Genomic DNA, 57,671 nt, shown 5'->3' on the forward strand with positions numbered 1-57,671 from the left:
CATCCGCCATTCCGGCGCGCCGCGATCACGACACCTCGGGCCGCCGGACTCGACATGGTGCGCCGACCGGCGACGCTCAGTCCTGAGGCTTCGCCCAGCGGCCGCGGGCCTGCTGGATGTGTTCGCGCAGATACCGTTCGACGGCGTCCTGATCCCGGGATTCGATCATGTCGACGATGGTGAGGTGTTCGCGGGCGACGTCGACGAGTTCGCCCTTCTTGGCGAGTGAGGCGAGGCCGAACAGGCGCGTGTGGTCGCGCAGATCGGAGACCAGCGCATTGAGCCGCGGGTTACCGGCGTAGCCCAGCAGTGCCAGATGGAAGACCTGGTCCGCGGCGGTGTACTCCACCAGATCGCCCCGTTCGGCGCCCTCGACGATCTTCGCCGCCAGCTCACGCAGCCGGGGGAAGTCCTCGGCGGGGATCAGCGGCGTCACCTCGCGGACGATCGGGGGCTCGAGCAGCAGGCGGATCCGGGTGATGTCGTCGAGGTCCTTCTCGGCCACCTCGGTGACGCGAAATCCCTTGTTCGGCACGATCGTAATGAGGTTCTCGCGAGCCAGATCCTGCATCGCCTCGCGCACCGGCGTGGCGGATACGCCGAAGCGAGCGCCGAGCGACGGGGCGGAATACACCTCGCCGGGCTCCATCTCCCCCGCGATGATGGCGGCGCGCAGCGCCCGCGAGACCTTGTCGCGGAGGCTCACCTTCTCCACCTGGGTGAATTGGTCGATGCTCACGTGATCGTTCCCCTGCCCGTGATCGGCTGATATGGATCGCTGACGACATCTTATGCCATGTCACGTTGCACAAGGCGAGATCTTTGGCGAAAACCCACCCGTAGTGATGTGTGACATTGCACCATAGGGGAGAGAGCGGCCCCACACAAGTGGTTGCGAAGGCATAGCCGAACCGGTTACCGTCAGTGCAATGTCACACAGCACAGCGTGGCAGAGGCGGCCGGGCGCCTTCCCGGACTCTCGCGCACATTGGAGGCTCGCATGCCCGAAACGACCACGTCGCCCACGACCAAGCCCTGGCACGGGGTGCTTGTCGCCACGACGCTGCCGTTCACCGAGGACCTTTCGGTCGATTACGACGCCTACGCCGAGCATGTGCGGTGGCTGGCCGACAGCGGCTGCCACGGCGTGAGCCCCAACGGTTCGCTGGGTGAATACCAGACCCTCGACGACACGGAGCGCGCCCGCGTGGTGACGACGGCGATCGAGGCCGCGCCGCAAGGATTCACGGTGATGCCGGGGATCGCTGCCTACGGCGCGCTGCAGGCGCGCAAGTGGGCCGAGCAGGCCGCCGAGGCCGGGGCGCAGGCGGTGATGCTGTTGCCGCCCAACACCTATCGCGGCGGCCGCGAGGTCATCCTCGATCACTACCGCACGGTGGCCGCGGTCGGCCTGCCGATCGTCGCCTACAACAATCCGATCGACACCCGCATCGACCTGACCCCGGACATCCTGGCCGAGCTGCACGGCGAGGGACTGATCGTCGGGGTCAAGGAGTTCACCGGCGACGTCCGCCGGTTCTACGAGATCAAGGAACTCGCCCCCGGACTCGATGTGCTCATCGGCTCCGACGATGTCGCGCTCGAACTGGGCCTCGCCGGCGCCGTCGGCTGGGTGGCCGGGTACACGAACGCGATCCCGCAGGCCACGCTGGAGCTGTACAACGCCGCGGTGAATCGCGACCTGGACAAAGCGCTTCCGCTGTACCGCGACCTGCACCCGCTGCTGCGCTGGGATTCCAAGACCGAGTTCGTGCACGCGATCAAACTGTCGATGGATCTGGCCGGGCGTCGCGGCGGGGCCTGCCGCCCGCCGCGTGTCCCTCTCGCGTCCGAGCTGGTCGCCTCGATCACCGACGCCACCCGGGCGGTGCTGGCCAAGGGCTACCGGTAGCCGAAAGCACAGCAGGCACAGCGACTTACAGGAAGTGAGGACCGCTCGATGACCGGAACGACGGTCGAACCCAACAACGATACGACGGCGGACGAGGTCGATTCGATCGTCGAGGCCGCGGCGGCGGCCGCGGGCACCTGGGCGGCAATCGATCCGGCCGCCCGGGCCGGGGTCCTGACGCGCATCGCCGACGGACTCGACGACCACGCCGACGAACTGATCCCACTGGCCGCCCGGGAGACCCGCCTTACCGACGCTCGACTGGTGGGCGAGTTGCAGCGCACCAGCTTTCAGCTACGCCTATTCGCCCGGACGGTGCTCGACGGCGGCATGCTGGACGTGCGCATCGACACTGCGGACCCCGAATGGCCGATGGGTGCGCCCCGACCGGACCTGCGGCGCATGAACATTCCACTCGGCCCGGTCGTCAACTTCGCGGCGAGCAACTTCCCGTTCGCCTTCTCCGTTGCCGGCGGTGACACCGCCGCCGCGCTGGCGGCCGGATGCCCGGTCGTCGTCAAGGCGAATCCGGGACATCCTGCCCTGTCCCGCGCGGTCGGGGAGATCATCACCGCGGTGCTGGCCGAAAGCGACTGCCCACGCGGCACTTTCGGCCTGATCTTCGGCCGCGAGGCCGGGGTGCAGGCGCTGACCCATCCCCTGGTCGCCGCCGCGGCCTTCACCGGATCCACGGCGGGCGGCCGGGCGCTGTTCGATCTGGCCTGCGCGCGGCCGGTGCCGATCCCCTTCTACGGAGAGCTGGGTTCGATCAATCCGGTATTCGTCACCGCCACGGTGGAACAGTCGCGGGCCGCGGAGATCGCCGCCGGTCTGGTGAGCGCGGTGAGTGCCAGCGCCGGACAACTGTGCACCAAGCCCGGACTGGTCGCGGTGCCGGACGGATCGCCGGTGCTGACCGAGCTGATCGGCGCCGGGCCCGCGCCGGTCGGCGACCTGCTCAACGAGGCGATCGCGGCCGGATTCTCCGCGGTCGTCGAGCAGGTACGAGCGCATCCGGAGGTGCGGACGCTCACCGGGGGCGGCCCGGGACAGACTCTGATATTGACCACCACCGCGCGATCGGTGCTCCTGGATCGTGATGTCCTGATGCGGGAGATGTTCGGTCCGGCAACGCTGGTGGTGACCTATCGCGATACCGCCGAACTACTCGAACTCGCCCGCGCGGTGCACGGACAGCTGACGGTGTCCATCTTCGCCGACCGAGCCGATGACACCGCCGGCGCACTGCTCGCCGCCGGGGCCGCCGCCGCCGGCCGAGTGCTCTGGAACAGCTGGCCCACCGGACTTTCGGTGACCTACGCACAACAGCACGGCGGACCGTATCCGGCCTCCACCGCCCCGACGACGACCTCGGTCGGTACCGCGGCGGTCACCCGGTTCCTGCGCCCGGTGGTGTTCCAGTCGGTGCCGCAGGAGTTGCTGCCGGAGCAACTGCGCACGGAGAACCCCCTTTCCATCCCCCGATCGATGAATGGGGCGCGCGCACAATGACTCTCGATTCGGCGGGCACATCCTCCGTGAGGGGGACGGATGTGCTGATCATCGGCGGCGGCGTGATCGGATGCGCGCTCGCGGACCGGCTCACGCTGGCCGGTGCAACAGTGCGAGTGTGTGAGGCGGGCGACACGGCCTCCGGCACAACGGCGCACGGCGAGGGCAACGTGCTCGTCTCCGACAAGGGCCCCGGCCCGGAGTTGGCGCTGGCGCAGTTCTCGCGCCGCCTGTGGCCCGATGTCCTGGCTCGCCTCGCCGACCGGGTGCCCGCCGAGGCGAGCGCCATCGAATGGGAACCCAAGGGCGGCATCGTCGTCGCCACCACCGAGGCGGGCGCGGGCGCGCTGACCGAGTTCGCCCGCGGGCAGCGCGCGGCCGGGGTGCGCTGCGAAAGCCTCGACGCGGACCGGCTCGCCGCGGCGGAGCCCGCATTGACCAGGGAGGTGACCGCGTCGGTCTACTACCCGGACGACGCCCAGGTGCAACCGGTCGGCACCGCAACCGCGTTGCTGTCCGCGGCCGTGGCGGCCGGAGCGGTGGTCGAAACACGCTGTGCGGTCACCGAACCCATCGTCCGGGCCGATCGGCTGATCGGCGTGCGGACCACCAGGGGGCCGCGGTACGCCGATACCGTGATCAATGCGGCCGGGCCCTGGTCGGGGCCGGTATCGGTCCAGCTCGGCGCCCCCATCGCGGTCAAGCCGCGGCGCGGTGACGTGCTGATCACCGCTCCCCTGCCGCCGACCGTGTTCCACAAGGTCTACGACGCGGACTATGTGGGCGCGGTGGGCAGTTCGGATGCCGCGCTGCAATCCTCCGCGGTGGTCGAATCCACCCGCGGCGGACCGCTGCTGCTCGGATCCTCGCGCCGCCAATGCGGTTTCGACGACCGCATCCGCCCCGACAGCCTCGCCGCCATCGCCCGCAAGGCGCTGCGCCTGTACCCGGTGCTCGCTGACGTCGCCGTCATGCGCGCGTACGGCGGCTTTCGCCCCTACGTCGACGACCATCTCCCGGTGATCGGCCCCGACCCGCGGCTGCCCGGCCTCTGGCACGCGACGGGCCACGAGGGCGCGGGAATCGGATTGTCGGTCGGCACCGCGCACCTGGTCGCCGCCGCACTGGAGGGCGATGCGGACGAGGTCGATATCGCCGCCTTCGCCGTCGACCGACCGGCCGTCCTCGGACCGACCGCTGACCAGCCGACCGCGGAGAGGGTGTCCCGGTGAGCCCGAACGATATTCCACACGACGCCGATCCGGTCGGCAGCGACCGCAGGACCGTCGCCACCGCATGCGCTACCGACCCCGAAGGCCTGCAGTTGCCCCGTCACTCCAGCGTGAAATCGGCCCGTCGTTCCCGCGCGGCTGCGACCGGAGTCCACCGACGGCGGCATTGCCGCTGCGAGCTCGGTTACCCCCATCCCGACAGCGAGGCGATAGCGCTATGAGCCCCAGCATGATTCCCCCGGACCAGGACCGTCTCGGGCGCGCCGACCGGCCGCTGACCATCGTTGTCGAGGGCGTCGAGGTGCCCGGTGTCCATGGACAGACACTTGCGTCGGTCCTGTTGTCCGATGACCGGTCGCACTGGCGCACCGCGCCCACGGGCGGCGCCCGCGGGGTGTTCTGCGGCATCGGGATCTGCTTCGACTGCGTCGCGACCGTCAACGGCGTTCCGGACATCCGGCTGTGCCGCCGTCCGGCGCGGGACGGCGACACGGTCACCCTGCAGAACCGCCACCCGGAGCGGGACCAGCAGTCGGTGAATACAGCTAGGCGCCTGCTCCCTGCGGAGCCGAGCGCGAGCGAGGTGGAGCAATGAGCAGACATGTGGTGGTGATCGGCGGCGGACCTGCGGGTACAGCCGCGGCCACGGCGGCGCTGCGTCACGGTGCGACCGTCACGCTGATCGATTCGAACGAGGCGCTGGGTGGCCAGTACAACCGGCGCATCCCGGCCGCCTACGGAGTCCGGCGCCCGCTGGCCATCGGCCACGGTTATCCCGCCGCGCAACGCCGGGCACGCTTCGTGACCGAGCATCCGCGCTGCGAATACCTCGCCTGGGCCGCGGTCTATCAGATCGAACGGCATCTCGACGGCGGTTGTCCCGCAGTCCGTTTGCTGATCGGTGTCGAGGGTGACCAGCGGACGCACCGGGTGGTGCAGGGTGATGCGCTGGTCATCGCCACCGGCGCGTACGACCGGGTGTGCCCCTTCCCCGGATGGGACCTGCCGGGCGTCTACACCGCCGGCGCCGCACAGACTCTGGCGAAGACCCAGCGCGTGCTCATCGGACGGTCCGTCCTGCTGTCGGGCACCGGCCCGTTCCTCCTGCCGGTCGCTCAATCGCTGGCCGCCGGTGGCACGCACGTCGAGGCGGTCCTGGAGGCCAACCCGCGGGGCCGGATCCTGCGGCACTGGGCCGCCGCACCGTGGCAGTTGCGGCACAGCGCGGGCAAGACCGCCGAGTTGTTCGAATATGCCGGTTGCCTTGTGCGGTACCGGATTCCGCTGCGCACCTCGTCCGCCGTCGTCGCGGTCGCGGGCGACGGGCGGGTGGAGGAGGCGACCATCGCCCGCCTCGACGAGAACTGGACGCCGGTCCCGGGCAGCCACACCACCGTCGCGGTGGACGCGGTCGCGGTCTCGCACGGGTTCACCCCGCAGCACGAACTCGCGGTGGCCGCGGGTGCGCGGCTGAACCGGGACGGCTTCGTCCGGGTCGATGAGAACCAGCTGACCACGGCAGCATCGGTCTGGGCGGCGGGCGAGATCACCGGCATCGGCGGCGCGCAGGTCGCACTTGTCGAGGGAACGGTCGCCGGGATCGCCGCAGCCGGCGGCGACCCGGTAGGGAATCGCGCGCTGCGCGCCCGCCACCGCACCGCCGAGCAGTTCGTCGCCCGCCTCGCCGCCGCACACCCGATCCGGCCGGGCGTCCTGACCTGGTCCCAGCCCGACACCGTCGTCTGCCGGTGCGAGGGCACCACACGAGGCGACCTCACCGCGGCGTGGGCCCGCACCGGGGGCGAGAGCTACCGGTCGACCAAGCTGGCCACCCGCGCCGGTCTCGGACCCTGCCAGGGCCGGATCTGCGCCGCCAACATCGACGCGCTGCGGGCGCAGACGGTCTCGAACTGCGGCACCTCGGACCACACGCGCGCGGAACAGACGGACGGAGTATCGACCTCGGGGCCCGCGACCGACGACGAATACCGCGGCGGCACTCCGGAGTGCGCACCGATCGGCCTAGCGGCAGCTACCCCGGCCTGGCGTCCGCTGGCCGCCCCGGTGCGACTGCGCGAACTCGCCGACCTCGACAGTGAAGGACAGTCCTGATGCACAGCAGCAGAATCATTTCCGCGATCGACACCCACACCGAGGGCATGCCGACGCGGGTGGTCACCGGTGGGGTGGGCACGATTCCCGGCGACACCATGGCGGCGCGGCGGACCTATTTCATCGACAATCTGGACGGCCTGCGCAAGCTTCTGGTCAACGAGCCACGCGGGCACGCGGCGATGAGCGGGGCGATCCTGCAACCCGCCACCACCGCGGATGGACACTTCGGGGTGCTGTTCATCGAGGTCAGCGGGCTGCTGCCGATGTGCGGGCACGGCACCATCGGGGTGGCGACCGCCCTGGTCGAGGCGGGCATGGTGCCGATCACCGAGCCGGTCACCGAGATTCGCCTGGATACCCCCGCCGGACGCGTGGTCGCCGCGGTGAACGTCACTGCGGGCCACGCCGATTCGGTTACCCTGCGCAACGTCCCGTCGTACTGCGACAGCCTGGACAACGATGTGGACGTGCCGAGCCTGGGTGCCGTCCGCTACGACATGGCCTACGGCGGAAACTTCTACGCCATCGTCGACCTCGGCAAGCTGGGGCTGCCGTTCGACCGCGCGCACAAGGACGAAATCCTCGGCGCCGGACTGCGAATCATGCGGGCCATCAACGAGTCCCGTCGTCCGGTGCATCTCGAGGACGAACGTATCGCCGGGTGCAAGCACGTCCTGTTCCTCGATCCGGCCTCCGAACCGGCGCACACCAGAAATGCCATGGCCATCCATCCGGGCTGGTTCGACCGCTCCCCCTGCGGGACCGGCACCTCCGCGCTGCTGGCCCGTCAGCACGCCCGCGGCCTGCTCGTCGAGGATCAAGTGCTGCAGAACGACTCGTTCATCGGCACCACGTTCTACGCCCGCGCGGTCGAGAGCGTCACCGTCGGCGGGCGCCCGGCCGTCGTGCCCGCGATCACCGGCCGCGCCTGGCTCACCGGCACCGCGAACTATCTGCTCGACCCCTCGGACCCGTTCCCCGAGGGATTCACCTTCTAGCGCACCGAATCCCCGGCCACCGCACACGTCATCACCCCGTTTCACATCACCACCCTCGAAAGGCACGACAATGTCTGTCGTCACTCGCCGTACCCGCATACCCATGACCATGAGCGGGGTGATGCGGCGAATGCCCGTGACCGTCGCGGACACCGGCGATTTCACCAAGAGCATGGGACTGTGGCAGCTGGTCGCGCTCAGCCTCGGCGGGCTCGTCGGGGCCGGGGTCTTCTCGCTCGCCGGGGTGGTCGCTCACGACGTGGCCGGTCCGGGCGTTCTCGTCTCGTTCCTGATCGCGATCGTCGCCTCCGGGGCGGCGGGCCTGTGTTACGCCGAATTCGCCGGTATGGTCCCCAAAGCCGGCTCGGCCTACACGTACTCCTATGTCGCACTGGGCGAGATCATCGGCTTCATGATCGGCTGGGATCTCCTGCTCGAATACACCGCCATTGTCTCGGTGGTCGCGATCGCAGTCTCCGGGTATCTGAACTACATCACTCACTACATCGGATTCGACTTGCCCACTTGGGCATTGGGTGCACCGGGATCCGGTTCCGGGCACCGGGTCGATCTGTTCGCGCTGTTGCTGTGCCTATTGCTGGCCTTCCTGCTCTCCCGTGGAACCCGTGAATCCGCCCGCGTGCAAACGGGACTCGTCGTGGTGAAGCTGGTGATCGTCGCGATCGTGGTTGTCGCGGGCGCGTTCCATATCAAGTCCGGCAACTACACGCCGTTCTTCCCGTTCGGCATCGGCGGCGCGGCATCCGGTGCAGCACTGGCCTTCTTCGCGGTGTACGGCTACGACGCGATGAGCGCCGCGGCGGAGGAATCGACCGACGGTAAGCGGCAGCTGCCCAAGGCGATCATGATCAGCCTGGGCATTGCCGCGGTCATCTATCTGCTGGTCTGCCTCGTCATCGTCGGGATGGTCAACTACACCCACATCAACGTCTCCTCGCCGTTCTCCAGCGCATTCGACTCGATCGGGATGGGAATCCTGGGTCTGATCATCGCGGTGGGTGCGGTCGTCGGCGTCACCACCTCCGCGTTCGCGAATATGCTCGCCGTGACCCGGGTCGGCTTCGCCATGAGCCGCGACGGCCTGCTGCCGACCTACTTCGGCAAGACCGATCCCACCCGCAAGGTGCCCAGCCGGGTGATCTGGCCGGCCGGCGTGGTCTCGGCCGTCATCGCGGGCTTCCTGCCGATTCGGGCCGCCGCCGAACTCACCAACATCGGAATCCTCATGGCGTTCATCGTCGTTGCGCTCGGGGTGATGCGGCTGCGCCGGACCCGCCCGGATGCTGACCGCGCGTTCCGCACCCCGTGGGTGCCGATCGTGCCGCTGATCGGGATCGGGTTCTCGATCTGGCTGATCACCGAACTCACCTGGGTCACCTGGCTGCGGTTCGTCATCTGGCTGGTACTCGGCCTGGCAGTGTATTGGGGCTTCGGCTACCGCAATTCGACGCTGAACCGACCACAAGCCGAATCGGCCGCATAGCACCTTGACACTGAAAAGCCTGGCCCGCCAACACTGTTGGCGAGCCAGGCTTTCTCCGCGCGCACGGCTTGGCGTCAGGTCCCGTGCACGAGTCTCAGGAGGCCAGAACGGTTTCGGCGAACCGCGCGGCGGCAAGGACCAGATCGTCCGAGTGCCGCGGGCCGACGATCTGCAACCCTACAGGCATGCCCTCGGGAGTACTGCCCGCGGGGATGCTGATCGCGGGTTGCTGAGTCATGTTGAACGGGTAGGTGAATGGGGTCCACTGTGGCCAGCTGCGCAGGCCGCTGTCCGGCGGCACGTCGTGACCGGCCTCGAAGGCGGTGATCGGCATGGTGGGCGTGATCAGCAGATCGTAGGCGGTGTGGAAGGCGCCCATCACGATGCCGATCTCGGCGGCGGTCGCGCGCGCGTCGAGATAGTCTACGGCGCTGCGGGTTTCGCCCTCGTCCCAGACCGCGCCCAGGCCGGGGTCGACCCGCTCGCGGGTGCCCTCGGGGAATTTCGAGAGCATCGCCGCGGCGCCTGTCGCCCACAGCAGTTCGAACGCCTCGAGGGGATCGGTGAAGCCCGGCTCGGCCGCGACGACCCGCAGGCCCGCCTCGTCCAGCCTGCGCACCGCGGCATCGACCACCGCCGCGACCTCGGGATCGACGTGCGCGTAGCCCAGTGTTGGCGAATAGGCAACGGTGCAGCCGCGCACGTCCCGGGTCAGCTGGCTGCGGAAGGTGGTCAGCGTGGGCGCCTGCTGGGTGGGGTCGCGCGGATCGGGCAGCGACAGGATGTCCATCAGCAGCGCGGCGTCCTCGACGGTGCGGGTGATCGGCCCGCCGTGCGCGAGCGGCCCGAACGGGCTCGCCGGATACATCGGAATGCGCCCGTGCGTGGGCTTGAATCCGACGACGCCGCAGAACGAGGCCGGAATCCGCACGCTCCCACCGCCGTCGCTGCCGATCGACAGCGGGCCCATCCCCGCCGCCACCGCCGCCGCGCTGCCGCCGGACGAGCCGCCGGAGGTCTTCGCGGGATCGACGGGATTGCGGGTGATGCCCGTCAGCGGGCAGTCGGTGACCGCCTTCCAGGCCAGCTCCGGGGTGGTGGTCTTGCCGACGAACACCAGCCCGTCCTGGCGCAGCCGCGCGGTGGCGGGACTGTCGACCGGCCACGGCATGTCGGCCTGGATGGAGGTGGAACCGCGCCGGGTGGGCCAGCCCTCGGTGAGGTAGGTGTCCTTGATCGACATCGGCACGCCGTCCAGCAGGCCCTGCACATGCCCGGAATGCCAGCGCGCCTCGGATTCCTTGGCCTGCACCAGCGCCCGCTCCGGATCGACCAGACAGAACGCATTCAGTGCGCCGTCGCGCTCGGCGATCGCATCGAGCACCGCCTCGGTGGCCTCCACCGGGGACAGCGCGCCGGCCGAATAGGCCGTCACCAGCTCGACCGCGGTCATGGCGGCGGGTTCGGCGGGAATATCGATATCGGGGTGGGCCATAGCTGACTCCCTTCAGGCGGGGACGTACCCCAGCCTCTTGTCGACCACGTTGTCCAGTGGCCGGCCATCGATCCACTTCCGGAAATTCGCGGCGAACGCCGCGGTTATCTCGCGGCGCCAACCGGCGAAATCGCCGGAATTGTGTGGCGTGAGGTGGACATTCGGCAGATCCCACAGCGCATGGCCGGGCGGCAGCGGTTCGGGATCGACGACATCGAGCGCCGCACCGGCGAGCAGACCGGTGCGCAGTGCGGTGACGAGATCGTCTGTCACTACGGATTCCCCACGACCGACATTGATGAAACGAGCATGCGGTGTGAAATTCGTAAATGCCCGGGAGTCGAACATATTCCGCGTCTGCGGAGTCAAGGGAGCAACGGCCACCACGTAGTCCGCGGCGGGCAGTTCGGCGTACAGATCGGTGGCGACCGTGCCGAAATCCGGATCGTCCTCGCGCGCCCGGCGGCCCAGCCCACGCACCCGCATACCGACCGCACGCAGCAGCCGGGCAGTGGCGCGGCCGATCGATCCGGTGCCCACGATGAGCACCGAGGCGCCGGCGATCCGCTCGGATTCCCGATGCCTCCAGATGTGCTCGCGCTGCAGGCGCAACGATTCGGGCAGATCCTTCGCGAAATTGAGGATCTGCGCGAGTACGTATTCGGCGATGGCACTGTCGAATACGCCGCGGGTGTTGGTGACGATCACGTCGCTGGCGATCAGTTCGTCGAACAGCACCGAGTCCACGCCGGTGCCGCCCACGTGCAGCCAGGACAATCGATCCGCGGCGAACCAGGCGGCGGGAATCGCCGTCGTGCGGAAGTCGTCGACGAATAACACGTCGGCGCCGTGCAACGCCTCGGCGAGCCCGTCCGCAACCGTGTAGCGAACCTCGGCCCGCATCGCGACCGGTCGCATCAGCTGCGCATCGGGCCGGGCGCCATCGTGCAATACGGTGACTTTGGGGCCCTCTTTCACATTGACAGACTAGAAACACATCGTATGATTGTCAACAATCCGATCGTGTGCGGAGGACTGGTAGCGGACGCGAGAGGGGCCCTCGTGGAACTGAACTTTGCCGATATCGATGGGCCCGTGGCCCAGCGTGGCATCGGCATCATCGCGCCGTTCGACCTGGCACTCGAGCGCGAACTGTGGCGCTGGGCGCCGCTCGAGGTCAGCCTGCATCTGGCCCGCACGCCGTACGAGCCGGTGCCGGTCTCGGTGGAGATGGCCGAGCTGGTCTCCGACGCGGTACACCTGACCGCGGCCACCCGCAACGTGCTGCACGTGGATCCCGAGGTCATCGCCTACCTGTGCACCTCGGGCAGTTTCATCAAGGGCCTGGCCTACGAGCGATCGCTGGTCGAGGCCATCTGCCGCGCCGGGGCCGCCGCCGCGGTCACCACCTCCGGGGCACTGATCGAGGCGGTCCGCAAATTGGAGATCACCCGCATGTCGGTGATCACCCCCTACGACGAGCAACTGACTGGCAAGCTGCACGACTTCCTCGACGAGGCGGGCTGCACCGTGATCCGTTCGGACCACCTCGGCCTGGGCGGCGGCATCTGGAAGGTCAGCTACCGCACCATCGCCGAGCGCATCATCAACGCCGACGATCCACAGGCGCAGGCCATCTTCGTCAGCTGCACCAACCTGCCCACGTACGACCTGGTCGAACCGCTCGAGCGGGCGCTGGGCAAACCGGTCCTGACCGCGAATCAGCTCACCATGTGGGCCTGCCTGGGCCGCATGAAACTTCCCATGATGGGGCCGGGCAAATGGCTCCAGAACGTTTTCTGAAGGAGACCCGTGACAGCGATCGGATTCATCTACCCCGACCACGCCGCCGAGGACGATTATCCACGCGCCGGCGCGCTGCTGGATGCGGATCTGCGCATCGCCCACATCTACGGCACCGACCTGCACGCGGTGCCCGAGCTGCTGGATCTGGGCAGCCCGGACAAGCTGCGGCACGGCGCGGAGCTGCTGGCCGAGCACGCGCCCGCGGCCGTCGTCTGGGCCTGCACCTCCGGCAGTTTCGTCTACGGCCCCGACGGGGCGCGCGAGCAGGTGCGCGGACTCGGGGCGGCCGCGGGGGTGCCCGCGTCGAGCACCAGCTTCGCCTTCGTCAACGCGGCGCGCGCGATCGGGGTGGCGCGCGTGGCCGTGTGTGCCAGCTATCCGGACGAGGTCGCGAAGCTGTTCGTGGATTTCCTTGCCGCCGAGGGGATCCGGGTCGTCTCGATGTCGAGCGCGGGCATCGACACCGCGGCCGAGGTCGGCACACTCTCGCCCGAGCGGGTGCTCGAGCTCGCGATCGCCAACGATCACCCCGAGGCGCAGGCGCTGCTGATCCCCGACACCGCGATGCACACCGTCGAGGTTTTGCCGAGGCTCGAGGCGGCGCTGGGCAAACCGGTGCTGACCGCCAATCAGGTCACCGTCTGGGAGGGCCTGCGGCTGGCCGGATATGCTCCCGTCTCACCGAGCCTGGGGAGGCTCTTCTCGGAAAGGCTCGTCCATGCCGGTCATTGAGTTCGAACCGGTCAACCGGCAGTCGACCGCGGAAATGATCGCGGACCGGCTGCGGGAGGCCATCATGCGCGGCACGCTCGCGCCCGGCGCGCAGCTCGTCGAGGCCGATCTGGCCGCGCAGTTCGACGTGTCGCGCGGCCCGGTCCGAGAGGCCATGCAGCGCTTGGTCTCCGAGGGACTGCTGCACAGCATCCGGCACCGCGGCATCTTCGTCATCGAGCTGACCCAGGACGACGTGATCGATGTCTACCGGGCACGCACCGCGATCGAGGGCGGTGCGCTGGAACTGATTCTGGACGGCCGCCGCGAGATCGCCTACGCGGCGCTGGAACCGAGCGTGACCGAGATGGTCGCGTGCGCCGAGCGCGGCGACGCCGCCGGGGTGTCCGAGGCGGATCAGGCATTCCACGAGGCCTTCGTCGACAGCGCCGACAGCCCCAGGCTCACCCGCGCGGCCCGCACCCTGCTGATCGAGACCAGAATGTGCCTGGGCGCACTGCAGTCCGCCTACCCCGACCTGCGCGATCAGGCCCGCGAGCACGTCGACCTGCGCGATGCCGTCGGCGAGGGATCCCCGGCCCGCGCGCGCACACTGCTGATCGAGCATATGCACGACGCGGTCGAGCGGCTGCGCGCCCAGCGGGCGCCGGCCGACGTGCAGACCGACGCCAGCTGAGCCCACCACGCGTGTACACAATACCGAGTACACTCCAATTCATGGACGACGATTCGATCAGCATCCGGCAGCTACGCGCCAGTCTCGCAGCCGTGATCGACAAGGCGGTCGCAGGCGAGTCCACGACGGTCACCCGCGACGGGCAGCCCGTGGCCGCCATCATCCCCATGTACATGCTGGAAAAGCTCGAACAGTGGGAAGACGAGCAGCTCACCCGGATGGCCGACGAGGCCGAGCGTGAGCCAGGCGAGCGGATCAGCCTTACCGAGATGATGGCCGAGGTTCTCGATGAACCGAAGCATGGCGCGGCGTGAAGTACGGATTCGAATTCACGCCTGCCGCCCGGCGAGCGATCCGAGCCATCCCGCAGGCAGACGCACTGGGATTGCTTCGTGCGATCACCGCCTTGGGCAACGACCCGTACGCACCAAACCCGAACATCAAGCCGATGGTGGGTGACACGTATACCGGCTACTACCGATTGCGCCACGGGAACTACCGCGCGATCTACCGCATCGACGACGGCCTCCTGATCATTCTGGTAATCAACGCGGGGCACCGTCGCGATATTTATCAGCGGTAAAGCGGAGTACCGGCCCTAGTCGAAGAGGCCGCGCGGGCGCACGACCAGGACCGGGGACGAGCGCTTTCCCTTTTCCTCCAGCAGCGCAATGGCTTTGCCGTCCTCGGTGAGGGCGGCGTGCACCCCGCGTAGGCCGATCGGGTCGAGCCAGCGGCCGTCGCGCAGGGATTCGGCCTCCTCGCCCGTGATGCTGCGATGCGGGAAGGCCAGGCGCGCGGCGGAATCGATGTCGAGGTTCAGGGTAGGGTCCTGCGCCAACGCGTCGAGGGTGCGCGCGTGCTCGAGGGTGAACGGGCCCACCCTGGTGCGACGCAGAGCCGTGAGATGGCCACCGACGCCGAGGCTTTCACCCAGATCGCGGGCCAGGGCGCGGATGTAGGTGCCCGAGGAGCACTCCACCTCCACGTCCAGATCGACGAATGTGGTTGCGCCGGCCTCGATATCGCGGCGGGCCAGCACCTCGAAGCGGGAGACGGTGACGGGACGGGCCGCCAGCTGCACGTCCTCCCCCGCGCGGGCGCGAGCGTAGGCGCGCTCACCGTCGACCTTGATCGCGCTCACCGTGGCCGGGACCTGCTGGATATCGCCGGTCAATGTCGCAATGCCCGAGGCGATCTCGGCATCGGTGACATGTGCGGCCGGAGCGGTGGACAGGACCTCGCCCTCGGCGTCGTCGGTGACGGTCGCCTGACCCAGGCGGATGGTCGCGGAGTACGCCTTGGTGGTCAGGGTCAGCAGGCCGAGCATCTTCGTCGCGCGCTCCACGCCCAGCACCAGCACGCCGGTCGCCATCGGGTCCAGCGTCCCGGCATGCCCGATCTTGCGGGTGCGCAACAGCTTCCGGCAGCGCGACACCACATCGTGACTGGTCATGCCGCCGTCCTTGTCCACTACCAGCAGCCCGCCCAGCGCGTCCACCAGGGCCGGTTCGCGTCCCATCAGCCGGCCACGATCGCGGTCAGGATCAGCCCGTCGGTGATCAGCCAGCGCCCGTCGAAGGATCGCAGCGGCGCGCCGCCGTCGTTGACCTGGCCGGGAATCAGCAGCTCGCTGCGGAACGTGCCCGACCGGTCGTCGTCGCCGATGGTGAAGGTGATGTGCGCGTCCTCGAATCCGAGCCAGCGCAATGTCAGCGGGAACCACGCCTTGTAGGTCGCCTCCTTGGCGCAGAACAGCAGGCGGTCCATGTGCAGGCCGGTCGCCGGGAGCGCGCCGGCGAGCCAGTCCCGTTCGGCGGGCAGGCTCACCGAATCCAGCACGCCCTCGGGCAGTGCGGCGTGCGGTTCGGCGTCGATACCGATCGAGCGCCACCGCAGCCGGTGCGCCAGCGCCGCGGCCCGATACCCGTCGCAGTGGGTGAGGCTGCCCACCACGCCACGCGGGAACAGCGGCATCCCCCGCTCTCCCTTGCCGATCGCCACCTGCGGCTCACCCAGCTGCGCCAGCGCCTCCCGCGCGCAATGCCGGGCGCCGATGAAATCCCGCCGCCGCTTTTCCACCGACTTCTCGATCAGATGCTCCTCACCCGGATGCGGCTTCAGGCCCTCCGGATACCGCAGCAACTCGGCCGCGGCTACCCCGGCGGGCAGAATCCTGCCCAACATCCGCGCGCTACCCCGCTCCTCGATGACCGCCTCCTGTATCGACACCAATCAACCACACGAGCCTACCGAGTTCGCCCCCGCCTTCTGCGCCATATACACTATTCCCACTGTTGGGAATCTTAGGTAGCTCGAATGCGGTACTCGGACTGAACATTTCGGAACGAATGTGTCGAATCATTTCCTGAACCGGACATTCGTTTGTACGCTACCAAGCAGTAACTAGGTCGTGGGGGGTCGCCGGACAGCGGCTCCCCGATGTGTGAAGCGGTGGTATAGAACGTGCGCGATGTTCCACAAGCGTCTGGACAGACGATGAACGGCCGGCACACATGGGCGTTCTGGGCCGGACTCACGGCTACCACGGTGGGAACCCTCTTACATCTACCTATGTATTTCATGGCCGCGAGCATGGGCTACCGCATGGACGGAATGCGCATGGACGGCTACATGATCACCGGAATGATCCTGATCGTGATCGGGCTGGGCCTGGCGACGTACGGCCTGTTCCCGCGCCGCCCGGTGCACCGCGAGGTGGCCCGGTTGCGGGTGCGGGCCTTGGACGACGCTCCACTGGGCCGCGTGCACGTGCTGCTGGTGCTGGTGCTGGCCACCGCCATCACCATCGACGTCATGAAGCCGACCACGCTCTCATTCGTGGTGCCCGGGGTCGGCAGTGAGTATCACCTGCGCACACCGACCTCGCCGCACCTGCACGCACTGCCGGTGGCGTTGCTGCCGCTGTCCGGCATCCTCGGCACGGCGCTCGGATCGTTCCTGTGGGGCTGGCTCGGTGACCGCATCGGTCGCAAGGCCGCCATCCTGCTGGCCGCTATCTGGTTCGTCGGCACCTCGATCTGCGGCGCGATGCCGAGCTTCCAGATGAACATGGTGATGTGTTTCATCATGGGCCTGGCCGCGGGCGGAATGCTGCCGGTCGCGTTCACGCTGCTGTCGGAGACCATTCCGGCCCGCCACCGCGGCTGGCTGCTGGTGCTGATCGGCGGCGATATCGCCGGCGCGTACGTCATCACGAGCTGGCTGTCCTCTACCATCGGACACACCTACAGCTGGCGCATCCTGTGGCTCGTCGGCCTGCCCACGGGGCTGTTGCTCGCCCTGTTGGTGCGCTGGATTCCCGAGTCGCCCCGGTATCTGATCGCGGTCGGCCGGGAGTTGGAGGCCGAGCGGGTGCTGCGCACCTATCATGCCGAGATCGTCCGCGCGGACGAGCCCGAACCCAATGCGGCGCAAGGCTTTCGAGAGGGCATCGACCAGCTGCTGCGCCGCCCCTTCCTCGGCGTCACCGTCGTGCTCGCGCTGCTCGGGCTCGGCGTCGGGCTGGTCACCTACGGCTTCCAGTTCTGGCTGCCGACGAACCTGCGCACCCTCGGGTTCAGCGGCGTGAGCGCGGACAAGATCCTGCGCGACGCCGCGATCCTGGGCTTCCCGCTGAATTTCCTTGTCGCATACTGCTACCACCGCTCCAGCAAATGGACACTCGTCGGCCTCAGCACCATGCTCGCGGTGACGCTGGCCGCCTTCGTCGCGCTCGGCAATCATGTCGCGGACAACCGCACGCTCCTGTATGCCCTTCTCGTCGTGCCGATCTGGGGATCCAGCTCGATCGTCGCGGTCGTGGTGGCCTACGGATCCGAGGTATATCCGACCCGAATCCGGTCGCGCGGTACCGGATTCGCCGCGGCCATGACCAAGGCCGGCGGGGTCGCGGTGCTCGCGCTCGTGGTGGTAGCGATCAGCGCACCGTCGATCGGCCGGATGGCACTGCTCAGCGTGGTGCCGGTCGCGATCGCGGCGATGGTGGCGGTCGGCGCGCTGGTCGAGACTCGGCGGCGGCCGCTCGAGGAGATCACCGCCGCGGAGTTGGGAGAGATCGCGGCATGACCGCACCGTGCCCGGCCGATCCCGCGCCGCCCGGCCCGATTCGAGAGCGTCTGATCGAGGCCACAATTCAGCTCATCTCCGCCGAGGGCCTGGGCGCACTGTCCGTGCGCCGGGTGTCGCGCAGCTGCGATGTGTCCACGATGGCGATCTATTCCAACTTCACCGGCATGCCCGGGCTGCTGCGCGCGGTCGGGTCCGCCGGCTTCGCGCAGCTGGGCAGCCGGCTCGCGGAATGTGCGGTCACCGACAATCCGATCGCCGATATCCTGGTGCTGGGCTTCGTCTTTCGCGACGAGGCCCTGCGCCGGCCGGAGCTGTTCCGGCTGATGTTCGCCACCGACTCGCCGAAGGCGGAGGTGAAACTGAACCGCGGCAACGTGCTATCCGGCGCCGACGACTCCGATTTCGAGAACTTCGCCGAGAGTTTCGACCACATCGTGCGCGCCACCCAGCGGGCGATGGATGCCGGCATCCTGAACGAGGGCGATCCACGCACCGCCGCGGCCCAATTCTGGACGGGGCTCTACGGTTTCATCCAGCTCGACATGGCCGGACTCTACGGCGATCGCGGCCCGATCGATGTGCTGCTGCCCTCGATCACCCATGTGCTGGTCGGCATGGGCGCCGATCGCGCCGTTGTCCAGGAGGCGGTGGCCCAGGCCGTACAGCATTCGCTGGCCCTGCCCTGCCTCAGCGGATGAGCCCGCGAATCGCCACCCCGGTGCGCTGCCACCAGGCCACGAACTTCTCGGAGAAGCCGTTGCGCTTGGGCATCAGCTCCAGTTGCAGCAACAGCTCGTTGACGTCCCAGGTCGCCTTGCTGCGCCAGATGAGCCCCGAGCGGAACTGCCAGATGTCGACGACGAACAGATCGATCTTGCGGCCCGTGCCCGCGAAACCCGGTGGGGTGAGCAGTCCGGTGTGGGTGCCGGTCATGCGCCACGGCACCATCGCCGCGCGCCCGCCGGCCACGATGGTGGGCTCGAAGACCAGGTCGTAGTTCACGTCCGGGAAGGCGCGGAACGTGTCGCGGACGAACTTCGCCACCCCGTCGCGGCCCGTCATCAGCTCCGGCTCGGAGGGATCGATCCAGCGGGTGTCCTCGGTGACGCAGGCCGCGACCGCCTCGCCGTCGCCGGTGTTCCACCCGGCGATGTACGTGTCGACGAAGGCGCGCAGCCAGTCCTGGCTTTCGATGGGCTCGGCGTCGGGATCGAGAACGAATTCACCGGAGTTCATGGCCGTCACCGTACCCCGGGCAATGGCGCTACCGATCAGCTGACAGTGTTATTTTTCATCGCCTCCGGATTATGACGGTGTTATACCTCGAGCCGCAGCGGAGAATAACAATGATATTCATAGAAATAACATTGTCAGGCCGCCCCACCAAGGGGTTGTTTCCGGCTGGAATAACGATGTAATTCACCCGCTGATCAGGCTGAACATGCTGCACGGCAGCCACTTTCGTCCACACCGCACGCAAGTTGAGTATTTCCAATATGCTGCCTACTGTTCGATGACAATCGCTAGCCATCGAGGTCGACGCCCGTGGCGCGATATCGAATACGCATAAATCAGAGGATCGCGCAATGTCCGATGCAGCAATCGTCGGGATCGGCTGCCGGTTTCCCGGCGGTATCGACGGCCCGGGCGCCTTTTGGGATTTCGTCATCGGCAAGGGTGACGGCATCGTGGAGGTGCCACCGGATCGGTGGAGCCTGGAGAAGTTCTACGACCCGGACCCGGAGGCGCCGGGACGGATGTACACCCGGCACGGCGGGTTCCTGACCCAGTCACTGTGGGAGTTCGACGCCGACTTCTTCGGCATCTCCCAGCGCGAGGCCTCGATCATGGATCCCCAGCAGCGACTGCTGCTGGAGGTGACCTGGGAAGCCCTGGACGACGCCGGGCTGGCCGGCCGGGTCTCCGGGCGCGACGTAGGCGTGTTCGTCGGCGGCTTCATGATGGACAATGCGGTCGGGCGCAACGTCATTCGCTCCGCGATCAGCAGTCACACCCCGACCAGCTCGTCACACACGCTACTGTCGGCCCGCATCGCCTACCTGCTGGACCTGCACGGCCCGACGATGACGATCGACACCGCCTGCTCGTCGTCGCTGGTCGCGCTGCACCAGGCCGTGCAATCGCTGGCACTGGGCGAATGCGAGAGCGCGATCGTCGGCGGCACCAACGCCATGCTGCAGCCCGAGACCTTCATCTCGATGTGCAAGGGCCACTTCCTGTCCGCCGACGGGCGCTGCAAGTCGTTCGACGCCACGGCCGACGGCTACGGCCGCGGCGAGGGCGCCGGCGCGGTGATCCTCAAGCCGCTCGAGGCGGCCGTGCGCGACGGCGACCGCATCTACGCGGTGATCCGCGGCACCGGGGTGAACCAGGACGGACGCACGCTGGCCATCCCGGTGCCCAATCCCGTTGCGCAGGAGGACCTCGCCCGTCGCGTCCGCACGCAGGCCGGCATCGCACCGGAGGACATCGGCTACGTCGAGGCCCACGGCACCGGCACCCCGGTCGGCGATCCCGCCGAATTGGCCGCGCTGGGCGCGGTGTACGGCGCGGTCGAGGGCCGCACCGAACCGCTGCCGGTCGGCTCGGTCAAGAACAACATCGGCCACACCGAGGCGGCGGCCGGCGTGGCCGGGGTCATCAAGGCCGCGCTGACGGTGTACCACGGCACGATCGCGCCACAGGTCGCGCTGGAGAACCCCAATCCCGAGATCGATTTCGAGGCCCTGCGGCTGCGGGTCCCGCTCGTCCCGGAACCACTCGCGCGCCCCCTGGTGGCGGTCAACAGCTTCGGCTATGGCGGCACCAACGCGCACGCGATCGTCGGTCCCGCACCGGATTCCACTGCTACGACCGAAACCTCGTCCTCCGCACGGCCGTTGCGGATCCTGCCGCTGTCCGCCCGCAGCGAAACCGCGCTGCGTGAGCTGGCCGGCGAGCTGGCCACCGCCCTGGAAACCACATCGGCGCAACAGCTCACCGCCGCCGCCTGGGTCCGGCGGGCGCATCATCCGCTGCGGTCGGCGCTACGGTACCGCGATGAGGACGACCTGCGCACCCAGCTCACCGAGCTCGCGGACGGCGGCGGTCAGGCGCCCGCGCGGGCGATCGCCGAGGGACACACCGATCCGGTGTTCGTCTTCAGCGGCATGGGACCGCAATGGTGGGCGATGGGACGTGCGCTGATCACCGCCGACGGCCCGGGCGCGGCGATCGCGCGCGAAATCGACCGGGAATTCACGACACTGGCGGGCTGGTCGATCCTCGAGGAAATGCTCCGCGAGGAGCAGGACTCCCGCGTCTCCCGCACCGAGATCGCCCAACCCGCCAACTTCGTGCTGCAGGCCGCCCTCGCCGCGGAGCTCGCCGAGCTCGGCATCAGGCCCGCGGCCGTGGTCGGCCACAGCGTCGGCGAGGTCACCGCGGCCTACCTGTCCGGAATGCTGTCCCTGACCGAGGCCGTGACGGTCAGCTATCACCGCTCGCGGCTGCAGGCCACCACGGCCCACACCGGCGGCATGCTCGCGGTCGGCCTCTCGGAGCCGCAGGCGCGCGAGCTGCTCGCCGACCTCGACGGGGTGGACATCGCCGCGGTCAACAGCCCGTCGGCGGTCACGCTGGCGGGGGCGGTGCCGGTGCTCGAGGCACTCGCCGAAAAGCTCACCGCCGACGACGTTTTCGCCCGGATGCTGCGGGTGGAGGTGCCCTACCACAGCCGCCTCATGGACCCGATCCTCGAGGACCTGCGCGCGGCGCTGGCCTCCTTGGCGCCGGCGGACGGCGTCCTGCCCTGCTACTCCACCGTCACCGCGGCGGCCGCGACCCGGCAGGACTGGGACGGCGAATACTGGTGCCGCAATGTCCGCGACCGGGTCCGCTTCGCCGACACCGTCGACACCCTGCTGGCCGACGGCCACCGCGTGTTCCTGGAGATCGGGCCGCACCCGGTGCTGAGCGGCAACATCCGGGAAATTCTGCTGCAGCAGGGTATTTCGGGCGCCGCGGTCCCCACGCTGTCCCGCGGCGGCGACGATGCCGAGCACATCACGACCGCGGTCGCCGAGCTGTATCGCGCCGGCGCCCTCGACGGCACCCGGCTTCCCGGCGCCATCGACCCGGCGACCCCGCATCTGGACCTCCCCCGCTACCCCTGGCAGCGCCGCTACCTGTGGACGATGGAACCCGAGACGCGGCTGGACCGCCTCGGCACGCCCGGCGGATTCGCGATGCTCGGCGATCTCGCCTCACCACTGGCCTCGGAATGGGAAGTCCAGCTGTCCGTTTCGAACCTGCCGTGGCTGCACGACCACGTCGTCGCGGATACGGTGGTGCTGCCCGGTGCGGCCTATCTCGATGCCGCCATGAGCGCGGTTGCCGTGCGTACCGGCCGGGAGAGCTTCGGGCTCGAGTCGGTGGAGTTCGTCAGCCCGCTGGTCGTCGAGGAACACGATGTGCCCGTCGTCCGGATCACGGTGGAGGACACCACCCATCGCTTCGCGATCCGTTCGCGGTCCTCGACCGGCACCGCGTGGACACTGCACGCCTACGGCCGCCTGATCGAGGCGGATGTCGACCGCACCACCATTGCCGTTGCGCCACAACCGGACTCGGCCGAGGTACCGGTGGACGAGCTCTACGACCGGATGGCCGAGCACGGGCTGGCCTACGGTCCGGCGTTCCGGCTGCTGCGGCAGGTGCACGTCGGCACCGACGCAGTGGTGGCGCGGCTGGACACCTCCGCCGCCCAGGGCCGTCATCTCGCCCACCCCGCGGTCGTCGATGCCGCGCTGCAGTGCTTCGCCGCGCTCTATGCGAGCACCGCACCCGCAGAGCCGGATCTCGGCGATCCCGAGATCGTGATCCCCGGATCGATCGGGGGCGTGCGCTGGACCGGGCCGATTCCGGCCGATCCGGTCGTCGTGGTCGACCGGGATCCCGCCGATCGGCTGCGGGCCGACATCCGGATCGCCTCTCCCACCGGTGAAGTCGCCCTGGTCCTGTCCGGGGTCCGATTCCGCACGCTCAACCCCCGTCCGGCCCTGACCGACCAGCTGGACAAGTTCTTCTACGAGCCGGTATGGGAAATCGTCGCGGACACAACGGATTCCGCGGCATCCACAGCCGACGAGCACGAGGCCCTGGTCGTGATCAACCTGGGAGCGGAGATCTCCCAGCGGGCCAAGGAGATCGCCAACAGCCGCACGGCGGAGCTGGTCACCGTCGGGAATCATTCCCCGGGCCTGGACCGCGCGCAGGTGCTGGAGCTGCTGCGGGCCACCTACCATCGGCCCGGCGTCGAGCGGCTGCGGCTGGTGGTCGTCCCCGGTACCGATCCGGACACCGTCGAGTTGCTCTACGGTCTGGCCCAGGTGGCGCAGGCGATCAAACAGCTTGCCTCCCTGGATGATTCGTCGTCCGAGGAGGTCTCCGACGGCCCGCTCCGGCTGCAGGCGATCGTGGTCACCGAGAACGCGCTGTGCCTGCCCATCGATACCGCCGCCCGGCTCGACCACGCCGTATTCACCGGCGCGCGACGGGAATTGCTGAACGAACTGCCGGCCGCGCAGTGGCGGCTGGTGGACACCGAACCCGGCACCGCGACCGCGACCCTGCTCGAGCAGCTCTACGCCGATACCTCCGCCGACGAGGTCGCGCTGCGGGCGGGCGCCTGCTGGACCATTCGCTGGCGGCACACGTTGTCGGATCATCTGACCCGCTGGAACACTCCGCAACCGCTGACCGACCCGGATCAGTCCTTCCGGCTGGAGGTTCCGCAGTCGCGGCTGCTGTCGGATCTGGCGCTGCGCACCACCGAGCGGATCGCACCTGGACCGGGTGAGATCGAGATCCGCATGGACGCGGTCGGTCTCAACTACAAGGACACCCGCAAGATCATCGGCGTGCTCACCGAGAAGGAACTGGCGGGCACGTACTACGGCACCGAGATCGGCATGGACGGCTACGGTGTGGTCGAGCGGGTCGGCCCCGGCGTCACCGGCATCGAGCCCGGCGACGAGATGTCCGTCGTGGAGCCGGGCATCATCCGGCGTTTCGTGACCCTGCGGCCCGACGCCGGCGCGACCACCAAGATGGGCGTCGGCGCCGACCGCGCCTTCGACCGACTCCAATTCACCTCGGTACAGCCGCTTTTCACCGCCGAACTGGCGCTGGGCGAACTGGCCCGCATTCAGCCCGGCGAGACGATCCTCATCCACGGCGCGGCCGGTGGCATGGGCATGGGCGCGGTACAGGTCGCGGTCCGCATGGGAGCGCGGGTGATCGCCACCGCCAGTACGCCCGAACGCCGTGACGCCGTCCGGGCGCTCGGCGCCGCGGAGGTGCTGAACTCCCGGTCGATCAGCTTCGTCGACGAGGTCATGCGGCTCACAGACGGCAAGGGCGTCGACGTCATCTACACCTCGGCGCCGGGCGAGATCCTGCAGCAGAACTTCCGGGTGGCAGCCGAATTCGGCCGCATCGTCGACATCGGCAAGGCCGACATCTACGCCTCGGCCACCATCGATCTGCGGCCCTTCGACCGCAACCTGTCCTTCTTCGCCGTCGATATCGACCGGATGGTCGCATACCAGCCCGACCGGGTGCGCCGCGCAATCGGGCAGGTGGTGGGCGCACTGCGCCGCCGCGAGTACACGCCCATCCCGAACGCCGTGTTCGGGCTGGATCGGCTGACCGACGCGTTCGACACCGTGGCCCGCTCGGCCCAGGTCGGTCGCGTGCTGCTCGACCTGCGCGACGAGCAACCGATGGTGCGGCAGGCCCCGTCCACGGTCGAGATCGATCCCGGCGCAAGCTATCTGATCACCGGTGGATTCGGCGCCTTCGGCCTCGCGACCGCCCGGCAGTTGGTCCGCAGCGGGGCCCGCCACCTGGTGCTCGTCGGCCGGCGCGGCGCCACCACCGACGCCGCCCGCGCCCAGCTCGCCGAATTCGCCGCTGCCGGTGTGGAAGTCCGCGAGGAGCGCGTGGACGTGGCCGACTACGACGCGGTCGCGGACATGATCGCGCGCCTGGCGGCGGGCGATGCACCGCTGCGCGGCGTGCTGCACTCCGCCGGAGTGGTGAACAACCTCGAGATCCCCGAGATCACCGAACAATCGCTGCGCGACATCTTCGAGCCGAAGGTGACCGGTGCGCTCAATCTCGACCGGGCCATCACCGCGGCCGGGGTCGACCTCGACCTGTTCGTGCTGTACTCCTCGGCGAGCGGCATCGCGGGCATGTCTCCCCAATTCGGTTACTGCGCGGCCAATTCCGCCCTCGACACACTGGCGTGGGCGCGACGCGCGCGGGGCTTGCCCGCGGTATCGGTGAACTGGGGTCACATGCGCGGCGACGGCGGCATGGCGGATACGCACGCGATCGCCCAGTACGCCGAGATGACCGGATACCTGTCGCTGGACATGGAATTCGCCACCGTGCTGCTGTGGGAGGCGTTGCGGGCCGATCCGACCCAGGTTGCCCTCCTCGACATCGACTGGGCGCAATGGGCTCTGGCCCACCGCCCGTCGGAGCGGGTGCCCCGCTTCGTCGAGCTGATCGCCGCGGCCGGCGGCGGCGCGGGCAGCAGCGCGCTGCGCGCGGAGATCCTGGCGCTGGATCCGGAGCACCGCGGCGACGTGGTCGGCTACCTGCTCGCCGAGCAGCTGGCGGTCGTGCTCGGGGTCGACGCGGACAGCCTGGACCCGGCCGCCCCGATCAGCGAACTCGGCCTGGATTCACTGATGGCGGTGGAATTCGGAGCCCGCGTCGTGAAGAGTCTCGGCGTGAAGATGTCGATCCTCTCGATCGGCGCCGGACTATCGCTCGCGGGCCTGGGCGCCAAGGTCGCCGCCCAGATCGCGCACGAGGAAGCAACGTCGGAACCGACGGGAGTATGAGGAATCTGGCGATGACCACCGAGAGTATCGATGCGCGCGGCCTGGCGCGCTCCCTGATGGCCAAGCACAGCGGCGGTGCGGCCACCTCCCCGGCAACGGCCGCATCCACCCCCGAACCGTCCCCCTCGGGGGCGACGCCGACAACCGTGCGGCAGCACTCGTTTCGGGACCACCCCGGTGTGATCGACGCGCAGAAGTGGGACAGGCTCACCGAATACACCCGCGCGGTAGGCGTTCCGAACCCCTACTTCCTGCCGCACGAGGGCATCAGCGGGCCCATCACCAGCTTCGCGGGCCGCGAGATGCTCAACTTCTCCAGCTTCGGCTACCTGGACCTGGCCGCCGAACCCCGCGTGCACGCCGCCGCCATCGAGGCGATCGGACGCTACGGGACCTCCGCGGCCGCGGTCCGGATGGTCGCCGGTGAACTGCCGCTCTACGGCGAGCTCGAGAGCGAGATCGCACGCATCTACGACACCGATGCCGCGATCGTCACCGCGAGCGGATTCCTCACCAACGCCGCTGCGATCGCCTTCCTGCTCGACAAGCGCGACCTCGCGGTGTGCGATTCGCTGATCCACAACAGCATGGTCTCGGGTACCGAATGGGCGGGCTGCAAGCGAGTCACGTTCCGGCACAACGATCCCGACTCGCTCGATGCCATCCTCAGCATGTCGCGGCGCAGCTTCGACCGCGTGCTGGTGCTGCTCGAGGGCGTCTACAGCATGGACGGCGACGTCGTGCGGCTGCCCGAGATCATCGAGGTGGCGCGAAAGCACAACTGCTCGATCATGATCGACGAGGCGCATTCGTTCGGCGTGCTCGGCGACCGCGGGCTCGGCGTGCGTGAGATGTTCGACCTGCCCGGCGACGCGGTCGATGTCTGGATGGGCACGCTGTCCAAGGCGATCGGCAGCGTCGGCGGGTATCTCGCGGCCAACCGGGAACTGGTGGAGGGATTCAAATACTCCGCACCGGGCCTGAGCATGTACACCGCCTCGCCCGCGCCCTCGGCCGCGGCGGCGGCCCTGGAGGCGCTGGCGGTGCTGCACGATGAGCCCGGACGCGTTGCGGCGCTGCGGCACAACGGGCAGTACTTCCTGCGCCGGGCCCGCGAGTTCGGGTTCGACACCGGCCACGGCGAGGGCACCCCGATCACGCCGATCATGATCGGGGACGACCAGCGGGCCCTGAAAGCCTCACTGGGACTGGTGGAACGCGGCCTGATGGTCAATGCTATCGGCCATCCGGTGGTCCCCGCCGGGGAGCAACGCCTGCGGTTCTTCATCAACTGCCGGCACACCGAGGAGCAGCTCGATCACGCGTTGAACACCCTGCGTCAGGTGCTCGACGATCTGTCCACGGAAGAAGAACACCAGCAGTGAAACTACGCATCACATCCCCGCTTCTGCGGAAAGCATTGGTGCCCTTGGTGTCCCTGACACTGATGGGCGCGATATTCGTGCCGGCGCATTCGATCATGGTGCCGCCGGTCTCCAGCGATCCCACCGGCCCGCTGGCCGCCCGGTTCCACTTCACGCCGATGCCGATCGCGGAGCCACCCGGGTTGCCCGCGCACACCATCCGCGACGTGGAACCCCGGTACCAACACCTCACGGCCTGGTTGTCCACGGTCAATTCGGCGGTCGCGATCAACGACCTGGAGGGCAACGGCAAGGACGACGACCTGTGCATCGTCGACTCCCGGTCCGACAAGGTGATCGTGACCCCCGCGCCGGACAGCGACACCAGTCGTTTCGCGCCGTTCGTCCTCGATCCCTCACCGCTGCCGATGGACGACAGGATGCAGCCGTCCGGTTGCGTGCCGGGCGATTTCGACCACTCGGGCCGGATGGGCCTGATGGTCTACTACGGCGGCCGCACCCCGATCCTGTTCCTGCCGCGCGCGGGCGCAACACATCTGGACAACAACGCGTTCAAACCCGTTGAGCTGGTGCCCTCCCCGGCCGGCCCGAACGGGACCTACCAGGGTGCGCGCTGGTTCACCCTGGCCGCATCGGTCGCCGACTTCGACGGCAGCGGCAATCCGAGCATCTTCCTCGGAAATTACTTCCCGGACAGCGATTTCATCAGCCACGACGGCAAACTCCCCCTGACGCTGAACGAATCGTTCTCCAACTCGACCAATGCCGGTGGCGACCATCTGCTCGCCTTCCAGCACGGCACCGGCGGCGCCGACCCCACCGCCGACTACCGGGAGGTGTTCAACGCCTTCCCGCCGGGCACCACCAACGGCTGGACCCTCGCCGCGGCCGCACAGGACCTCACCGGTGAGCAGCTGCCGTCGCTGTACGTGGCCAACGACATGGGCCACGGCCACCTGTTCGTCAACGAATCCACCCCGGGGAACTTCAAGTTCCGGCTCGCCGACGGGCAGCGCGGCTGGACCGACCCCAAGTCGTTCGTGCTGGGCAACGGCTCGTTCAAGGGGATGGGCGCCGACTTCGGCGATCTGACCGGCAACGGCATGCCCGACCTGTTCGTGAGCAATATCGCGCAGCGATGGGGTGTCATGGAGGCGAACTTCGCCTTCTACAACACCGCGAACAACACGAAAGACGCCGCCGCGCAACTGCATGCCGGAATCGCGCCGTTCAAGAACGAATCGGTGAACAAGGGTCTGGCCTGGGACGGCTGGGGCTGGGACAACAAGATCGCCGACTTCGACAACAGCGGCCGCCCCCAGATCGTGCAGAGCAACGGCATGTTCAAGGGCAAGGTCAGCCGCTGGCCTCAGCTGCAGGAAATGGTCACCATGAACGACGTCCTGACCAAGTACCCCTGGGCCTGGCCGAATTACACCGCCGAGGGCGATCTGGCCGGGAACAACCGGATGGGGTTCTTCGCCCAGGACGCCAACGGCAAGTTCACCAACATCTCCCCCGCGCTCGGCGTCTTCGACCCGACCCCGACCCGCGGCATCGCCGTGGGCGACTCGACCGGCAACGGCGCGCTGAGCTTTGCGGTGGCCCGCCAGTGGCAGGCGCCGATGTACTACCGCAACGACTCTCCGGACCGTGGGCAGTACCTCGGGCTGAAGCTGTTCACGCCGGCGACCAACGCCACGCCCGGCGAGACGTCCATCGCCGGTAAGCCGGTGCTGGGCTCCCCCACCCTCGGCGCGGAGGTGTGGGTGACCACCCCGGACGGCCGCAAGCACGTGGCACAGCTCGACGGTGGCAGCGGCCACTCCGGAAAGCGCTCCACCGATATCCATCTCGGCCTGGGCACCATCGATCCCGCTGTGCCGCTGCAGGTTCAGATCTCCTGGCGTGACAACCAGGGCGGCACCCACACCCAGCAGTTGCCGCTGCGGCCCGGTGCGCACACCCTCGTTCTCGACTCCGATGCCCGGGAGGTCCAGCAGTGAGCGTCGAAACCAACGGCCACGCCGAAACGAACGGCCATGCCGAGTCCAACGGCCACGCCGACACCAACGGCAGTTCCGCGGCAGTTGCCGTGAGCACAAACGGCAATGGCTCGCCGCCCGCCCCCGCCGCGAAGACCTGGCGGCAGAAGTGGCTGGGCGTCAACAAGGAGGGCAGGGACCCCCGCTATCTGGCATTGCGCAACTTCGCGGGCTCGCTGACCGTCTTCAATGTCATCGGATTCGCATTCCTCGGCTTCGAACAGCCGTGGCTCTGGCCGTTTCTGGCGCTCGCCACCGCGTATTCGGTGGAACTGATCCTCGAGACGCTGGCGGCGTGGGCATATGACCGCCCTGCGGCCTACCGCGGCAACGGATTACGCGGGCTGATGATTTTCCTGATGCCCGCGCACATCACGGGTCTCGCGCTCAACTTCCTGGTGTACGCGGCCGACAGCTTCTGGCCGGTGATGTTCGGCATCACCGTCGCGGTCGGCACCAAGTGGGTGTTGCGCGCCAAGATCAACGGCAAGGTCCGGCACTTCATGAACCCGTCGAACTTCGGGATCGTGGTGGCGCTGTTGGTCTTTCCCGCATTCGCCATCGTGGGCCCGTACCACTTCGTGGAGAACCTGCACGGCCCCGCGCATCCGCTGATCGTGATCGGCCTGCTGATGACGGGCACCATGCTGAACGCGAAGCTGACCAAGAAGATGCCGCTGATCGCCGCCTGGCTGGGCGCATTCGTCCTGCAGGCGGTGGTGCGCGGACTGATCGACCCGCATATCGCGATCATCTCGGCGATCCTGCCGATGACCGGGCTGGCCTTCGTGCTCTACACCAACTACATGATCACCGACCCGGCGACCTCACCGTTCGCCAAGCGGGACCAGATCGCGTTCGGCGCCTCGGTCGGCATCATGTACGGGATCCTGATGGCCCTGCACGTGTCCTACGATCTGTTCTTCGCGCTGGTGATCGTGTGCGCGTGCCGCGGAATCTTCTGGTGGTCGCGCAACATTCGCGAATGGCTCGAAAAGCGCAGGCAGGCAGCCGAGCCCGCCGCGCCCACCCCGGCCCCCGAGGTTCTCGAACCCGTCGCGGCTCCGTCTTGACCCGCGAAAATCTCTGAGCCGCACAAAGAATCGAGAATCATGCCTTCGATATTCGGACCATTGCGCTCCACGCTGCTCGGCACCCGGATCACCGAGCCGCCCCTCGAGAGCCGCCCCGGCTTCGTCCAGCCCAACGCGGCGACCGCCGCCGAGTTGGAGCGGGTGGCCACTCACCTGGCCCAGGGCATCGACCAGGCGGTGCGCACCAAGGACAACGACGAGCTGATCGCGCTGATCAACCAGAAGCCCGAGCAGTACCGGGGTTTCGCGTTCGAGGGCGCGGCCACGGGCCTGGCCGCGGTCGATTCGATCACCCCGTTCAGTCATCGGGCGCACGACCTGATCACCGGGCCCGCCGCCCAGCACGACCTCACCATGTATGTGGGCGTCGGGCTGGCGCTGGGCCGGATCCCGAGGCCCATCTGGCGCAAGGTCTTTCCGAGACACCAGACCTACCGGTGGCTCGCGCTGGACGGGTACGGCTTCTACAACGCCTTCTTCCGCACCGAGAAGTGGGTCGGCCGCCATCACGTCGATCAGCGGTTCCCGGGCTGGATGGGTGATGCGGCGCCGCTGAAGCGCGCGGTCGACCAGGGCATCGGCCGCGCGCTGTGGTTCATCAGCGGCGGCTCCCCCGAGGGTGTCGCGAAACTCGTCGACGAATTCGACGAGAGCAGGCACGCGGATCTGTGGAGCGGCATCGGCATCGCCACCACCTTCGCCGGCGGTGTCGAGGTCGCCGATCTCGAGGCCATCCTCGCCCGGGTGCCGCAGTTCCGGGAGCCACTGGCCGCCGGCGCGGCCATGGTCGCGAAGATCCGCACCCGGGCCGACAGCGCCACCCCGCACACCCACGTCGCGGTGAGCACCTACTGTGCCGGACGCACCCTCGACGAGGCCGTCGCTCTCGTGGATCGGGCGTTCGACGACGTGCCGCAGGACGGCACCGCCATCGGCTACCAGCGGTGGCGCGACCGCCTGGGCGAACTCGCCGCGACGAAGGGCTGAGCATGAACTGGACCGACCAACACGTCATCGTCACCGGAGGATCGGAGGGCATCGGCGCGGCCGTGGCCGCTGCGTTCGCCGAACGCGGCGCGAAGGTGTCGATCATCGCCCGGCGCGAGGACGCGCTGCGGGCGACCGCGGAGCGCATCGGCGCCGAGTGGCACGTCGCCGACGTCACCGACCGCGAGGGGCTGGCCGCCGCGATCAAGGAACTCGAGGCACGCCACGGTGACTGCGTGGCGCTGGCGTGCTGCGCGGGCCTCACGCTGCCCGGACTGTTCCTGGACGTCGACGCCGACGAGTTCGGTATCCAGATGGATGCCAACTATCTCGGCTCGGTGCACGCGATCCGGGCTGTGCTGCCGGGGATGGTGCAGCGCGGCGGCGGCCGCATCCTGCTGACCAGCTCCACCTCCGCGTTCATGGGCATCCCCGGCTACTCGAGCTACGGCCCTACCAAGGGCGCGGTGCGGCAGCTCGGGCTCTGCCTGCGCTACGAACTCGAACCCGTGGGGGTGCGCGTCTCGGTGCTCTATCCGGCCGATACCGACACCCCGGGGCTGGCACGCGAGAACCTGCGCAAGCCGGTCGAGACCAAGGCCGTCACGGGATCGATCGCGCCGATGCCGGCCGAGCGGGTCGGCGCGGCGGCGGTCCGGGGCCTGGAACGGGGGCGTCCGCACATCGCGGTGGATCCGCTCACGGCGTTCCTGATGCACTGGGCCAACGGGGTCGAAGACGTGTCCCGGCCGTTCTTCCGCCGCAGCATCGCCCGCGCCCGCCGCAAGGCGGCGGGCGGCGGCCGATGACCGTGGCGGGCGGGCGTCACCGAGACGCGAAGTAACCGGCCGCGGGCAGGATCGAGGTCCACGCCAGCGGCACCACGGCCAGCGAGAAGACCTTCGCATCACGGATCACTGCCACCGCTTCGTCCAGCGGCTTGCCCCGGACGCCATTGATCATGCGAAGCAGATAGACCCCCAACATGACGACCGCCGCGAGATAGGGGATATATACCCAGGAGAATCCGACGACCGGGAACGTCACCCCGACGACAATGCCCGCGCCGATCACCAGTTGCGCGAGCGCCACTCCCAGTGACGGCAACAGCCCGATCGCACGCGGAAAACTATAGATGCCGTGCTCGGTATCCTCCGGTATATCCTCTGCCGAGTTCACCACGGATACCGAGTTCGCCGCGACGGCAATTCCGATGACGATAACCAGCGACATCCAGTCGAAGGGCCTGTCGCGCACCCGGAGCAGGGTAATTCCGGGCAGGATGAGCAGACTCATCGCGATGACGACTATGTGCCATATTCCGGTGCTCTTCAAATGCAGCGGCGGCAGCGAATATTGAAAGCTGATGATAATCAGCAGTCCGCCCCAAATCACCAGATCCAGATGACGGGTCGATGCGACCAGCCAGGCGAGGATCAGGACCATGACGATCAGGTGCGCCAGCACCAGCCGGTTCATTCGCGGTATACCGAGATCGCGCACCGCGTGGGCCAGCCGGGTCTTGAAATCCAGGTCCTGCCAGCGGTCGGCCATGGCGTTCACCAGGTTGCCGCATTGGAAGTACACGCTGACGAACACGATGGTCGCGATGGTCCGCAGCGAGAAGACCTCGGCCTGGGTGTGCACGCTCAGCACGACTATGGCCGCCATAATGCCGACACTCATCGGCAGCAACTCGAACCGGCACACAGTCAGCACGAGCCGCAATTTTTCCATCGGGGAAAGGTCGCGGCCGGACTCCCCGGGACCGGCCGAGAATACCCGGCGACACTCGGCAACGGAACTAGAGAGCATCAATTCTCCAACTCTTCGGATGAAATCCGTCCACCCGCGCACAATACAAGCCATTCCAACCTACGACAATCCCAATGACTATCGCGTCGATAGTCGAGAAATTGCACCGGCTGGAAACGCACTCAGGCCAAGCCGCGGCGGCGGTCGGCCTGCTCGCGCATCTGCGCCGCGGCGGCCTCCATCTCGGGCGTGATCTTGAAGTGGCCACCCCAGGCGTTGAGGTCGCCGGGGGCGTACTCCGGAACGGGCAGGATCTGGCGCAGCAGCTTGTCGGGCAGGCCGCGGCGGCGCCACTCGCGCGGGTAGCCCAGCGACACCTCCTCGTGCCGCACGCCCTCGTGGAAGGTGGTGCGCGGGATGTGCAGGTGGCCGTAGACCGAGCACACCGCGTTGTAGCGGATGTGCCAATCCTCGGTGAGGTCGGTGCCGCACCACAGCGCGAACTCCGGATACCACAGCATCCGAGTGGGTTCGCGCAGCAGCGGCCAGTGGTTGATCAGCACCACCGGGTTGCCGGGAGCCAGGGCGTCGAGGCGGCGCTCGGTGTACTGCACGCGGGCGTGGCACCAGGCGTCGCGGGACAGATACGGCTCGGACGAGAGTAGGTACTCGTCGGTGGCGACCACGTTGCGGTCGCGGGCCAGGCTCAGTGCCTCGGCCTTGGTGGTGGTCCCGTCGGGCCTCCACGAGTAGTCGTAGAGCACGAACATCGGGGCCAGCGTCACCGCGCCGCCGTGCGCCTCGGCGCCGGCGCCCTCCCACACCGGATACGGATCCTCGGGGGTCAACACGTCCAGATCCCGGCACATCGACACCAGATAGTCGTAGCGGGCCGCGCCGTGCATCTGCACGGAATCCTTGGGGGTGGTCCACAATTCGTGATTCCCGGGCACCCAGATCAGCTTCGCGAACCGCTCCCGCAGCGTCTGCAGCGCCCAGCGGATTTCCTCGGTCTTCTCCCCGACGTCACCGGCCAGGATCAGCCAATCCTCCGGCGAATCGGCGCGGATCGCCTCGACCACGGGCTTGTTGCCCTGATGACCGACGTGCACATCGCTCACCGCCATCAACTTCGGAACCACCCGCCACAACCTCTCTGCTCGCCTGCGCGCGCCTCACGGCAACCGAGGCAACAACCTCCACATTCCCATGCCCTGCCGCCGCCCTGCCATCCAGCCCGCTGCCCTGAGGTCGGGTCGATCCCCGCCCGCCGTCCGGGTGCGTTCGCGACCTCCGCATTGTGCCGAACCGACCGGAGGCCCGTAGGGCCGACAGACGTGCACTGGCGCAGGCTTCAGCAGTACCAGCTCCGCTACAATTGGACGGCCGATGGGTGAAAAGGGGGAGATACCATGGTGATCGGTTCCATCCACGGTGAAATATAGATGGCCCCAACTGTATTGACTGTCGACCCCGACGTCTACTACCGGGCCGCCCGCCAGCTCATCGCGCTGAGCACCGACATCCATACCGCCGTCGGCCGCGACCTGGTTTCCCAGCTCGCCGCCACCGCAGGCATGAGCGGAAACTATCCGGCGGTGGCGACATGGAACGGTGCCTACCGCCAGCACGCGGACGATGTCCGCGACGCGACGGTGAACTATGCCGCCGCCCTGCAACACTTCGCCGACATCCTCAACATCGCCGGCTACAACTGGCAGGACGCCGAATACAACGCAAACGTCAGCGCCGACAAGGGATCACCACCACAGCGCCCCACACCCACCGCACCGAATCCGCTGAACTTCCCCGACATCCCGGACCCGAACGGCGACAACGGCCCCGGCCTGGTAATCACATCCCATAACTCCAGTCCGAGCCCGTGGACGGGAGCCCCGAACGGTCGCGCCGACGCCCTCCAGGCCGCCTCCACCACTTGGAACACCTTCGCCAACAGCGCTGAGCTGTCGAACGCGCCCCATACACTCACTGCGGTGCGAGATTCCTTCAACGGTATCCAGGCCACCGAGATTCCCGACATACAAGAGGCCCTGGAGGCGCTCCGCAGCGGCGCGATACAGATTACCGACGCCGCGGAGAGTCTCGGTACCCAGCTTCGCAACCATCGCGACGACCTCATCGACGCCCGCACACAACTGTGCGCATCCGCCGCGGCTGCGTTCCCCGGCCATCCCGGCGTCCAGGTGTCCGCGACGAGCGATAACACCTCGGTCCACGTTTCCGTGGCCGCGGACCTCGATGCGGTCGACATCGACAACGCCGAGTCGATCTTCACCGCCGCTGAAGAATGCACCGGGCTGTTCAGCACCCTCAACGCCGCGGGCGATGTCCGTCACGCCTTGGTCGACCCGAGCGCCCTGAGCGTTCTGCCGAAGCTGAAGGCGCTCACGCAGTTACCGCTGCTCGTCGCGGACGGAAGCCCGATCCGGAATGCCAAACTGGTCGGAGAATTGGACAACATCACCACGTGGGAGACCCCCGCCCCCACCCTGACCGCCGAGAACCTCAGCGCGCTGGACAAGTACGGCCCGCAGATGAAGAAATGGGCGATGCTCTCGGTGAAGTACGGCAACGAGGCCGGAGTCGATCCGCGCATGGTCCTGGCCATGGCACTGCAGGAGGGCGCGCCACTGCGCGCCGGCTACGACAAGGGCGAGGGCAAAGATCTCTATACAGCCCTGCAGAATCCGTCGACCTACCATCCGGACCCGGACGGCGCCGGCAAAGGCGCCCTATACGACCAGGTGCGTTTGCGCTTGTCCGAAGTCGGCATCAGTAAGGAGGGCGCGGGGAACTCTATCGGGCTGACCAATATGAAGGAAAGGCCGTTCAACGAGGTCAAAGATAAATACCCGGACCAATTCCGGGGGAAGCAGTGGTCCGATCTGGCCGGGAACGATGATCTCGCTCTCAAGGCGACCGCATACAATCTGAAAATGCTCAACACCGACGCGGCAAACCAGGCCTTGCCGAGGGTTCAGGCCAGTCAACCTTTGGATCAGTTCCTCGGATCCGGATACAACGCCTGGGGAATCGTTAGAAACTCTCAGAGAGTCGCCGATGGCGGTTCGTTTGCGCCGAACGAGGTCGAGCATGGTAAGAGCACTGTGAGCGTCGCTGCACTCGCAGACCAAATCCTTTGCGGGAGCGGGGCTTACCGGTGAGCTTCCGATCCAAGCACAGGAACATCTGGTACCGATTGACGTGGCTCGTCCTCGCCGTGGTGATTATTCTGAGTCTCCTGATTTTTGGTTATTATCGCTTCGAATCTTGGCACAACCGTCCCAGCCAAACCTGGCACCTGACCAATTCCGTCACCGTTGCCGGGTTCAACCGGTTGGCAGTTATCGATGACCCTGTGGATGTCCCCATGGCCGTAGCGTATTTCATCGGCCCTCCACCGAAACCGGATCCTCTGGCGGTCGTTACGGTACCGACTATTCAGCTGGCTACGGCACCGGTGCCCGACCTCGGACGACCGCACGATACGCGCAGCCTTGTTACCGCAGGAGGGTTTCGCCCGGACGGATGTGGAGCAATTGTGTCGTACGATTCGGATCCACGACCCGAGGTCGACTTCATGAAAGACGAACACCACATTTCGATTCTCACCAAACAGCAAATCACCGACGTACTCAACGGCACCAAGGTGTTCATAAAAATAGTCGTCAGCGACTGCGGACAGTGACCGGGACCGTCTACCCACACCGCCGAGCCGACCTCAATCCCCGCGCAGCATCGAGCCGTTGACACTCTGCGCGGTGCTGTAGTGTCCGTGGGCCCGGCGGAGCCCCTCGCGCATGGCGGCAACGCCCTCGGCGAACTCCCTTGCGCCGACCGCCCATTCACGATGCGCTGTCTCGTGCGCGGTGGCGGCCGCACCCGACCAGGAGCCCTCATGCACCGCAGCTGCTCGCCGGTCGAGATCGTCCAGACGGTCGGTGAGGAATGTGGCCAGATTCGCCAGGTGGGTAACCAGGCTGTCGAGTTGATCGAGGTCGACGCTGAATGGTTCGGTCATGGTAGATCCAGACTCGAGAGGTGGTCGGCGAACTGGTCGTCCTGGCGGGTGTAGGCATGCGCAGTGAAGCCGAGCGTGGACGCTATCGTCGTCAACGCGTCGATGATCTTATCCCCGCCATCCTGACACTCGCTCCAGCCGCTCGAGAAACCGGCCGATGCCGTTCCCGTCCAACCCTTTTCGGTTACGGTCTGGACCTGGCGACCGGCCTCGGCCAACGCCGAGCGCAGCTCGCCAGCCAACTCGTGGGCGTACTTGCCCAGCGCCACAACATCATCCGGCACAACCGATAGTTCCGGATCGCCCCCCACGCCACTCATGCGCGGAGGCTACCACGAGAAGCGCATGGGTGCGACCAAGCCAGATCAATCCTCTCGTCGCCTGCCCCGAACCTACGGCTCGGATGGGGGGTTTCGCACCGGCAGCTCCGCCCCCACCCGCGCCCAGCGCCCGGACAGCGCGCGCCAGCCGACCGCGAACAGACGAGCGACGATGAAGGTGCTCAACCCGGCCCAGATTCCGGCGACGCCCCAGTGGCAGACCAGCGACAGCCAGATCACCGGCAGGAAGCCGAGCAGGCCGGCGGCCATGGTGGTGGTGCGCAGGTAGGCGGCATCGCCCGCGCCCAGGAGCACCCCGTCCAGGGCGAAGACCACACCGCCGATGGGTACGAGGGGGACGAAGAACCACCAGATGACGTGGACGCGCTCGAGCACGTGCGGGTCGGCGGTGAACAGCTGCGGGATCAGCGCGCCGCCCGCGGCGAAGATCACCGCCAGGATCAGGGCGAACACGGTCGACCAGAGGGTGACCCGCCGCGCCAGCCGCCGCGCGCCGGCCGCGTCGCCCGCACCCAGGGTCGCGCCTACCAGGGTCTGCGCGGCGATCGCGAGCGAATCCAGGGTGAGCCCGAGGAAGTTCCACAGCTGCAGCACCAGCTGATGCGCCGCCACCGAGGCCGCGCCGAATCGGGCCGCGACCGCGCCCGCGGAGACGAAGCAAGCCTGAAAGGCGAAGCTGCGCATGATCAGATCGCGGCCCAGCCGGAGCTGATCGCGCATGATCGGGGGGTGCGGCGCCAACGGAACCCGTTGGCGCACCAGGGCACTCACGAACAGCCCGCCCGCCACCAACTGCCCCGTCAGATTCGCCACCGCCGATCCGGCCAGCCCGAGCCGCGGCGCACCCAGCAACCCGTGCACCAGCATCAGGCACAGCACGCCCGACACCGCGAATCCGCCGATCACATAGGCCAGCGGCCGCCGCGTCTGCTGCACGCCGCGCATCCACCCGTTGCCCGCGTTGGCCAGCAGGATCAGCGGAACGCCGAACGCGGCGATCCGCACCCAGCGCAGCGTCTGGTCCGCGATATCCGCGCCGCCCGCGATCGCATGGGTGATCGGCCCCGCGAAGACCTGCAGCACCACGACGATCGCCAGCCCCACCCCGATCGCCAGCCAGCTGGCCTGCACGCCCTCCCCCACGGCCCCGGGCGTATCGCCCGCCCCGTGCCGCCGCGCGGCCCGCGCCGTGGTGCCGTAACTCAGAAACGTCAGCTGCGTGCTCACCAGCCCCAGAATCAGCCCGCCCACGGCGAGCCCGGCCAGCGCCAGCGCCCCCAGCCGGCCCACCACGGCCATATCGAACAGCAGGTAGATCGGCTCCGCGACCAGCACCCCCAGCGTCGGAATCGCGATCCGCAGAATCCGCCCCGGCCCCGCGTCCACCGGATTGCCGGCAGCCTCCCCGGCATCCACCTCCATCGCAGCCCCATCACCAGCCATGGCGCACAGCATACGAACCACCACCGACACCCTCTCGCGGCGCTACAGCACGATGCGGGACGACCAGGCATCATGAGGTCATGGACAGCCATCTGACGGTCACCCCTGACGGCAACGAGGGCGGCGAGGCGGTCCCGCAGAGCAGATGGCGGTTCGTACATCGTCAGGACTTCGCGGCAACGCCGGACAACGCTCCGACCGTCAACCTCGAAGCATTCCGGGCAGACCAGGAGGCGGCAATCGACAATGCCGCTACCAGTCCTTATGACCGCTGATCCGTCGAGTCCCGATGACGTGTCCGTGGAACCGCGACAACGGAATTCGGGTCAGCCGATCAACGCGGCGCGCAGTCAGGCCGGCTCGAGCGCAGTAACCAGCGCGGCGAGCAACTCTTCCTGCGCCCCTGTCGCGGTGTAGCCCGCGGCGTAGCGGTGGCCGCCGCCGCCTAGGCGGGCGGCGACCTGCGCGACGTCGACGCCGTCGTCCGTGCCGATGGCGCTGTCGCGGGAGCGGAGCGAGACGGTCCAGCGCTCGGGTGTCACGCGGGATTCCTTGAATACCACGGCGATCGCGGCCTCGGCGGTGGTGCGGATGACGTCGATGACGCTCTCAACCTCCTCCGAACGCACCTCGCCGATGTCCTCGCGGCGCACGAATACCGAGACCAGGCCCGCACCCCCGGCCGCGGCCGGGTCGATCCGCGCGGTGTCCAGCACCCTGGAGAGCATGCGGAGCCAGCCGAACGGGTGGGTGTCCATCAGGGTGCGGGTGATGCCCGCGCCGTCGATGCCGGTCGCCAGCAATCGCTCAGCAAGCCGGTGGGTGCCCGGGCCAGCCCACTTGAAGGATCCGGTATCGGTGACCAGGCCCGCGAACAGGCAGTGGGCGATGTCCCGGTCGATCGGCACGCCCCAGGCGTCGAATATCCGCGCCAGCAGCGCCGTGGTGGACTCCGCGGTCGGATCCACGACGTTCACGGTGCCGAAGCAGGTGTTGGAGCGGTGATGGTCGAGCACCAGAGTCGTTGCCGCACCGGCGATCCGGTCGGCCAGCGCGCCCAGGCGACCGGCACTGCCGCAGTCGACCGCGACCAGCACGTCCACCCGCTCGGGCACCCGGTCCGGCGGCACCAGATGTTCGGCGCCCGGCAGCGAGCGCATCGAGACCGGGAGTTCGGCGGGCGCCGCGAACGACACCCGCACCGGGACCCTGCGCCGGTGCAGCACCTGCGCCAACGCCAGCCCGCTGCCGACGGTGTCGGCATCGGGCTGCACGTGACACAGCACCGTGACCGACTCCGCGGCGTCGAGAACCTGCACTGCCGCGGCCAGATCGGCGGCCGGTGTTACTGCTGTCATGAAACGCACCCACAGACCGCGAGGGCGGTCAGTCTTCCTGCTCCGGCTCGATCTTGTAGGGGTCGGCGTCGCCGGCGTGCGTGGCGGTGGCCGCGACCTGTGCGACCCGCTCGTCGACCGCGCGGGCCCGGGCCAGCAATTCCTCCATCTCCCGCGCCGCATCGGGCACGGTGTCCAGGACGAATGCCAGCGTCGGCGTGAATTTGATGCCGGTCGCGGCGCCGACCTTGGAGCGCAGCACGCCCTTGGCCTTCTCCAGGCCCGCGGCGGCGGCCGCGTAATCGGGCTCGGTCTGCAGGTTTTCCCCGAGCACTGTGTAGTAGACGGTCGCCTCGCGCAGATCACCGGTCACCTTCGCATCGGTGACGGTGACGAAACTCAGCCGCGGATCCTTGATTTCGTATTCGATCGCGGTGCCGACGATCGTGACGATCCGCTTCGCGAGTCGGCGTGCCCTGGCCTGATCCACCATGGCTTCCTCCTGGATTAGTCTTCGGGTCCGAAGATCCTGCGGCGTACTGCCAGCAACTCTAACTCCGGACGGGCCGCGACGTGGCGTTCGCATTTGTCCAGCACCTCGGTGAGATGTCCCATCTCGGAGCTGACCATGGCGACGCCCAGTAGTGTGCGGCGATGTTTGTCCTGTTCTCCGCCCTCGGCCGCGCAGACGCCGAAGCGCTGTAGCTCGGCCACTACCGGACGGATCACCGAGCGCTTCTGCTTCAGCGAATGCACTTCGCCGAGCAGGATGTCGAACTCCAGCGCTCCGACGAACAAGGGCTCACCTCTTTGTGTTTCGTGGTTCGGCCACTGCGCGCCGGGCGAAAACCTCTCGCCCGGCGCACAGTTCGACACCTTAGTCCCGCGGCTTCTCCCGAAGCTCGTAGGCCTCGATGACGTCGCCTTCCTTGATGTCGTTGTAGCCCAAGGTGATACCACATTCGAAGCCCTCGCGAGCCTCGGTGACATCATCCTTCTCCCGGCGCAGCGACTGCAGCGTCGTCTCGGCGACCACCATGTTGTCGCGGAGCAGGCGCACCTTGGCGTTGCGCTTGACCGACCCGGAGGTGACCATACAACCGGCGATGTTGCCGAACTTCGAGGACCGGAAGATCGCGCGGATCTCGGCGCGACCCAGCTCGACCTCTTCGTAGATCGGCTTGAGCATGCCCTTGAGGGCCTTCTCGATCTCGTCGATGGCCTGGTAGATCACCGAGTAGTACCGGATGTCCACGCCCTCGCGGTTGGCCAGCTCGGTCGCCTTGCCCTCGGCGCGCACGTTGAACCCGATGATGATCGCGTTCGAGGCCGAGGCCAGGTTGACGTTGGTCTCCGTGACGCCACCGACACCGCGGTCGATGACGCGCAGGCGCACCTCGTCGCCGATGTCGATGCCCAGCAGGGCCTCCTCGAGCGCCTCGACGGTACCCGAGTTGTCGCCCTTGAGGATCAGGTTCAGCTCCGAGGTCTCCTTCAGAGCGGCATCCAGATCTTCCAGGCTGATCCGCTTGCGGCTGCGAGCGGCCAGCGCGTTGCGCTTGCGCGCATTGCGCCGGTCGGCGATCTGGCGGGCGATCCGGTCCTCGTCGACGACCAGGAGGTTGTCACCCGCGCCCGGCACCGACGTGAAGCCGATGACCTGGACCGGCCGCGACGGCAGTGCCGCCACGACGTCCTCGCCGTGCTCGTCGACCATGCGCCGGACGCGACCGTAGGCGTCGCCGGCCACGACCGAGTCGCCGACCCGCAGCGTGCCGCGCTGGATGAGCACGGTCGCCACCGGGCCACGGCCGCGGTCCAGGTGCGCCTCGATGGCCACACCCTGGGCGTCCATGTCCGGGTTCGCCCGCAGGTCCAGGGACGCGTCCGCGGTCAGCAGCACCGCCTCGAGCAGCGCCTCGATGTTGGTGCCCTGCTTGGCGGAGATGTCGACGAACATGGTGTCGCCACCGTATTCCTCGGCCACCAGCCCGTACTCGGTCAGCTGCTGCCGGATCTTGTCCGGGTTGGCGCCTTCCTTGTCGATCTTGTTGACCGCCACCACGATCGGCACGTCGGCCGCCTGGGCGTGGTTGACCGCCTCCACCGTCTGCGGCATGACGCCGTCGTCGGCCGCGACCACGAGGATCGCGATGTCGGTGGCCTTCGCGCCGCGGGCACGCATGGCGGTGAACGCCTCGTGACCCGGGGTGTCGATGAAGGTGATCAGCCGGTCTTCGTCGTTGAGGTGCGTCAGCACCTGGTAGGCGCCGATATGCTGGGTGATGCCGCCGGCCTCGCCCTCGCGGACGTTGGCCTTGCGGATGGTGTCCAGCAGTCGGGTCTTACCGTGGTCGACGTGACCCATGACGGTCACGACCGGCGGACGGATCTCGAGGTCCTCTTCGCCGCCCTCGTCCTCGCCGTAGGTGAGGTCGAAGCTCTCCAGCAGCTCGCGGTCCTCGTCCTCCGGGGAGACCACGTGCACGACGTAGTTCATCTCCGAGCCGAGCAGCTCGAGGGTCTCGTCGTTCACCGACTGGGTCGCGGTGACCATCTCGCCGAGGTTGAACAGCGCCTGCACCAGCGAGGCCGGGTTGGCGTTGATCTTCTCGGCGAAGTCGGACAGCGACGCGCCGCGGGCGAGACGGATGATCTCGCCGTTGCCGCGCGGCAGCCGCACGCCGCCGACGGCGGGCGCCTGCATCGAGTCGTACTCTTGCCGCTTCTGCCGCTTGGACTTGCGACCACGACGCGGGGCGCCACCGGGACGACCGAACGCGCCGGCCGCGCCGCCGCGACCACCCGGGCCACCGGGACGACCGCCACCGCCGCCGCCACCGGGACGACCGCGGAAACCACCGGCCGCGGGAGCGCCCGCACCGGCACCGGGCGCACCGGTACCGCCGCCGCCACCACCACCGCGGTAGCCGCCACCGCCGCCACCACCGGGACGCGGACCACCCTGGCCGCCACCGGGACGACCCGGACGACCGGCGCCCGCCGGACCCGGACGCGCCGCACGCTGCGGCATCGCACCCGGGTTGGGCCGGGGCGGCATCGAGCCGGGGCTGGGCCGCGGACCACCGGGACGCGGGCCACCGCCCTGCGCCGCGGCCGGACGCTGACCGCCCTGACCGCCGGGACCACCCTGCCGCTGGCCGGGACCCGGACGGGGACCGCCCTGGGCCGGACCCGGACGCGGGCCACCGGGGCCCGGGGCCGGACGCGGCGCGGGACGCTCCGGCGCCGAAGAGAAGGGATTATTGCCCACCCGAGGCGTTTTCGGGCCGGGCTTGGGGCCACCCGGACGCGGGCCGCCGCCCTGCGCGGGGGCCGGACGCTGCTGCTGACCGGGACGCGGACCACCGGGGGTCGGGCGCGGACCGGCCGACGGCACGGCGCCCTGCTGCGCGGCGGGCGCCTGGGGCTGCGCCGCGGGGGCCTGGCTCTGCGCGGGTGCGCTGTGCTGCGCCGCGGGCCGGGCCTGCTCCTGCGGAGCGGGCTTGGCGGCGGGGCCGGGCTTGACCGCCAGGCCGGGACGCGCGGACGACGGCGCGGGCGCCGGAGCCTTCGCGGCCGGGGCGACCGAGGGGGACGGCGCGGGAGCCGGAGCCGGCGCGGGGGTGCGCGGTCCCGGACGGGGACCCGGCGTCGCACCGGAGGTGGGCTTGGGCGCCGGACGTCCGGATGGACCGGCGCTGGGCTTCCCAGCCGACTTCGCGGTGCCGTTGGCGGGTTTGGCGCCCAACGATTCCCGCAGGCGACGCGCGACGGGGGCCTCCACCGTCGAGCTCGCCGACTTTACGAACTCGCCCTGCTCCTTGAGCGTTGCGAGTAGTTCTTTGCTCGTGACACCGAGTTCTTTGGCCAACTCGTGCACGCGGGCCTTGCCTGCCACTGCTCTCCTCACTGAGAGGTCGAGCGCGGCAGCCCGTCTTCAAGGACGGGTGGCCCGCACGACCTCGGGTTATCTCCGATGGACGTTCATCGCTGGTACTTCACGGTGTGCTCATGAGTGCTCGTGCCTGTTCTCGACGTAGTGCTCCAGGGCTGAGATATCCAGTTTTCCGGACACTCGTAGTGCTCTGCCGAAGGTTCGGCGCCGTTCTGCCGTGCTCAGACAAGCCGAAGCGGGGTGCAACCAGGCACCCCTTCCGGGAAGTCTGCGCCGCGGATCGGGAACGATCGCAACGCTGTCCAGGCTGGACGACTGCGCCACGATCCGCAACAGATCGGCGGCCAGCTCGCGTTTCCGACATCCGATGCATGTCCGGACGGGTCCGGGCCGCAGTAATCTCGAAGACTCGCGCTGAGCCTGCGTCCACTCTACCGCTGCCATGTCCCGATCTCCGCATCCAGCCCCGTTGTTGATCACAAACCCGTCGGTTCGCGGTCATCCGCGGTGTGCCTCCGAGCGCACCGAACCGCTGTTGTCCGGGGCCGCGTCGCTGCGGATATCGATGCGCCAGCCGGTCAGGCGGGCGGCCAGGCGGGCGTTCTGCCCCTCCTTGCCGATCGCCAGCGAGAGCTGGAAGTCCGGCACCACCACCCGCGCCGCACGCGCATCGGCGTCGACGACTGTGACAGAGACAACCTTCGACGGGGACAGCGCATTCCCGACGAACGTGGCCGGGTCCTCGGCGTAATCGATGATGTCGATCTTCTCCCCGGCCAGCTCGCTCATCACGTTGCGCACCCGCTGGCCCATGGGGCCGATGCACGCGCCCTTGGCATTCACGCCCGGCACCGTGCTGCGCACGGCGATCTTGGAGCGATGCCCGGCCTCGCGAGCCACCGCCACGATCTCCACCGAGCCGTCGCTGATCTCGGGCACCTCCAGCGCGAACAGCCGCCGCACCAGGTTCGGGTGGGTGCGCGAGAGGGTGATCTGCGGGCCGCGCGGCCCGCGGGAGACGCCCACGACGTAGCACTTGATGCGATCACCGTGCTCGTAGGTCTCGCCGGGCACCTGCTCGGCCGGGGGAATCAGGCCCTCCGCGCCGGTCGCCTCGCTGCCGATGCGCACCACCACTGTGCCGCGGGCATTCATCCGGGCATCGCGCTGGACCACGCCGCCGACGATTTCGCCCTCATGGGTGGAGAATTCGCCGAACGACTTCTCGTTCTCCGCATCCCGCAGCCGCTGCAGCACGACCTGGCGCGCGGTGGTCGCCGCGATGCGCCCGAAACCCTCGGGGGTGTCGTCCCACTCGGAGACGGTGTTGCCGTCGGCGTCGACCTCGCGGGCCATCACCCGCACGACGCCCGTCTTCTGGTTGATGTCGATACGGGCGTTGGGCTCGTGCCCCTCGGTGTGCCGGTAGGCGGTCAGCAGCGCCGACTCGATCGCGGAGATCACCGTCTCCATCGCGATGCCCTTATCGGCGACAATCGCCCGCAGGGCTTCGATTTCGATGTTCATGCCACGGTCCCTTCGGTCGAAGCTGCTGTTGTGTTGTCCCCCTGCATGTCCTGCACCGGCGCACCGGGCGCCGGGCGGCCGGGCGCGACGCCCCCGGCCAATTCCATCTCCGCCTCGCCGGGCGCGGAGAATTCCACCTGGACCACGGCGCGTTCGATATCGGCGAGCGGCACGCGGACCCGGTGCGGTTTTCGTCTACCGCCGAGAACCAGCGCCACCTCGGTATCGGTGGCCTCGCCGACGCGGGCGTCGAACTTCGGCACGCCCTCGGGAGCCTCGGCGCCGGCACGCATCGTGATGCCCACCTTGCGTCCACGCGCCCGGCGCCAGTGCCGCGGCAGGGTGAGCGGCCGTTCGATACCGGGGGTGGTGACCTCCAGTAAGTAGGGGGTCTCCCCGAAATCGCCCGCGTCGTCCAGGATTTCGGAGATAATTCCACTCAGGTCCGCGACCGCGTCCAGATCGGCGGCGGCCTCGCTGTCCACGGTGATCACCACGCGCGCCTGATCCCGGCCCACGGCCGACACGGCCACGCCATCGAGGTCGAATCCTCGGCCCTCGACGAGCGCAGCAACGAGCTGGCTCACCCTTTCCTCGGTCGGCATCGGCATGTGGGGCGGCTCCTGGTTCAGTTGTGGCGCGGTGGAGTTGTCGGTATAGGTCCTGGTGGGGCATGGTCGGCGCGCATCGTCGTCGGAATACTCCGCCGGAGGTCTAGCGTAACGCGCTGCAAGAGTGTAAAGGACCAGCCAACGATCTCCAGTTTTCCGGTGGTCACACCCACCGGCGCGCCCGCCGTCCGAGCCTCCGACATTGCCTGGCACGATGGACGCGTGCCGACCCGTCGAACCATGCCCGCCAGCTCCTCGGACGCGCCGCCCATGGGCCGCACGCTAGACAGACGGGCGCTGCTGCGGGTCGCGGGCGGCGGCGCCTTCGCGGTCGCGTCCCTGAGCGCCGCCGCCTGTACCAAGAAACCCCCGCCGCAGCCGGACACGCTACTGCCGCACGAGATTTCGGCGCGCACCGACGCGGTGTGGGCACGGGCCGCGGCCGCCGCCGCGCCGGACCGGGCGGCCACGCTCACAGTGATCGCCACCCAGCGCACCGCGCACGCCGATGCGCTGCGGGCCGAGATCAACCGGGCCGTCGGGGTTTACGGCGACGCCACGCTTCCCAAGTCGCCCACCCCGGTCGTCACGCCGCCGGCCACACCGGCGCCGCCCCCGACCGTCGCCGCGGTGCGCGATCGGCTCTCGGCCGCACGCAAGTCGGCCGCCGACGCGTCGGATGCGAATACCGCCTACCGCGCCGGGCTGCTGGCCTCGATCAGCGCCTGCTGCGCCAGCCACGTGGAGGTACTGCTGAAATGAGTACGGCCGATCAGCAGGCGTTGACCGACGCCCTGAATGCCGAATATGCGGCGGTGTACGCCTACGGCGTGATCTCTGCCTACGCGGCCGCGGATCGCAACAAGATCATCATTGAATTCACGACCGCGCACCGCGTCCGGCGCGATGCCACCATCGACGCGCTGCGGGCCGCCGGAGGGGCGGTACCGGGCCCCGCGCCCGCCTATCCGCCGCCGTCCCCGGTGAACGATCCGATCCCGGCGGCGAAATTCGCCGTCACCGTGGAAACCGACACCGCCATCGCCTGGCGCTCGGTGGTCGAGCGCGCCGACTCCCCCGACGTGCGCCGCGCGGGCATCGAGGCGCTGTCCGAATGCGCTGTGCGCCTTGCCACCTGGCAGCAGATCCTGGGCACCAACCCGGCGACGATGGCTTTTCCGGGCCGAGCCTGACGGCAGCCCGACGCGGATCCACCCGCGTTGACGGCAGGGTCTGTGCCCCGACGCAGGGCCCACGGCATCGCGGCACGAGCCCGCACAGCGGCGAGCGGAACCGGCCAACTCCCGATCAGCTGAAGCCCCCAGCAACAACCCGGGCACGCCCGCATCGAACGATGCTCAGGCGTGCCCGGAGCTGCGTGTGCCAGGGTCAGTGCGACCCCGTGCCGACACCCGCGCCAACGCCGCCACCGGCGCCGACGTTGATGCTCAGGAGGCTCAGAAGCTGCCGCGGCGGCGAGTCCGCCGCGGCGACCGGGTCAGCCGCGCACCTTGGCCAGCACCGCGGCAACCGCACCGTCGGCCGGAATCTCCTCGCTCGTCCCCGCGAACCGATCCCGCACCTCGACCTTGCCCTCGGCCCAGCCGCGGCCCACGACCAGCACCACCGGCATGCCGAGTAGTTCGGCGTCCTTGAACTTCACCCCCGGCGAGGCGGTGCGGTCGTCCAGCAGGACCTCGATGCCCTGCGAATCTAGTTGCGCGGCAACCTGTTCCGCACCCGCGCGGGCGCCCTCATCCTTGTTGGCGATCACGACGTGCACGTCGAAGGGCGCAACCTCGCGCGGCCAGCGCAGGCCCTTGTCGTCGTGCATCTGCTCGGCCACCACCGCGACCATGCGCGAGACGCCGACGCCGTAGGAGCCCATGATCAGGCGTACGGGCTTGCCGTTCTCGCCGAGCACGTCCACCTCGAAGGCGTCGGTGTACTTGTAGCCGAGCTGGAAGATGTGGCCGATCTCGATGCCGCGCGCGGCCACGAGCACCCCCTGCCCGTCCGGCGAGGGATCGCCGTCGCGGACCTCGGCGGCCTCGATGGTGCCGTCGGGGGTGAAATCGCGCCCGGCGACCAGGCCGACGACATGCTTGCCGGGGGCGTCGGCACCGGTGATCCAGGAGGTGCCGGTGACCACGCGGGGGTCGACCAGGTAGCGAACGCCGTTCTCCTGCAGACCCTTCGGGCCGATGTAGCCCTTCACCAGGAACGGGTTGGCCTTGAAGTCGTCCTCGTCGAGCAGTTCGACCTCGGCCGGCTCGACCGAGGCGCCCAGGCGCTTGCCGTCGACCTCGCGGTCACCGGGCACGCCGATACCGAGGATCTCGGTCTTGCCGTCGGGGTGGCGCAGCTTGACCATGACGTTCTTCAGCGTGTCCGCGGCGGTCACGGGACGGCCGAACTGCTCGGCGATCCCGGCGGCGTTCGCCCAGTCGACCAGGGTGGCGATCGTCGGCGTGCTCGGCGTCTCATGCACCTGCGCCTGCGCCAGGCCCTCGATCGGAAGCTCCGGCGGCGCGGGCGTGACCACGGCCTCGACATTCGCGGCGTAGCCGGACTCGCGGCAGGTCACGTAGGTGTCCTCGCCGACGGGGCTGTCGGCCAGGAACTCCTCCGACGCGCTGCCGCCCATCGCGCCCGAGGTGGCCGCGACGATCACATACGACACGCCGAGCCGGTCGAAGATGCGCTTGTAGGCGTCGCGGTGGGCGGCGTAGCTGGCCTTCAGCCCGGCCTCGTCCAGGTCGAAGGAGTACGAGTCCTTCATGACGAATTCGCGCCCGCGCAGAATGCCCGCGCGGGGACGCTCCTCGTCGCGATACTTGGTCTGGATCTGGTACAGCGTGACCGGCAGATCCTTGTAGGAGTTGTATTCGCCCTTCACCGTCAGCGCGAACAGTTCCTCGTGCGTGGGTCCGAGCAGGTAGTCGGCCTTCTTGCGGTCCTGCAGCCGGAACAGCGCGTCACCGTATTCGGTCCAACGGTTGGTGGTCTCGTACGGCTCGCGCGGCAGCAGCGCGGGCAGCGAGATCTCCTGGGCGCCGATGCCGTTCATCTCCTGGCGCACCACCTCCTCGACCCGGCGCAGCACCCGCAGGCCCAGCGGCAGCCAGGAGTACACACCCGGCGCGATCCGGCGGACGTATCCGGCGCGGACGAGAAGCTTGTGGCTGGGCACCTCGGCGTCGGCGGGGTCGTCGCGCAGGGTACGCAGGAACAGGTGGGAGAGGCGGGTGATCACGGATGCACAGACTAGCCCGTGCCGTCGCGGCGCTGATACGCGCGCCACCGTCTGCGCGCCGCGGGATCCGCGCGGCGGTACCGTCTGCGCGCCGCCGGATCCGCGCGGCGGTACCGTCTGCGCGCCGCCGGATCCGCGCGGCGGTACCGTCTGCGCGCCGCGGGGCTTGCGCGGCGGTACCGTATCCGCTCGTGCTGGTGATCCTTCCTCCCTCCGAAACCAAGTCCGACGGCGGCGATCTCGGTCCGCTCGACCTGGACGCGCTGTCGTTGCCGCAGCTCAGCGCGGTGCGCGACAAGCTGGTCACCGCGCTGATCGACCTGGCCGGCGATCCGGAGGCCTCGCGCGCCGCACTGAGCCTGGGCAAGGGGGCCGATGCGGAGATCGCCCGCAATGCCGCGCTGCGCACCGCGCCCACCCGCCCCGCGCTCGAGCGGTACACCGGGGTGCTCTACGACGCCCTCGATGCCGCATCGTTCACCGCGGCCCAGCGCGCGAAGGCGCAGGCCCGCCTCGCGATCGGCTCCGCGCTGTTCGGGGTGGTGCGGGCGACCGACCCGATCCCGGCCTACCGGCTCTCGGGCGGGTCGAAGCTGCCGGGCTGCTCGACGCTGGCCGCGCTGTGGAAACCGGTGCTCGGGCCCGCGCTGCGCGAGGAGACCGTCGGGCAGCTGACCGTGGACCTGCGCTCGGGCACCTACGCACAGCTGGGCCGGATCCCGGGGGCGGTCACCGCGACCGTGCTGACCGAGCGCCCCGACGGCTCCCGGACCGTGGTCAGCCACTTCAACAAGCACCACAAGGGTCTGCTGGCGCGGGCGCTGGTGTGCAGCCGCGCCGAACCCACCGACATCGCGGCGCTGGCGCGGATCGCCGAGAAGGCGGGCCTGCAGGTGGAAATCGCCTCCTCCACCGAACTGCTCGTGCTGACGTAATAGCCCGGAAGGTCGCCCGCGTAAATTTCCGGTTGCCTGTAATTGAACGGAAATTGGCGCTGCGGCAACGATTTTCGCGAATCACGATAGCGTGCAGGCATTTCCGCAGAGAATGGCACGGAACATATTGCCGCGCTTGGGACAGCCGGGCATTGTGCCGTAAGGTCTGCCACACGCACCGGAAAATGCCGCGCGTCCATTCCCTGTGATGTCGAGGAGCTCGGCGTGGGTATCGATGCCCAACGTGAAGACATGGCCGAACGCGAGGACAAAGCCCTGCGCGAGCTGACCGATCAACTGATCGGCGATTACGCGGAAACGCATTCCGCGCAGCGGGTCCGAACGGCCATCGACAGGGCGCTGCACCGCTTCGATGGCCGCACGATACGCGATTTCGTGCCAATTCTGGTGGAGCGCATCGTCCGCCACGAGCTGGGCGGGGGGCCCGCGGTGGGTATCGCCGAGATCGAGGCCACCCTGGGCACCACCGAGCCGATCACAATCGAACCGGAGACGACCGAACCCGATACAGCCGAGCAGCACAGCACCGATCCTGGCACCGCCGACCCTGCCGGCGCCGAAACCGGAACGGCCACTTCGGGCAGCGGAACTCCCGAGGCGCTCGACCCTGACGCAACGGCCCGTATCACTCCGGATCCCGACAAGTCCGGCACCACCGTGGCCGATCCCGGCGCGACAGTCCCGGGCAAGACAGGTGCGAGTGTGACGGCACCGGATATGACGACACCGGAACCGGCAGCCGCGGTCGAGACAGATCCGGGCGCGACGCTATCGGCCGCGACAGCGCTGAGCGAAACAGCGCCGGGCAAGATCGACCCGAGTGCCACAGCCCCCGACACATCAGCATCGAGTGCCGCAGCACCAGGCGCAACTAAGCCGAGCGAAACAACGTCGGGCACAACGGATCCGAGTGCGACGACTGGCGCGACGACACCGGACGCGACAGCATCGGGTTCCGCGGCCCCGAATGCGACCGCTTCCGATCCGGGCGACCCGCGTCCCACCGAACCGGCACCGACGAACGCCGCGGCCAAATTCCTTTCCGGCGCAAAGGCTCTCGTCGGTCCGCCGCTCACCGGCGGCAAGATCTTCGTTGCCGCGCTGGTGGCGATCGTCATCATCCTACTGTTCTCGATACCGCACGGCACCGGTGGATCGCACCAAACCGGCACCGCCACAGCGGCTTCCGTGACGACCGTGCACGGGGTGGTCGGATCGGAGAAGATTCCGTACTTCAACGATCCGAAGGTGGTCGCGGCGCTGGCGAAGCACGGGCTCGAGGTGCACGTGCAGGCCGCCGGTTCGCGGCAGATCGCCACCTCGCTGGATCTGAGCAAGGACGACTTCGCTTTTCCCTCCAGCGCCCCGGCGGCGGAGCGGCTGCTGCGCGATCACCATCTGACCGCGAAGTACACGCCGTTCTCCTCGCCGATGGCAATCGCGACCTACAAGCCGATCGCGGACCTGCTGACCGCGGCGGGCGTGGTGCGGCCGGGCCCGGTGCCGACCCTGGACATGAACCGCTACATGGACCTGGTGAACAGCGGCACGCAGTGGAATCAGCTGCCCGGCAACACCACTTACCCGGTGTCGAAGAACATTCTGGTCTCCACCACCGACCCGCGGACGTCGAACTCGGCGGATATGTACGTGGCGATCGCCAGCTACGTCGCCAATGACGACACGATCGTGCGCGGGCAGACCGCCGAGGACAACGCGGTGCAGAAGGTGGCGAAACTCTTCGTCGGCCAAGGCTTTTCGGACAATACCAGCCAGGGTCCGTTCGACGAGTACCTCTCCGCGGGCATGGGCCCCACCCCGCTGGTGCTCATCTACGAGGCCCAGTTCGTCGATGCCGCGGTGCACGGGAAGACCACGCCCGACATGGAGCTGATGTACCCGTCGCCGACGATCCTGTCCCAGCACACCCTGGTTCCGCTCGACGACGCGGGTGACCGGCTGGGCCGGCTGCTTTCGACCGACCCGGACCTGCAGCGCCTGGCCGCCGAACACGGCTTCCGCACCGGCGATCCGGCTCAGTTCACCTCGGTGACCGGCGATCACCACATCCCGGTCGCCCCGCAGGTCGTCGACGTGGTCGATCCCCCGGCCTACGACACCCTCGAGTACCTGCTCAACGGCGTCGCGAAGGCATACAACTGAGACCATCAGCGGCCTCGACCTCGGCCACACCAACGAACTGATCCTGGCGTGGTGGCTGCCCGGCTATCCGTCGACAGGGGCACCGGCGCCTGCGAATCCGGATTCGTAGGCGAGGATGACGGCCTGTGTGCGGTCTCGCACGCCGAGTTTGGCCAGGATAGCGGACACGTGGGACTTGATGGTTTCGGCGCCGAGGTACATGTGGGAGGCGATTTCGGCGTTGGACAGGCCGCGGGTCATGTGTCGTAGCACGGTTTGCTCGCGGTCGGTGAGCGCGGCGCGTTCCAGAGCAGCCCGCGCGGCCGGGTTCGCATGCCCTGCGGCCAAGGTCCGTACGGCGGAGGGATAGAGGAGCGAATCGCCTTGCGCGACTGTGCGAACGGCGTTGGTGATCTCGGCGGGGCGAGCTCGCTTGAGCAGGAATCCGTCGGCGCCGGCGCGGAGCGCGCGGTAGACGTAGTCGTCGTGCTCGAAGGTGGTGATGATGAGGATTTTCGGTGGGTCGGGCAGTTCACGCAGGATCACCCGAGTGGTCTCGATGCCGTCCATCAGCGGCATTCGGACGTCCATGGCGACCACGGCGGGGCGCAGCTGTGTGATCAGAGGTAGCACCGCGATTCCGTCAGCGGCTTCTCCGACCACTTCGATGCCGGGCTGAGCGGTGAGGATGGCGCTCAAGCCGGCCCGGGCCAGCGGTTCGTCGTCGACCAGCAGAACCGAAATCGAGGTCATCGCAGCGGCACCTCCACACGAACCAGCCAGCCATTCTCGTCGGGGCCGAATTGCGCTCGGCCGCCGAGTAGTTCGGCACGCTCGCGGATGCCGCGCAGACCGCTGCCACTACCGGGGGTGGCCGATGGTCCGGGAAGCGGATTTCGCACTTGGAGTTGGAGCCGCTCGGTATTCGCCCGCACCGTGACCTGAATCGGCACAGGCCCGCAATGGCGCAGGACATTGGTCAGCGATTCCTGCAGTATGCGGTACCCCTCTCGGGTGACCGGGCCGGGCAGCGCGTCGATCGGGCCTTCGAGGACGACTTTCGTCGGTGCGCCGGCGGATCGCACCGAGTCGATGAGATGCGCCGCCGCCGCGAGCGTGGGGCGTTCATCGGCCGGCGGGCCGGGCGAGCGCAGGATGCGCAGTACGCGATCCAGATCGTCCATCGCGGCGCGGCCGATGTCCTCGACGGTACCCAGTGCGCGAGCGGTGAATTCGGGGTCCGCTGTGGCGCGGGCCCCACCCGCCTGCAGCACGATCGTGGTGAGGGCGTGCCCGATCGAATCGTGCAGGTCCCTGGCGATGCGATTGTGTTCGAGTAGTCGCTCCGTGCGCTCCTCGAGTACCCGCAGACGTTCGGCCGCCGAGGGACCGAGCAGGCGGCGGGCGGCGACGGTGATGAATTCGCCCAGGACGACGAGGACGGCCAGTGCGACCGCGATGGGCACCGGCACCAGGATCGCCCACCACCAATGCGGCGACAGGTCGAACAGGACGTCCCGGGACGGCTCGGCGCCCGCGGCGGCGCGGATCAGGTCGGTGCACGACCATACGGTCCCCACGATCACCGCCAGCAACACTGCGCTGCACACCAGCCGCAGCTCCATCCACCAGACGGTGCGCCAACGGTCCGCCCACGTGGTCGCGGGGGCGGCGGCGATTGATGTATCCGTTCGGCCGCGCTCACCCGGAGTCAGAAACAGCTGCGCCTGGACACCCTCGGCCAGCCGCGACGCGGGCAGCAATCCCATCGGAACGATCAGCAGCGCCGGCACATACGGCCGGCTGTGATCGATGAACAGCCACATCGCCACCACCGCCAGCGGCAGGCACAGGTGAAGTCCGCGGGTATAGGTGACCGCGCGGGTCAGTGGCCGTAGCAGCGCGAACATGATTTCTATCGTGCCAGGACGTGGTGGGGCGACCGCTTCCCCCATGCGGGGGAGACGATCGGCACCCGCGGGGGAGGTTTTCCGCAGTACTCACGGTCAGGCTGGGGTCATGATCACGATCGAGGCGCGAGCGCTCAGTAAGGAGTACGGCCGGACCAGAGCCGTCGACGATGTCACCTTCGACGTATTACCGGGCCGGGTGACCGGTTTCCTCGGCCCGAACGGCGCCGGGAAATCCACGACCATGCGACTCGTCCTCGGACTGGACCGCCCCACCTCCGGCACGGCCACCGTGGGCGGCCACCGGTACGGGTCGGCCGCGCAACCGCTGCGACAGGTGGGCGCCCTGCTGGACCCCGCCGCCGCGCATCCGGGCCGCGCGGCCCGCGACCATCTACTGGCCCTCGCTGTGGGGAACGGGATCCCGGCCCGGCGGGTGGACGAGGTGCTGGCGGAGGTCGGATTGATCTCGGTGGCCCGCAAACGGATTCGCGCCTTCTCCCTCGGCATGCGGCAGCGGCTGGGCATCGCCGCGGCGCTGCTGGGCGATCCGCCGGTGCTCATGCTGGATGAGCCCTCGAATGGCCTGGATCCCGAAGGCATCGTCTGGCTGCGGGAAACCTTGCGGCGCTGGGCCGGTGAGGGGCGCACCGTGCTCGTGTCGAGCCATTTGATGGGTGAGACGGCCAGTTTCGCCGATCACCTGCTGGTGCTGGGACGGGGCCGCGTGCTCGCCGACACCGGCCTGCGGGAATTCATCGGTGCGCATGCACAACCGCGAGTCCGCGTGCGCACGACGGATCCGGCCCTGATGCGAGCGACGCTGGCGCGCAATGGAATCGAACCGGTCCCCGACGGACCGGATCGCTGGCTGATACCCGGCGAACAGGCATACCGGCTCGGACCGCTGTTGTCCGGCGCCGGGGTCCCGATCCTCGAATTGACCGATGAGGAAACCACATTGGAGCACGCGTACCTGGCCCTGACAGCTGGAGAAGACACCTACGCGGCGAGCACGAAGGAGGTCGCATGACATTCACCTCGGTACTGCGATCGGAGTGGATCAAGGTCCGGTCGCTGCCCTCCCTGCCCGCGATGCTGGCGCTGCTGTTCGTGAGCACGGTCGGGTTCTCGATCGTGGGCTCCGCGAGCCTGGGTCGGGAGCACGCGCACAAGCCCGGATTCGATCCACTGCTCACCGCCTTCTACGGGATCAACTTCGGGCAGGCCGCGGCCATCTGCTTCGGTGCGGCCTGCATGGCGGCCGGGTATCGCGGTCAGGGCGAACGGATCTGGCTGGTGGCCGTGCCGCGCCGCGGCCTGCAGTACGCGGCGGGGCTAGCGATTGTCGCGGTATCGGCCGGCGCCGCCGGGGTGTTGACCGGGCTCACGTCGTTCCTGTGCACCCGGCCATTCCTGTACCTGCCGCGGCTCGGACTGGATGACCCGGTGGTGTGGCGCGCGATTCTCGGCTGTGGCATCTACGCGGCCTTCATGGCACTGCTCGCGGCCGGTCTGGCGGCCCTGGTCCACAGCGGCGCACTGGCAATGGGACTGCTCGTCCCGCTCGTGCTGTTGCTGTCGTTCACCCTCGGCGATGTCGGCAGGGGCGCCGCGTCGGCGGAATTTCTGCCCGACCGGGCCGGGCGGCAGGTGCTGCTGCTGCACCCCGAGGGGCCGCTCGGTCCGTGGACCGGATTGCTGATCGCCGCACTGTGGGCCGTCGCGGCCGTCGCGGCCGGCTGGCTGGCCGTGCGCCGCCGCGATCTGTGAGCGGAGGGGTCGTGCGCAATCCGCTCCGCGTCCTCGCCGTTGCCGTGATATTCGTCCTGCTGCTCCCGGGCACCGCCGCGTGCTCGCGCGAGGATGACATCCGGACTGCGCTGCAGCGTATTCCGGGTCTCACGGTAACCCGCGAGCAGTCCGTATCCGATGGCCGCTTCTTCGTCCTCACCTACCGCCAGCCAATCGATCACGATCACCCCGAACGCGGCTCCTTCGACCAGCGACTGACACTGCTGCACCGATCCACCAACAAGCCGATGGTGCTCTATACCGGTGGATACGATCTGAACCCGGATCCCGAGTTCCGCGCCGAACCCACCCAACTCCTGGCGGCCGATCAAATCGTCACCGAGCAACGGTATTTCGGCGCGTCCCGTCCCCGGCCGACGGATTGGACCAAGCTCGACATCCGCCAGGCCGCCGCCGACCACCACCGCATCATCGCGGCCCTGCGCCCGATCTATCGGGCCGCCTGGATCTCCGCCGGCGCCAGCAAAGGCGGAATGGCGTCGATCTACCACCGCCGCTTCTACCCCGACGACGTGACCGGCACGATCGCCTACAGTGCGCCGAATATCACCGACGACGCGGACAGCTCCGCCTACGACCGATTCGTCGCCGCGGTCGGAACACCCGAATGCCGCGCCGCGCTCACCGCTGCTCAACGGGAAATCCTCGTACGCCGCAATGAGATCGACGATCGCCTGAGCACATGGACACGGCAGTCCGGCTATACCGTCGACACCGTCGGCGGTCTCGATCGCATGCTGGAACTGAGCACCCTGCAAGTGCCGCTGTACTTTTGGATGCGCCACGGCCCAGGCGACTGTGCGACCATCCCGCCCGCCACAGCGACCACCGACACGCTGTACACCTGGCTGCGTGAGCTGACCCAGCCGGAGTCCTACACCGACCAAGGCCTGGCGATCGCCCTGCCGTCCTTCTACCAACTCGGCACACAACTCGGCACGGCACGTTTCACGCCACCGGAACTTGTCGGGCAGCTGCGCTACCCCGGCATTCAGGACATGAAAACCTATGTGCCACGACAGATTCCACTCATCTTCGATCCGGAAGCCATGCGGGATATCGACCAATGGGTGCACCGATGCGGGGCGGGACTCCTGTTCGTCTACGGCGAATACGACCCGACCCGCGCGAAGC

Annotated in this window: 51 protein-coding genes (1 of these 51 only partly in view); 30 read left to right on the forward strand and 21 right to left on the reverse strand. The window is 68.4% G+C overall.

Going from position 1 to position 57,671, the window contains the following annotated elements; translation table 11 throughout:
- Positions 1 to 76: 76 nt before the first annotated feature.
- Entirely contained in the window at positions 77 to 739 is a 663-nt protein-coding gene (locus ABH933_RS30310) for a GntR family transcriptional regulator (protein ID WP_429422197.1), read from the reverse strand.
- A 261-nt stretch (positions 740 to 1,000) separates the two neighbouring features.
- Here ABH933_RS30310 and ABH933_RS30315 point away from each other — a divergent pair, with 261 nt between their 5' ends.
- The 7 genes from ABH933_RS30315 (at position 1,001) to ABH933_RS30345 (ending at position 9,273) form a co-directional block, all read left to right on the forward strand.
- Positions 1,001 to 1,912 carry a dihydrodipicolinate synthase family protein gene (locus ABH933_RS30315; RefSeq protein WP_429422195.1) on the forward strand — a complete coding sequence of 304 codons (912 nt, stop codon included), beginning with the start codon at positions 1,001 to 1,003 and terminating at the stop codon, positions 1,910 to 1,912.
- A 48-nt stretch (positions 1,913 to 1,960) separates the two neighbouring features.
- Entirely contained in the window at positions 1,961 to 3,424 is a 1,464-nt protein-coding gene (locus ABH933_RS30320; protein ID WP_429422193.1) for an aldehyde dehydrogenase (NADP(+)), read from the forward strand.
- The gene (locus ABH933_RS30325) at positions 3,421 to 4,656 is read left to right on the forward strand and encodes an NAD(P)/FAD-dependent oxidoreductase (protein ID WP_429422191.1); all 1,236 of its coding nucleotides are present in this window, start codon (positions 3,421 to 3,423) and stop codon (positions 4,654 to 4,656) included. The genes ABH933_RS30320 and ABH933_RS30325 overlap by 4 nt, the downstream gene beginning before the upstream one ends.
- Positions 4,657 to 4,873: 217 nt before the next feature.
- Complete coding sequence (locus ABH933_RS30330) at positions 4,874 to 5,251, forward strand: 2Fe-2S iron-sulfur cluster-binding protein (protein ID WP_429422189.1); 378 nt, start codon at positions 4,874 to 4,876, stop codon at positions 5,249 to 5,251.
- Complete coding sequence (locus tag ABH933_RS30335) at positions 5,248 to 6,768, forward strand: FAD-dependent oxidoreductase (protein ID WP_429422188.1); 1,521 nt, start codon at positions 5,248 to 5,250, stop codon at positions 6,766 to 6,768. The genes ABH933_RS30330 and ABH933_RS30335 overlap by 4 nt, the downstream gene beginning before the upstream one ends.
- Positions 6,768 to 7,769: a proline racemase family protein gene (locus ABH933_RS30340; RefSeq protein WP_429422186.1), complete on the forward strand. Its 1,002-nt coding sequence runs from the start codon at positions 6,768 to 6,770 to the stop codon at positions 7,767 to 7,769. The genes ABH933_RS30335 and ABH933_RS30340 overlap by 1 nt, the downstream gene beginning before the upstream one ends.
- A gap of 70 nt (positions 7,770 to 7,839) precedes the next feature.
- A complete protein-coding gene (locus ABH933_RS30345) occupies positions 7,840 to 9,273 on the forward strand; it encodes an amino acid permease (RefSeq protein ID WP_429422184.1) in 1,434 nt (477 codons plus the stop codon).
- 94 nt (positions 9,274 to 9,367) lie between these two features.
- On the opposite strand, the gene ABH933_RS30350 is transcribed toward ABH933_RS30345, so the two are convergent.
- Positions 9,368 to 10,753, reverse strand: a complete 1,386-nt coding sequence (locus tag ABH933_RS30350) for an amidase (protein ID WP_429422588.1) — start codon at positions 10,751 to 10,753, stop codon at positions 9,368 to 9,370.
- Positions 10,754 to 10,780: 27 nt separating this feature from the next.
- Positions 10,781 to 11,686 (reverse strand): D-2-hydroxyacid dehydrogenase, encoded by a 906-nt coding sequence (locus ABH933_RS30355; protein ID WP_429422586.1) that lies wholly within the window; start codon positions 11,684 to 11,686, stop codon positions 10,781 to 10,783.
- 144 nt (positions 11,687 to 11,830) lie between these two features.
- Between ABH933_RS30355 and ABH933_RS30360 the strand changes: the two genes are divergently transcribed.
- The 5 genes from ABH933_RS30360 to ABH933_RS30380 are packed head-to-tail and all read left to right on the forward strand — an operon-like array spanning position 11,831 to position 14,565.
- A complete protein-coding gene (locus tag ABH933_RS30360) occupies positions 11,831 to 12,571 on the forward strand; it encodes a maleate cis-trans isomerase family protein (protein WP_429422182.1) in 741 nt (246 codons plus the stop codon).
- 18 nt (positions 12,572 to 12,589) lie between these two features.
- Positions 12,590 to 13,306: a maleate cis-trans isomerase family protein gene (locus ABH933_RS30365; RefSeq protein ID WP_429422584.1), complete on the forward strand. Its 717-nt coding sequence runs from the start codon at positions 12,590 to 12,592 to the stop codon at positions 13,304 to 13,306.
- On the forward strand, positions 13,293 to 13,982 hold the full coding sequence (locus tag ABH933_RS30370) for a GntR family transcriptional regulator (RefSeq protein WP_429422180.1): 690 nt from the start codon (positions 13,293 to 13,295) through the stop codon (positions 13,980 to 13,982). Before ABH933_RS30365 ends, ABH933_RS30370 begins: the two co-directional genes overlap by 14 nt.
- A 41-nt stretch (positions 13,983 to 14,023) precedes the next feature.
- Positions 14,024 to 14,296 (forward strand): type II toxin-antitoxin system Phd/YefM family antitoxin, encoded by a 273-nt coding sequence (locus ABH933_RS30375; protein WP_429422178.1) that lies wholly within the window; start codon positions 14,024 to 14,026, stop codon positions 14,294 to 14,296.
- On the forward strand, positions 14,293 to 14,565 hold the full coding sequence (locus tag ABH933_RS30380) for a type II toxin-antitoxin system RelE family toxin (protein WP_429422176.1): 273 nt from the start codon (positions 14,293 to 14,295) through the stop codon (positions 14,563 to 14,565). Before ABH933_RS30375 ends, ABH933_RS30380 begins: the two co-directional genes overlap by 4 nt.
- A gap of 15 nt (positions 14,566 to 14,580) precedes the next feature.
- Here ABH933_RS30380 and truB read toward each other — a convergent pair whose 3' ends face one another.
- Positions 14,581 to 15,504 carry a tRNA pseudouridine(55) synthase TruB gene (gene truB, locus ABH933_RS30385; protein WP_429422174.1) on the reverse strand — a complete coding sequence of 308 codons (924 nt, stop codon included), beginning with the start codon at positions 15,502 to 15,504 and terminating at the stop codon, positions 14,581 to 14,583.
- Entirely contained in the window at positions 15,504 to 16,169 is a 666-nt protein-coding gene (gene npt, locus ABH933_RS30390; protein ID WP_429422583.1) for a 4'-phosphopantetheinyl transferase Npt, read from the reverse strand. The genes truB and npt overlap by 1 nt, the downstream gene beginning before the upstream one ends.
- A gap of 396 nt (positions 16,170 to 16,565) precedes the next feature.
- Here npt and ABH933_RS30395 point away from each other — a divergent pair, with 396 nt between their 5' ends.
- Entirely contained in the window at positions 16,566 to 18,071 is a 1,506-nt protein-coding gene (locus ABH933_RS30395; RefSeq protein WP_429422172.1) for an MFS transporter, read from the forward strand.
- Positions 18,068 to 18,772, forward strand: a complete 705-nt coding sequence (locus tag ABH933_RS30400; RefSeq protein WP_429422170.1) for a TetR/AcrR family transcriptional regulator — start codon at positions 18,068 to 18,070, stop codon at positions 18,770 to 18,772. Before ABH933_RS30395 ends, ABH933_RS30400 begins: the two co-directional genes overlap by 4 nt.
- Here ABH933_RS30400 and ABH933_RS30405 read toward each other — a convergent pair.
- On the reverse strand, positions 18,762 to 19,310 hold the full coding sequence (locus ABH933_RS30405; protein WP_429422168.1) for an ester cyclase: 549 nt from the start codon (positions 19,308 to 19,310) through the stop codon (positions 18,762 to 18,764). The two genes, ABH933_RS30400 and ABH933_RS30405, sit on opposite strands and share 11 nt — an antisense overlap.
- Positions 19,311 to 19,660: 350 nt before the next feature.
- Between ABH933_RS30405 and ABH933_RS30410 the strand changes: the two genes are divergently transcribed.
- Genes ABH933_RS30410 through ABH933_RS30435 form a run of 6 tightly spaced genes read left to right on the forward strand, consistent with a single transcriptional unit; the run spans position 19,661 to position 32,313 of the window.
- Entirely contained in the window at positions 19,661 to 25,993 is a 6,333-nt protein-coding gene (locus ABH933_RS30410) for a type I polyketide synthase (RefSeq protein WP_429422166.1), read from the forward strand.
- A gap of 11 nt (positions 25,994 to 26,004) precedes the next feature.
- Positions 26,005 to 27,378 carry an aminotransferase class I/II-fold pyridoxal phosphate-dependent enzyme gene (locus ABH933_RS30415; RefSeq protein WP_429422164.1) on the forward strand — a complete coding sequence of 458 codons (1,374 nt, stop codon included), beginning with the start codon at positions 26,005 to 26,007 and terminating at the stop codon, positions 27,376 to 27,378.
- A 47-nt stretch (positions 27,379 to 27,425) separates the two neighbouring features.
- Positions 27,426 to 29,384, forward strand: coding sequence for an ASPIC/UnbV domain-containing protein (locus ABH933_RS30420; RefSeq protein ID WP_429422162.1), 1,959 nt, complete (start codon positions 27,426 to 27,428; stop codon positions 29,382 to 29,384).
- Positions 29,381 to 30,496: an enediyne biosynthesis protein gene (locus ABH933_RS30425; protein ID WP_429422160.1), complete on the forward strand. Its 1,116-nt coding sequence runs from the start codon at positions 29,381 to 29,383 to the stop codon at positions 30,494 to 30,496. Before ABH933_RS30420 ends, ABH933_RS30425 begins: the two co-directional genes overlap by 4 nt.
- A 39-nt stretch (positions 30,497 to 30,535) precedes the next feature.
- Positions 30,536 to 31,504, forward strand: coding sequence for a DUF1702 family protein (locus ABH933_RS30430; RefSeq protein ID WP_429422158.1), 969 nt, complete (start codon positions 30,536 to 30,538; stop codon positions 31,502 to 31,504).
- Positions 31,505 to 31,506: 2 nt separating this feature from the next.
- Positions 31,507 to 32,313 carry an SDR family oxidoreductase gene (locus tag ABH933_RS30435; protein ID WP_429422157.1) on the forward strand — a complete coding sequence of 269 codons (807 nt, stop codon included), beginning with the start codon at positions 31,507 to 31,509 and terminating at the stop codon, positions 32,311 to 32,313.
- Between the two features lie 16 nt (positions 32,314 to 32,329).
- Here ABH933_RS30435 and ABH933_RS30440 read toward each other — a convergent pair whose 3' ends face one another.
- Together ABH933_RS30440 and ABH933_RS30445 are read right to left on the reverse strand one after the other, a co-directional pair.
- Positions 32,330 to 33,361: a UbiA family prenyltransferase gene (locus ABH933_RS30440; protein WP_429422155.1), complete on the reverse strand. Its 1,032-nt coding sequence runs from the start codon at positions 33,359 to 33,361 to the stop codon at positions 32,330 to 32,332.
- Between the two features lie 80 nt (positions 33,362 to 33,441).
- On the reverse strand, positions 33,442 to 34,401 hold the full coding sequence (locus tag ABH933_RS30445) for a metallophosphoesterase family protein (RefSeq protein WP_429422153.1): 960 nt from the start codon (positions 34,399 to 34,401) through the stop codon (positions 33,442 to 33,444).
- A gap of 513 nt (positions 34,402 to 34,914) precedes the next feature.
- Between ABH933_RS30445 and ABH933_RS30450 the strand changes: the two genes are divergently transcribed.
- Positions 34,915 to 36,444: a hypothetical protein gene (locus ABH933_RS30450; RefSeq protein ID WP_429455170.1), complete on the forward strand. Its 1,530-nt coding sequence runs from the start codon at positions 34,915 to 34,917 to the stop codon at positions 36,442 to 36,444.
- A gap of 35 nt (positions 36,445 to 36,479) precedes the next feature.
- Positions 36,480 to 36,968 (forward strand): hypothetical protein, encoded by a 489-nt coding sequence (locus tag ABH933_RS30455; RefSeq protein WP_429422149.1) that lies wholly within the window; start codon positions 36,480 to 36,482, stop codon positions 36,966 to 36,968.
- Between the two features lie 33 nt (positions 36,969 to 37,001).
- Here the strand turns inward: ABH933_RS30455 and ABH933_RS30460 are convergent, their stop codons facing one another.
- From ABH933_RS30460 to ABH933_RS30470, 3 genes are all read right to left on the reverse strand, one after another.
- A complete protein-coding gene (locus tag ABH933_RS30460) occupies positions 37,002 to 37,301 on the reverse strand; it encodes a WXG100 family type VII secretion target (protein WP_429422147.1) in 300 nt (99 codons plus the stop codon).
- Positions 37,298 to 37,621, reverse strand: coding sequence for a WXG100 family type VII secretion target (locus ABH933_RS30465; RefSeq protein WP_429422145.1), 324 nt, complete (start codon positions 37,619 to 37,621; stop codon positions 37,298 to 37,300). The genes ABH933_RS30460 and ABH933_RS30465 overlap by 4 nt, the downstream gene beginning before the upstream one ends.
- A 72-nt stretch (positions 37,622 to 37,693) precedes the next feature.
- Positions 37,694 to 39,085 carry an MATE family efflux transporter gene (locus ABH933_RS30470; protein ID WP_429422143.1) on the reverse strand — a complete coding sequence of 464 codons (1,392 nt, stop codon included), beginning with the start codon at positions 39,083 to 39,085 and terminating at the stop codon, positions 37,694 to 37,696.
- Between the two features lie 80 nt (positions 39,086 to 39,165).
- Here ABH933_RS30470 and ABH933_RS30475 point away from each other — a divergent pair, with 80 nt between their 5' ends.
- On the forward strand, positions 39,166 to 39,360 hold the full coding sequence (locus tag ABH933_RS30475) for a hypothetical protein (RefSeq protein ID WP_429422141.1): 195 nt from the start codon (positions 39,166 to 39,168) through the stop codon (positions 39,358 to 39,360).
- Positions 39,361 to 39,435: 75 nt separating this feature from the next.
- Here the strand turns inward: ABH933_RS30475 and ABH933_RS30480 are convergent, their stop codons facing one another.
- From ABH933_RS30480 to rimP, 7 genes are all read right to left on the reverse strand, one after another.
- The gene (locus tag ABH933_RS30480) at positions 39,436 to 40,443 is read right to left on the reverse strand and encodes a DHH family phosphoesterase (protein ID WP_429422140.1); all 1,008 of its coding nucleotides are present in this window, start codon (positions 40,441 to 40,443) and stop codon (positions 39,436 to 39,438) included.
- A 28-nt stretch (positions 40,444 to 40,471) separates the two neighbouring features.
- Positions 40,472 to 40,915: a 30S ribosome-binding factor RbfA gene (gene rbfA / locus ABH933_RS30485; protein WP_215922415.1), complete on the reverse strand. Its 444-nt coding sequence runs from the start codon at positions 40,913 to 40,915 to the stop codon at positions 40,472 to 40,474.
- 14 nt (positions 40,916 to 40,929) lie between these two features.
- A complete protein-coding gene (locus tag ABH933_RS30490; protein ID WP_215922416.1) occupies positions 40,930 to 41,220 on the reverse strand; it encodes a DUF503 domain-containing protein in 291 nt (96 codons plus the stop codon).
- Positions 41,221 to 41,299: 79 nt separating this feature from the next.
- Entirely contained in the window at positions 41,300 to 44,323 is a 3,024-nt protein-coding gene (gene infB / locus ABH933_RS30495; RefSeq protein WP_429422138.1) for a translation initiation factor IF-2, read from the reverse strand.
- Positions 44,324 to 44,434: 111 nt separating this feature from the next.
- Positions 44,435 to 44,764, reverse strand: a complete 330-nt coding sequence (locus tag ABH933_RS30500; protein ID WP_429422136.1) for a YlxR family protein — start codon at positions 44,762 to 44,764, stop codon at positions 44,435 to 44,437.
- 54 nt (positions 44,765 to 44,818) lie between these two features.
- Positions 44,819 to 45,847: a transcription termination factor NusA gene (gene nusA / locus ABH933_RS30505; RefSeq protein ID WP_215922419.1), complete on the reverse strand. Its 1,029-nt coding sequence runs from the start codon at positions 45,845 to 45,847 to the stop codon at positions 44,819 to 44,821.
- Positions 45,844 to 46,458 (reverse strand): ribosome maturation factor RimP, encoded by a 615-nt coding sequence (gene rimP, locus ABH933_RS30510; protein ID WP_429422134.1) that lies wholly within the window; start codon positions 46,456 to 46,458, stop codon positions 45,844 to 45,846. Before rimP ends, nusA begins: the two co-directional genes overlap by 4 nt.
- Positions 46,459 to 46,680: 222 nt before the next feature.
- Here rimP and ABH933_RS30515 point away from each other — a divergent pair, with 222 nt between their 5' ends.
- Together ABH933_RS30515 and ABH933_RS30520 are read left to right on the forward strand one after the other, a co-directional pair.
- Complete coding sequence (locus ABH933_RS30515; RefSeq protein ID WP_429422132.1) at positions 46,681 to 47,220, forward strand: hypothetical protein; 540 nt, start codon at positions 46,681 to 46,683, stop codon at positions 47,218 to 47,220.
- Positions 47,217 to 47,651: a ferritin-like domain-containing protein gene (locus ABH933_RS30520; protein ID WP_429422130.1), complete on the forward strand. Its 435-nt coding sequence runs from the start codon at positions 47,217 to 47,219 to the stop codon at positions 47,649 to 47,651. Before ABH933_RS30515 ends, ABH933_RS30520 begins: the two co-directional genes overlap by 4 nt.
- A 305-nt stretch (positions 47,652 to 47,956) precedes the next feature.
- Here the strand turns inward: ABH933_RS30520 and ABH933_RS30525 are convergent, their stop codons facing one another.
- A complete protein-coding gene (locus ABH933_RS30525; RefSeq protein ID WP_429422128.1) occupies positions 47,957 to 49,714 on the reverse strand; it encodes a proline--tRNA ligase in 1,758 nt (585 codons plus the stop codon).
- A gap of 191 nt (positions 49,715 to 49,905) precedes the next feature.
- On the opposite strand from ABH933_RS30525, the gene yaaA reads away from it, so the two are divergent.
- Together yaaA and ABH933_RS30535 are read left to right on the forward strand one after the other, a co-directional pair.
- Positions 49,906 to 50,649: a peroxide stress protein YaaA gene (gene yaaA, locus ABH933_RS30530; RefSeq protein WP_429422126.1), complete on the forward strand. Its 744-nt coding sequence runs from the start codon at positions 49,906 to 49,908 to the stop codon at positions 50,647 to 50,649.
- Positions 50,650 to 50,874: 225 nt separating this feature from the next.
- A complete protein-coding gene (locus ABH933_RS30535; protein ID WP_429422125.1) occupies positions 50,875 to 52,833 on the forward strand; it encodes a three-helix bundle dimerization domain-containing protein in 1,959 nt (652 codons plus the stop codon).
- 63 nt (positions 52,834 to 52,896) lie between these two features.
- On the opposite strand, the gene ABH933_RS30540 is transcribed toward ABH933_RS30535, so the two are convergent.
- Together ABH933_RS30540 and ABH933_RS30545 are read right to left on the reverse strand one after the other, a co-directional pair.
- Positions 52,897 to 53,565, reverse strand: coding sequence for a response regulator transcription factor (locus tag ABH933_RS30540; RefSeq protein ID WP_429422123.1), 669 nt, complete (start codon positions 53,563 to 53,565; stop codon positions 52,897 to 52,899).
- On the reverse strand, positions 53,562 to 54,722 hold the full coding sequence (locus tag ABH933_RS30545) for a sensor histidine kinase (protein ID WP_429422121.1): 1,161 nt from the start codon (positions 54,720 to 54,722) through the stop codon (positions 53,562 to 53,564). Before ABH933_RS30545 ends, ABH933_RS30540 begins: the two co-directional genes overlap by 4 nt.
- A 109-nt stretch (positions 54,723 to 54,831) precedes the next feature.
- Here ABH933_RS30545 and ABH933_RS30550 point away from each other — a divergent pair, with 109 nt between their 5' ends.
- The 3 genes in view from ABH933_RS30550 to ABH933_RS30560 are tightly spaced (at most 11 nt apart) and all read left to right on the forward strand, a layout consistent with a single transcriptional unit that may run on beyond the window.
- Positions 54,832 to 55,755: an ATP-binding cassette domain-containing protein gene (locus ABH933_RS30550; protein ID WP_429422119.1), complete on the forward strand. Its 924-nt coding sequence runs from the start codon at positions 54,832 to 54,834 to the stop codon at positions 55,753 to 55,755.
- Positions 55,752 to 56,495 carry a hypothetical protein gene (locus tag ABH933_RS30555; RefSeq protein WP_429422117.1) on the forward strand — a complete coding sequence of 248 codons (744 nt, stop codon included), beginning with the start codon at positions 55,752 to 55,754 and terminating at the stop codon, positions 56,493 to 56,495. Before ABH933_RS30550 ends, ABH933_RS30555 begins: the two co-directional genes overlap by 4 nt.
- Before the next feature lie 11 nt (positions 56,496 to 56,506).
- Positions 56,507 to 57,671, forward strand: the 5' portion of a protein-coding gene (locus tag ABH933_RS30560; protein WP_429422115.1) for a S28 family serine protease. It continues 209 nt past the right edge of the window; the window shows 1,165 of its 1,374 coding nt (coding positions 1–1,165); the start codon lies at positions 56,507 to 56,509; its stop codon lies beyond the right edge, outside the window.

It is taken from the genome of Nocardia sp. GP40 (assembly GCF_050434125.1).
Taxonomy (GTDB): domain Bacteria; phylum Actinomycetota; class Actinomycetes; order Mycobacteriales; family Mycobacteriaceae; genus Nocardia; species Nocardia albiluteola.

Bases quoted from the DNA above. Each gene is read 5' to 3' on its own strand.
- ABH933_RS30315 (WP_429422195.1), top strand. From the start codon at position 1,001: ATGCCCGAAACGACCACGTCGCCCACGACCAAGCCCTGGCACGGGGTG.
- ABH933_RS30320 (WP_429422193.1), top strand. From the start codon at position 1,961: ATGACCGGAACGACGGTCGAACCCAACAACGATACGACGGCGGACGAG.
- ABH933_RS30325 (WP_429422191.1), top strand. From the start codon at position 3,421: ATGACTCTCGATTCGGCGGGCACATCCTCCGTGAGGGGGACGGATGTG.
- ABH933_RS30330 (WP_429422189.1), top strand. From the start codon at position 4,874: ATGAGCCCCAGCATGATTCCCCCGGACCAGGACCGTCTCGGGCGCGCC.
- ABH933_RS30335 (WP_429422188.1), top strand. From the start codon at position 5,248: ATGAGCAGACATGTGGTGGTGATCGGCGGCGGACCTGCGGGTACAGCC.
- ABH933_RS30340 (WP_429422186.1), top strand. From the start codon at position 6,768: ATGCACAGCAGCAGAATCATTTCCGCGATCGACACCCACACCGAGGGC.
- ABH933_RS30345 (WP_429422184.1), top strand. From the start codon at position 7,840: ATGTCTGTCGTCACTCGCCGTACCCGCATACCCATGACCATGAGCGGG.
- ABH933_RS30355 (WP_429422586.1), bottom strand. From the start codon at position 11,686: ATGCGACCGGTCGCGATGCGGGCCGAGGTTCGCTACACGGTTGCGGAC.
- ABH933_RS30370 (WP_429422180.1), top strand. From the start codon at position 13,293: ATGCCGGTCATTGAGTTCGAACCGGTCAACCGGCAGTCGACCGCGGAA.
- ABH933_RS30375 (WP_429422178.1), top strand. From the start codon at position 14,024: ATGGACGACGATTCGATCAGCATCCGGCAGCTACGCGCCAGTCTCGCA.
- truB (WP_429422174.1), bottom strand. From the start codon at position 15,504: ATGGGACGCGAACCGGCCCTGGTGGACGCGCTGGGCGGGCTGCTGGTA.
- npt (WP_429422583.1), bottom strand. From the start codon at position 16,169: ATGTTGGGCAGGATTCTGCCCGCCGGGGTAGCCGCGGCCGAGTTGCTG.
- ABH933_RS30395 (WP_429422172.1), top strand. From the start codon at position 16,566: ATGGCCGCGAGCATGGGCTACCGCATGGACGGAATGCGCATGGACGGC.
- ABH933_RS30400 (WP_429422170.1), top strand. From the start codon at position 18,068: ATGACCGCACCGTGCCCGGCCGATCCCGCGCCGCCCGGCCCGATTCGA.
- ABH933_RS30405 (WP_429422168.1), bottom strand. From the start codon at position 19,310: ATGAACTCCGGTGAATTCGTTCTCGATCCCGACGCCGAGCCCATCGAA.
- ABH933_RS30410 (WP_429422166.1), top strand. From the start codon at position 19,661: ATGTCCGATGCAGCAATCGTCGGGATCGGCTGCCGGTTTCCCGGCGGT.
- ABH933_RS30415 (WP_429422164.1), top strand. From the start codon at position 26,005: ATGACCACCGAGAGTATCGATGCGCGCGGCCTGGCGCGCTCCCTGATG.
- ABH933_RS30430 (WP_429422158.1), top strand. From the start codon at position 30,536: ATGCCTTCGATATTCGGACCATTGCGCTCCACGCTGCTCGGCACCCGG.
- ABH933_RS30435 (WP_429422157.1), top strand. From the start codon at position 31,507: ATGAACTGGACCGACCAACACGTCATCGTCACCGGAGGATCGGAGGGC.
- ABH933_RS30460 (WP_429422147.1), bottom strand. From the start codon at position 37,301: ATGACCGAACCATTCAGCGTCGACCTCGATCAACTCGACAGCCTGGTT.
- ABH933_RS30465 (WP_429422145.1), bottom strand. From the start codon at position 37,621: ATGAGTGGCGTGGGGGGCGATCCGGAACTATCGGTTGTGCCGGATGAT.
- ABH933_RS30470 (WP_429422143.1), bottom strand. From the start codon at position 39,085: ATGGCTGGTGATGGGGCTGCGATGGAGGTGGATGCCGGGGAGGCTGCC.
- ABH933_RS30475 (WP_429422141.1), top strand. From the start codon at position 39,166: ATGGACAGCCATCTGACGGTCACCCCTGACGGCAACGAGGGCGGCGAG.
- ABH933_RS30480 (WP_429422140.1), bottom strand. From the start codon at position 40,443: ATGACAGCAGTAACACCGGCCGCCGATCTGGCCGCGGCAGTGCAGGTT.
- rbfA (WP_215922415.1), bottom strand. From the start codon at position 40,915: ATGGTGGATCAGGCCAGGGCACGCCGACTCGCGAAGCGGATCGTCACG.
- ABH933_RS30500 (WP_429422136.1), bottom strand. From the start codon at position 44,764: ATGGCAGCGGTAGAGTGGACGCAGGCTCAGCGCGAGTCTTCGAGATTA.
- nusA (WP_215922419.1), bottom strand. From the start codon at position 45,847: ATGAACATCGAAATCGAAGCCCTGCGGGCGATTGTCGCCGATAAGGGC.
- rimP (WP_429422134.1), bottom strand. From the start codon at position 46,458: ATGCCGATGCCGACCGAGGAAAGGGTGAGCCAGCTCGTTGCTGCGCTC.
- ABH933_RS30520 (WP_429422130.1), top strand. From the start codon at position 47,217: ATGAGTACGGCCGATCAGCAGGCGTTGACCGACGCCCTGAATGCCGAA.
- ABH933_RS30540 (WP_429422123.1), bottom strand. From the start codon at position 53,565: ATGACCTCGATTTCGGTTCTGCTGGTCGACGACGAACCGCTGGCCCGG.
- ABH933_RS30545 (WP_429422121.1), bottom strand. From the start codon at position 54,722: ATGTTCGCGCTGCTACGGCCACTGACCCGCGCGGTCACCTATACCCGC.
- ABH933_RS30550 (WP_429422119.1), top strand. From the start codon at position 54,832: ATGATCACGATCGAGGCGCGAGCGCTCAGTAAGGAGTACGGCCGGACC.
- ABH933_RS30555 (WP_429422117.1), top strand. From the start codon at position 55,752: ATGACATTCACCTCGGTACTGCGATCGGAGTGGATCAAGGTCCGGTCG.